This is a genomic window from Streptomyces spinosus (genome assembly GCF_020400655.1).
Classification (GTDB): domain Bacteria; phylum Actinomycetota; class Actinomycetes; order Streptomycetales; family Streptomycetaceae; genus Streptomyces; species Streptomyces argyrophylli.
This window is the reverse complement of record NZ_JAINRC010000007.1, coordinates 284,588-341,363: the sequence shown is the minus strand read 5'-3', so window position 1 is coordinate 341,363 and position 56,776 is coordinate 284,588. Positions and strand designations below refer to the sequence as shown.

The window sequence follows — 56,776 nt, the reverse complement described above, 5'->3', positions numbered from 1 at the left end:
GTCCGGGGTGCAGACGTCGTCCGACGAACGGGACTCTTCGGGTGTGGATGTCGACATGATGCCTCCTCCTCGGTCCGGATGACCGCATCCGTGCCGGTGCCTCTCGAACGGGGCACACTCTCACCATTGCCCTCCCCGGCGCACCCTGCATCCGGAAGCGCCGCGGGAGCGGGTGAGGACCTCCTGCCCACACCACGGCGAACCACTCGCCTAAGCTGGAAAACACTCGCAACAGCCGCATACCGCCCGTATCGCCCCGCCTCACCGGGAGGCCGCCGATGGCCGAATCGCCGTTCCACGGGAACGGACCCCGTGACCACCGCTATCTGCCCATCGCCGAACACGGACTCATCGGCGACCTGCGCACGGTGGCCCTGGTCGGCAGCAACGGCACGATCGACTGGTACTGCTGCCCGGCCTTCGACTCCCCGAGCGTCTTCGCGTCGGTCCTCGACGCCGAGCGCGGCGGCCGCTTCGAGCTGGCCGCCGCCGTCCCGGCCCGCACCAAGCAGTTCTACTTCCCCGACACCAACGTGCTGATCACCCGCTTCTTCACCGAGGACGGCGTCGGCGAGGTGCAGGACTTCATGCCGATCGCCGGGGAGAGGCCTGGGGACGCGGGCCGGCACCGGCTGATCCGGCGCGTGGTGTGCGTCCGCGGCACCGTCCCCTTCCGGACGCTGGTCGCCCCCCGCTTCGACTACGGCGCCGCCGCGCACACCGTGCGCCCCCTGGACGGCATGGTGGTGTTCGAGTCGCTCGCCCAGTCGCTGTCGCTCACCTCGACCGTCGCCCTGGAGTGCGACGGCCGGGACGCGCGCGCCGACTTCAAGCTCGGCGAGGGCGAGTCCGCCGTGTTCGCCCTCGACCAGGTCGACGGCGAGGTGTCCCCGCGCGGCTGCGCCCACGAAGAGGCGGAGCGCCAGTTCAACGCCACGGTCGCCTACTGGCGGCGGTGGCTGCACCAGTCGCGCTACCGGGGCCGCTGGCGGGAGATGGTGCACCGCTCCGCGCTCACCCTGAAGCTCCTCACCTACGCCCCCACCGGCGCCATCGTCGCCGCGCCCACCACCAGCCTGCCCGAGCAGCTCGGCGGCGAGCGCAACTGGGACTACCGGTACGTGTGGGTGCGCGACGCCGCCTTCGCCGTGTACGCGCTGCTGCGGCTCGGCTTCGCCGGCGAGGCCGAGGCGTTCATGCGGTTCCTGACCACGCACATCAGCCCCGGCTGCGGTGACGGCTCCGGCCCGCTGCAGATCATGTACGGCATCGACGGCCGCACCGAGCTGCCCGAACGCGAACTTCCGCACCTGGAGGGCCACCTGGGCTCCGCCCCGGTCCGGGTCGGCAACGCCGCCGCCGACCAGCTCCAGCTCGACATCTACGGCGCCCTGATCGACTCCATCTACCTCTACGACAAGTGGGCCCAGCCCATCTCCAGCGGCCAGTGGGACGACGTGTGCAGCCTGGTGGACTGGGTGTGCGACCACTGGGACCAGCCCGACGAGGGCGTGTGGGAGACCCGCGGCGGGCGCAAGGACTTCACGTACTCGCGGCTGATGTGCTGGGTCGCCATCGAGCGGGCCATCCGCCTGGCCACCCACCGCGGGCTGCCCGCCGACCACCGCCGCTGGCGCCAGGCCCGCGACACCATCTACCGGCGGATCATGGAACGCGGCTGGTCGCAGCGCCGGAACGCCTTCGTGCAGTACGAGGGCGGCGACGTCCTGGACGCGTCCCTGCTGATGATGCCCCTCGCCAAGTTCATCGCCCCCACCGACCCCAAGTGGCTGTCCACCCTGGACGCCCTCACCGAGGACCTCGTCTCCGACTCACTCGTCTACCGCTACGACCCGCAGGCCAGCCCCGACGGCCTGCGCGGCGACGAAGGCACCTTCTCCATCTGCTCGTTCTGGTACGTCGAGGCACTCGTCCGGGCCGGCCGGCTCGACGACGCCCGGCTCGCCTTCGAGAAGATGCTCACCTACGCCAACCACCTCGGCCTGTACGCCGAGGAGATCGGCCGCACCGGCGAGCAACAGGGCAACTTCCCGCAGGCGTTCACCCACCTGTCCCTCATCAGCGCCGCCTTCAACCTGGACCGTGCCCTCGGCTGACACCGCCCGCACGTCCCGGCCCCCGGGCACGGCCGAGGACGGCGACTCGGCACGGGCCGATCCGCCGGTGTGCCCGCGGGGCGCACGGGTACCCGGCGCGGCGGCAAGCGGAATCGGCACAGGGTCGGCATAAGGAGGAGACCCCGGATGACCAGCACCAGTGAGACCGGCGACGTCACCGGCACTCGCGACAAGGACTACAACCTCATCTGGTACGTCGAGGCGTGCCTGAGCAACGCCCTGCGCCTGGAGCAGTACATCCAGGACGCCGAGCGCGACAAGGACAACGAGGTCGTGGAGCTCTTCCGCAAGGCACAGTCCGACAGCCGCAAGGGCGCCGAGCTGGGCAAGCAGCTGCTGCGCTCGCGGCTCGACGGCGGCTGAGCGCCGCTCGGCTCAGGCGAACCGGGAACTCGGGACCGGCCCGGCGGACCGCACGCGCGCCCGTTCGCCGCACAGCCACGTGCCCTTCACGGCCGTGGCGAACGCGGCGAACTGCGTGGCGGCGTCCGCCGGGCCGTCGCCGTCCCCGGGGCCGGGCGACGGGTCCGCCGCGGTGATCCCGGCGGCGATCTCCTCCTCCGGCCGGCCGTCCGCCGGCGCCCGCCCGACCCCGCCGTCCGCTGAACGAATTGCCCGCACCCCGCACCCGGAGCCCGTATCTCACGGAAGCGGCTGCTCGGCCCAGATCACCTTGCCGTTCGGGGTGTACCGGGTGCCCCACCGCCCGGCGAGCTGGGCGACCAGGAACAGGCCCCGGCCGCCCTCGTCGGTGCTCGCCGCGTACCGCAGGTGCGGCGAGGTCGTGCTGCGGTCGGACACCTCGCAGATCAGCGTGCGCTCGCGCAGCAGCCGTACCCCGATCGGGGCGCGCCCGTAGCGGATGGCGTTGGTGACCAGCTCGCTCAGGATCAGCTCCGTCGTGAACGCCAGCTCGTCCAGGCCCCAGTCGGCCAGCCGCCGGGTCACCGAGCCCCGCACCTCCGACACGGCCGCCGGGTCCGACGGCACCTCCCACTGCGCGACCCGGTCGTCGCCCAGCACCCGGGTGCGGGCGACGATCAGCGCGACGTCGTCGCTCGGCTGGGCCGGCAGCCGGTCCAGCACGGTGCGGCAGGTGTCCTCCGGGGAGGCGCCCGGCGTGCGCAGCAGCGCGTCGCGCAGCAGGCCCAGCCCCTCGTCGATGTCCCGCTCCCGGTCCTCCACCAGACCGTCGGTGTACAGCACCAGCCTGCTGTCCTCCGGCAGTTCCACCTCGGCCGTCTCGAACGGCAGCCCGCCCAGGCCCAGCGGCGGTCCCGCGGGGACGTCCAGGAACTCCACGTCGCCGTCCGGCCGCACCAGCGCGGGGGGCGGATGACCGGCCCGGGCCATCGTGCACAGCCGGGACACCGGGTCGTAGATCGCGTACAGACAGGTCGCGCCCGTCACCACGGACGCGCCCGTCACCGATGTCCCGTCGTCCTGGTCGAGCCGGCCGACCAGCTCGTCCAGCAGGCTCAGCAGTTCGTCCGGCGGCAGGTCCAGCGAGGAGAAGTTGTGCACGGCCGTACGCAGCCGGCCCATCGTCGCCGCCGCGTGCAGCCCGTGCCCCACGACGTCCCCTACGACGAGGGCCACCCGGGCACCGGACAGCGGCAGCACGTCGAACCAGTCGCCGCCCACCCCGGACTGGGCCGGCAGATACCGGTAGGCGAGGTCCAGGGCGCCCTGCTCGGGCAGGGTGCGCGGCAGCAGGCTGCGCTGGAGGGTGACCGCCATGCTGTGCTCACGGGTGTACCGGCGGGCGTTGTCGATCGACACCGCCGCCCGTGCCACCAGCTCCTCCGCGAGGGCCAGCTCATCGGCGTCGAACGGCTGCGGCTTCTCCGCACGCCAGAAGTTCGCCACGCCCAGCACCAGACTGCCCGCCCGCAGCGGCACCGTGATCAGCGAGTGGATGCCGAACGCCAGCACCTGGCCGGTGCGCTCCGGGTCCTGCGCCCGCCAGCCGGGTTCCTCGCGCAGCCGCGGCACCACGACCGACTGCCCGGTCGTCAGGGCGCGCGCCTGCGGCGAGGTGGTCACGAACCGGATCCGCTCGCCGAGCGGGTACAGCGGGGTCTCCTTGCGGATGCCCGCGCAGGCCGTGCGGCGCAGCGCCGTCCCCGGGCGCGGCTCCTCCCCGTCCAGCACCGCGTCGAACAGGTCCACCGTCGCGAAGTCCGCGAACCGGGGCACCGCCAGCTCCGCCAGTTCCTCCGCGGTCCGGGTCACGTCCAGGCTGGTGCCGATGCCCACCCCGGCCTCGTACAGCATGTTCAGCCGCTCCCGCGCCACCTCCGCGCGGCCCGACAGGGCGCGCAGCTCGGTGGAGTCGCGCAGCGTGGTGACGCTGCCCGGCGGGCCGCCGCGCAGGTCCGTGGGCCGCTGGTTGACCGCCAGCAGCCGGTCCTTGACCAGGTGGACCTCGTCCGTGGCGACCCGCCCCGAGGCCAGCAGCCCCGCCGTCTCGTCGTCCAGGCCCAGCTCCCGCACGTGCCGCCGCTCGGCGTCCGAAGGCAGGTCCAGCAGGCGGTGGGCCTCGTCGTTGGCGAGCAGCAGCCTGCCGTCACCGCCGACGATCAGCACACCCTCCCGGACCGCGTGCAGCACCGCGTCGTGGTGCTCGTACATCCGCGTCATCTCGTACGGCCCGAGGCCGTGCGTCTGGCGCAGCAGCCGTCTGCTCACCAGGGCCGTGCCCGCGGTCGCCAGCGCGAGCGCGGCGGCCGCGGCGGCGAGCAGCAGCGGAAGCTGCTGGTCGGCGGCCCCGCCCACGTGCGCGGTGGTGATCCCGGCCGCCACCAGGCCCACCACCTGGCCACCGGAGTCCTTCACCGGCACCACGACCTGCTCCAGCGGCCCGATGGTGCCGTTGACGTGCTCGGTGACCGTGCCGCCGGCCACGGCCGGGGCGATCGTGCCGACGAACTTCTCGCCGATGCGGCCGGCCTGGGGATGGGTGTAGCGGATGCCGTCGGTGTTCATCACGACGATGAAGTCCACGCCGGTCGCCTTGCGGGCCGCCTCCGCGCGCGGCTGGAGCACGGCCGTGGGGTCCGGGGAGCGCAGGGCGGCGGCCGTGCCGGGCGCGTTGGCGAACGACTGGGCCACGGCGAGGGAACGGTTGCTCGCCTCGGTGTCGCTGTCGTGCCGCACCTGGAGCACCTGGGCCACCACCGCCGAGACGACGAGAAGCAGCACGATCACGACTTGCAGGGCGAAGACCTGCCCGGCCACGCTGCGCCCGGTCAACGCCGCCCGGAGCACTCCCGGCCGGCTGCCGCCCGCGCCGCGGTCCGCCGGTGGCGGGCTGTGCGGTGCGCGCGGGTACCCGAAAGGTCGGGGCGGCCGGGTCACGGGCCGGCCGGACAGTCGCACCATGTGCCCATGTCTACACTGCCCGGCGCCGTCAGGCGAGACCATCACCCGGGGCGACGGCAGCCGGGAGCCGCGCCGGGCCGGGCGCCGGGTGAGCGCGGCGGCGGGTCACGGGCCGGGGCCGGGTGGCGGGCGGCGGGCGGCCAGCAGCAGGGCCACGTCGTCGGGGCGGTCGGTGGCGTGCCGGGCGGTGGCCGTCAGCCGGTCGGCGACCCCGGACAGGGACCGCCCGCCGCCCCGGCCGGCACCGGCACCGGCCTGGGCGAGCGCCCGCCGCAGCGCCGCGATGCCGTCGTCGATGTCGGCGCCGGGCCGCTCCACCAGGCCGTCGGTGTACAGGGCGAGGATCGCGTCGGGTTCCAGCCACAGCTCGGTCACCGGGTACCGGGCGTGCGGATCCACCCCGAGGACGACACCCCCGGCGATGTCCAGCAGCCGGGTCCGGCCGTCCGGGCAGCGCAGCAGCGGCGGCGGATGGCCCGCCTGGGCGATCCGGGCCCGGCCGGTGGCGGGGTCCAGGCGCAGGTAGCAGCAGCTGGCGAACTGGCCGGGGTCCAGGTCGATCAGCAGGTGGTTGGTGCCCCTCAGCACCTCGTCCGGCGGCCGGTCGCCCAGCGCGAACGCGCGCACCGCGCTGCGGAGCTGGCCCATCGTGGCGGCCGCCTGCACCCCGTGCCCCTGCACATCACCGATGACCAGCGCGAGGCCGTCCCCCGCCTCCACCACGTCGTACCAGTCACCGCCGACGTCCATGCCCTGCGTCCCCGGCAGGTACCGGCCCACGGTCTCCACCCGCGGATGCGTCGACAGGCGCCGGGGCAGCAGGGCCTGCTGCAGGCCGCGCGCGAGGGCCGCCTCGTCGTCGTAGCGCCGCGCCCGTTCCATCGCGTGCGCGATCAGCCCGGCGAGCGCGGTGAGGACCGCGCGTTCCTCCGTGCTGAACCCGCGCTCGGCGTCGAAGCCGAGGATGCAGGAGCCCACCGGTCTGCCGGACGCGATCAGCGGCAGGAAGGCACGCGAACCCACCGGCGCGTCGAGGGCGAGCCCCGGGTAGGCCGCCGCGAGCTGTCCCATGGACTCGAAGAACAGCGGCCGGCCGGTGGTCAGGGTCTCCACTCCGGGTACGTGCGCGTCGAGGCCTATGCCCTCGAACGGCGCGAGGAACCCCGGCGGGAACCCCGTCTCCCAGGCAAGGTACAGATGCCGGTCCTGGAGCAGGTAGATGGCCAGCCGCCGGCCGCCGAACGCGGGCAGCAGCTCCTGCATGACCACCGCCGACACCTGCCGGGCGGTCACCGCGTCCGTCAGCGCGATGGCCAGCGCGATCGGCCGGTACAGCGGCGCCATCGCGTGGGCGCCCGCCACCGTGTCCTGCGCGTCCTGGCCCTCGGGCACCGGCCCGCTCCCGGCGTCCACCCGGCTGGCCGGGACGAGCACGCACGTCAGCAGGTCCGTGCCGGGGTGCACCGACACCGCCAGCCAGTCGCCCTCCCCGGACGCGTCCCGGTCGTCGGCCGGCCGCCGGGCGTGGAAGTGCACCGGCTCGGGACAGAGCAGGGCCCCGCGCAGGTGGTCGTCGTACGGCGGCCCGGTCAGCCAGGGCAGCGCGTCCCACAGTGCCTGCCCCAGCAGCCGCTCGCGCGCCCGGCCCGTGAGCCGGGCCGCCGCCGGGTTGGCGTACACGATCATCCCCAGCCGGTCCACGCACAACACGCCCTCGGGCAGCAGGTCGGCCGCGCCGTCGGCGGAGGCGGCCGTACCGGGTTCGAACACCACCCCGTGGACCGCCGTCCCGGCCCGGTCCGCACGGTCCGCGGCCGGCCACAGGTCCAGCAGCCGCGGCGTGCCGTCGTGGGCCCGCAGGCTCAGCGGCGCGCTCGGCGGTTTCCCGGCGGCGGTGTCGCGCAGCGCGGCCAGCACCCGGTGCGCGTCGGCGGGGGCCACGGCGTTCGCGAGCTCCGTCATCGTCCCCGCGAACTCGCCGGGACGCAGCCCGAGCAGCGCGTGCAACCGGTCGTCCGCACGGACCAGCGAGGTCGACGGGTCGCAGCTGAAGCGTCCCACGGCGGCCCGGGCGGGCCGGCTCGCGGGCGGCCGTACGCACAGCGGCTCGCCGTCCCAGGTGATCGCGCTCTCGTCGCCGTCGGCCAGGCCGAGCAGTTCGGTGCCCAGGCCCTCGGCCAGCCGGCCGAGCAGTTCCCGGTCGAGCAGGTCGTCCACGGTGTCCGCCACCGCCGGGTGCAGGACCGTGAGCACCCCCAGCGGCCCGGTCCCGCCCGGTACCGGCACGTGCACCGACCCGAACGGGAAGGGCAGGCCGGCCGCGAACTGCGGATACCGGCGCATGGTCTCCGTGGCGTTCGGCAGGACCACGTGGACGCCGAGCCGGTAGGCGTCGGCGACCGGGAACGGCCGGCCCACGTGCAGCCGCCACCAGGACCTGAACAGCGGTCCTGGCAGGCCCGTGAGCACCGCCAGGCGCAGCAGGCCCGGGGCGCGCGAACGCAGGTACACGCCCGCCACCCGGCCGCCGGCCGAGGTGAGGGCGCCGGTCGAGACGTCCGCCAGCAGCGCGGTCAGCCGGGCCCGCGTACGGACCGCCCGCTCGTCGCTCCCGGCCATCGGCCCCACCTCGTCCCGTGCGGCTCCGGGTGGATGACACAGCAAGAATGCGCCACGAGACGCGCGGAACGCACCTGGGCGGGGCGGAGGAACGGCGGGGCCGGCGCGGTGGGGGCCGGCTTGGTGACCGGCGCGCGGCGGTGGGGGCCGGCCCGGGGGCGGTCGCGAGCAGGGCGGGCGCGCGCGGATCAGGGTGCGGTGGGCGGCCTTGCGGGGGCGGCGGCGACGGGCGGGCCCGGCCGGAGCGGACGCGGGGGCCGGGGACGGGCGGGGTGGGCGCGGGCGCCGGTCCCGGCGGGGTGGGCGCGGGCCGGTGCCGGTCGGGGCCACCGGGCGGGGATCACGGCAGGGCCGCGGGGCCTGGCTCACGGCGGGGCCGCCGGCCAGGCTCACGGCACGGGAGCGGGGCGGCTCACACCAGTGCCCCGCCCGAGTGGCGGGCTCCCGTGCCCGCTCCTAGTAATGGGTTCCGTGACGCGGCGACCGCAGACGGGGCGCGGGTGCGGTCGCACCCTTCCCCTGGAGCCGAGATGACGACCTGTTCCTCATCCCCTCGTCCCGACGACTCGGTGATACCCACGGCACCGGCTGCCCCCGGCGTCCCCACCTCGTCCCCGGACCTCCTCACGCCGCCGCCGGTACGGCCGCTTCCCCCGGAGGAACCCGCGCGCGGCGACCCTCTGCGCGGCCTGGTCCACGCTGCCGTCGCCGATCGCCCGGTGGAGGACGTGGTCCGGCTCATCACGCTGCTGGAGAGCTCGCCGGAACCGGTCCGGACGACTTCCGACGTGCTGCGCGCGGTCGCGGTCGAACGGTCGGTGGAGGACGTCACCCGTCTGGTGACGCTGCTGACCGAACCTCCCCGGGACAGGGACAGCGCCGACGAGGCGATCCGGGCCGCCGCTCAGCGCCGCCCCCTGGAGGACGTCTCCCGGCTGGTGCAGTTGCTGCACCGCGGCCCGGTGGAGTCCTCCCACTGCGCGGAAGCCGCCGTGCGGGCGGTGGCGGTGCACCGGCCCGTGGAGGAACTCGCCGAGCTGATCGGCCGGCTGGCCGCGGAACGGGAGGCGGGGGAGACCGAGGAACGGCCGGTGGCCGCCGCCGCGGCACCGGCGGTCGTGTGGGAGGTGGGATGGTCGGCCCCGCAGGAGCCGGCGCAGGCGCAGTGGTCCTCAGCGGAGGAACCGGCGCAGGCGCAGCGGTCCGTGGCGGAGGAACCGGCGCCGGCGGCCCGGCCGGCCGACACGGGACCGGTGAGGACCCGGCGCCTCGTGGTCGAAGGGCGCCCCAGGGCACCGCGGTCCGGTGCGCGGGGGCGGGCGGGAAGGCGCCAGGCCGTCGCGGACCGGTCCGTGGACGACCCGTCGCCGACGGCGAGCGTGTGGGCCACCCGGTGCGCCGCGTTGCTGGTGTTCCTGTGCGGCACGGCGCACGCCCCGCGCTACTGGACCGGGCTGTCCCACGGCGCCCTCGGGGCCACCCTGCTCGCCTCGGCGCTGTGCGGCCTGCTGGCGCTCGCCCTCACCGCGCGGGCGGCGCCGGCCCGGCTCGTGGCGGCGACGGCCGCGGTCGGCGTCACGGTGGTGCTCGCCGCCGGACACGTGCTCGGCGGACGGTTCGACCTGCCGGACCCGGCCCGGCTGCGCGCGGCGACCCTGGCACCGTCATGGCTGGCCGGCCCGACGGCCGCGGCAGCGGCACTCGGCGCGCTGGCGGTCCTGCTCACGGCCCTGACGACGGGCAAGGCCCAGCCCGCAGACCCCGGTTGAGTCCGTCCCGGGACGCCGGGCCCGCTGCCGGGAGTGTGTCCGGACCGCCGCCCGCCGCCTCGGCGGGTGCCCAGGGGCGCAGCACCAGGTGGCCGTCCTCCCGGGTGGCCGCCATCGCCGAGGGGAACGTGTCCGTCTCCAGGCACAGGGCCACGTCCTCGGGGTCGACGCCGGCCCATCCGCGCCGCGCACCGTCGGCCAGCCGTGCGGCGGCGGTGGAGCGCCGGGCCCGCGCCAGGTAGGGGGCCGCGTCGGCGTCGTCCGTCCGCACGCGTCGCGCGATGTACCGCGCGCAGGCCAGATCCTCCTCGGCCCGTCCGCCGTCCCCGGTCACCACGAAGGTCACCGCCTGCGCCCGTACCCGTCGCAGTGCCCCGGCGGTCGCCCCCGCCACCGCGAAACTCGCGCACAGCAGCAGTCCGGCGTCCGCCACGGCCAGCGCCCCGGCCGTCCCGGCGGTGGTCTTCTGGACGACCGTACGGCCCCGCAGGTCCAGCGCACGCAGCCGGGCGGGCGAGTTGACCAGGTCGAACCCCGGCGTCGGTGCCCCGTCCTGGCAGGCGAGCCAGTCCGGGTGACGGGCCTTCAGCGCCAGCGCCTCCCGCCGCGTACGGGCGAAGACGATCCGCTCGGCGCCGCGCCGGAACGCCCAGGCGGCCACGGTGAACGCGCGCATCACGTCGACGACCACGGCCACGCCGGGAGCCGTCGGGGCACCGGGTATGCCGGTGAACACGGGTCGCATCGCCCCATGGTGCGACAGCACGCGGGGCGCGGTACACCACGCCCGCCGGTCAGGGCTCGGTCGTCCCCGGCGGCAGCGCCCGGGCGGCGCGCAGGCTGCGCAGGGCGAGGAGGAGGACACCGATGTCGTCCAGGTAGACCGGGTCGGGCAGCAGATCGGTGGGCAGCACCAGATACGCGACCGCGCCCCAGAACACCCACCGGGGCCCCGTCGGCAGGCCCGCCCGCCGCAGCGTCCGACGCGCCCGCACCAGCCGCACCAGCAGACCGACCGCGACGGCGAGCAGCACCACCGCGACCGCGGCGGCGAGTACCAGCAGGGTCGTGGGCGTGTCCATCGCGGCTCCTTGCGGGAGTGGGGCGCCTGTGAAGCGTACGACCGTCCGTGTACCCCGACGAACGCCTACGATGAACGGCCGTCCGCGTCGCCGCCCGCGCCCGTGGCCCCGGCGCTGTCGTCCGCCGGCGCCGTGCCGTTCGGGGAGGAGTCCGCCGCAGGCCCTTGCTGCTGCCTGCCCTTGGCCGTCAGCTTCAGCCGCTCGAACGTCCGCGTCAGCTGCTGCAGGGCGCCCGGCGCCCGCGAGGCGGGCCGCTGCTGGGGGAGGGCGGGCAGGGGGACGTCGCGGTACGCCGCCAGGGCCTCCAGCGCCTGCTCGGCGGCCTGCTTGTACAGGTCCCGGGACTTGGTCATCGCCTCCAGCGCCTCGGCGTACATGGTGACCAGCCGCCGCTCGCGCTCCAGCTCCTCCTCCAGGGTCAACAGGGTCCAGTTCTCGCGCAGATCGGTCAGCGCCTCCTCGGCGTCCGCCGGCAGCGGCCGGGGCAGGGCGACGAAGTGCCGCAGCGCCGCGATGAGTCCGGCCGGTTCCGAACCGTCCAGGAAGACGGTGCGTACGCTGTGCTCCCGGCCGTCGTACCCCTCAGGCGCCGGATCCGGGGGCAGCAGCACCGCCCCGCCGCGCGGCACCTCGACGCCGAGGTCCTTCAGCGCCCAGTTGACGGCGCGCAGTTGCTGCGGTGCGGCCCGGTGCTCGATCACCCGGTGCCGCAGGCCGGGCGGCAGCAGCCGCGCCAGCGGCAGCCGTCCCCGTTCGTCGGGTGTCATGGCCTCGTGCACGACGACCTGGACGCACCACGCCTCCCGGGCCGCGTCCCGCAGCAGCCGCCGCATGTCCTTGTCGTCTTCCGGCAGCGCGTTGACGTGCCGGAAGCGCAGGCCCGCGACGGTGGGGTGGTGGTCCCAGGAGCCGTCGTCGTCCTCGGCCGGGCCGCCCTCGGGCCAGAACAGCGTCGCCGGCGACGGCCACGCGTCGTCCCACGGACGCTCGGCCTCCGCGACCAGCCGCCACTCGTGGCCGGGCAGCCGGCCCTCCCGCGGTACGAGGGTGAGCCGGGCCCGCACGGTCACCGTGCCGTCCGCCCGCCAGCGGGCCTCGAAGACCCGCCGGTCCGGGTCGTCGGCCGTGGGCGGCTCGGCGAAGTCGTCGATGTCACCGCTCTCCTTGCGCCGTCGCAGGGTGCGGCGGACGACGTTCTCGGGGGCGGGACCGGTGTGGCGGCCCCGGGCCGCCCAGAGGGTCTGCGGGGTGGTGGCGCGGTCGCCGGCGGAGTTCGACATGAGCCAATCTGCTGATGGGGGCGGGTGGGCCTCCCAGTATCACCGTTCGGCGGGGCGACACGGCGATGGGGGCCCGGCCCCGCGCGTCGCCCCGGGGCGCGCTCGGAGCGCGGGGTGTGCGCCGTACGCCCGGGATGTGAGCGGTGCGCCCGGAATGTGCGCGGTGCGCGTCGGGTGACCGCGGTTCACCCGTGCCCGGCGGGCGGTCCCGGCCCCCACAATGTCCGGCGAACGGGGCCCGCCCGTCCATCCGCTCAGGGGCGGACCCCGTTCACCCCTGCCGGCACGCACCGGCATCCGGCGCACCTTCATGCTCGCGCGGGAACCGGGGTGTTCGCCGGGCGGTGCGGCACCGGACGCGGCGGGGCCGGCGCGGCGGCGCCGGCCCCGGGGGAGGCGGGCTTACGCTCCGCTCTCCCGCAGCATGTCCTCACGCTCGACGAGCTTCACGCGCTCGCGGCCCTGCGGCTCGCCCAGGGCACGCTCGGCGGCGTCCAGCCGGTACCAGCCCTCCCAGGTGGTGAAGCGGACGTTCCGCTCGGCGAGGAAGGCGTCCACGGCCTCCGGCTCGGGGGAGGCCGGGGTGTGCAGACGGCCGCCGGCGTAGTCGTCCAGCAGGTTGGCCACGGTCTCGTTGGCGTCGCCCTTGGTGTGGCCGATGAGGCCGACCGGGCCGCGCCGGATCCAGCCGGTGACGTAGGTGGACTGCAGGTGGGTGCCGCCCTCCTCGATCACCCGGCCGCCCTCGTCCGGCACGGTTCCGGAGTCGATGTCCCAGGGGAGCTTGGGCAGCTTCTCGGAGAGGTAGCCGACCGCGCGGTAGACCGCCGTGACGTCCCAGTCCTTGAACTCGCCGGTGCCCTTGACGTTGCCGGTGCCGTCCAGGGCGGTGCGCTCGGTGCGCAGGCCGACGACCTTGCCGTCCTCGCCGAGGATCTCGGCCGGCGACTCGAAGAAGTGGAGGAAGAGCTTGTGCGGGCGGTCGCCGACATCGCGGATCGCCCAGTTCTCCAGCGTCTTGGCGACCATGTCGGCCTGCTTGTTGCCGCGCCGGGTCTCGATCGAGCCCTCGTCGTAGTCGATGTCCTCGGGGTCGACGATGACCTCGATGTTCGGGGAGTGGTCCAGCTCGCGCAGCTCCATCGGGCTGAACTTCGCCTGGGCCGGGCCACGACGGCCGAAGACGTGGATCTCCCTGGCCTTGTTCGCCTTCAGGCCGTCGTAGACGTTCGGCGGGATCTCGGTCGGCAGCAGCTCGTCGGCGGTCTTGGCGAGGATGCGGGCGACGTCCAGGGCGACGTTGCCGACTCCCAGCACGGCGACCTTCTCGGCCTCCAGCGGCCAGGTGCGGGGCACGTCCGGGTGGCCGTCGTACCAGGAGACGAAGTCGGCGGCGCCGTAGGAGCCGTCCAGGTCGATGCCGGGTATGCGCAGCTCGCGGTCGGCCATCGCGCCGGTCGAGAAGATCACCGCGTCGTAGAAGGCGCGCAGGTCGTCCAGGCTGATGTCCGTCGGGTAGTCGACGTTGCCGAACAGACGGATCTGCGGCTTGTCCAGCACCTGGTGCAGGGCGGTGATGATGCCCTTGATGCGCGGGTGGTCCGGCGCGACGCCGTACCGGATCAGGCCGAACGGGGCGGGCATCCGCTCGAAGAGGTCGATGGAGACGCCGGGGTCGGCGGCCACCTCGGACTTGAGCAGGGCATCGGCGGCGTAGATCCCGGCGGGGCCGGCTCCGACAATGGCTACCCGCAGGGGGCGCGGCATGATCAGGTTCCCTTCGAGCGTGAATGGGCGCGTGATCAGGAGCCTAAACTAAGGCACACCTAAGTCGGTACGCGGGTCCCGTCTATGACCTCATAAGCTGATCTTATGCCCTCTCCCCGGGGTGCCTTATGGGCAAGGTAGGGCAGGCCGGAGCCGGCGGCGCGTCGCCTTGAGCGGAGCCGGGGGCCTTGGCCGCAGCGGCCGGCCGCATCGCCGCGCCCCACGGACCGACCGGCTCGCCGCGCCCGCCCCGAGGCCCGACGGCTCACCGCATCCGTCGCGCTCCTTCGGCCACCGGCGCCGTCCCGGCCGCGCGCCGGCCCGGCCCGCGCGCTCCGCACCGCGGCGCGTGACCCCGCCCTGCCCCGGCCCCTCCGGCCACCGCGCGGCGCCGGTGGACGCCTCGCCTTCGCCCCGCCCGAACCCGCGCGGGCGGGGCGACGCCGGGGCCGGGCCCCGTCAGGCCGGCCGGATGATCCGGTGGATCGCCGCCTCTCCGGCGCCGTAGATCGACTCCTCGCGGATGGACGACCCCGGTCCGGGTGCGTGCACCATCATCCCGTCGCCGACGTACAGGCCCACGTGCCGGTCGTCCTCGAAGAAGAGGACCAGGTCACCGGGTTCCAGCCCGGCGGCCGTGAGCGGCGTTCCGGCCAGCGCCTGCTCGTGCGCCGCACGCGGCAACGTGACACCGGCCGCCCTCCACGCCGCCTGGGTGAGGCTGGAGCAGTCGTAGGAGTCCGGACCGGTGGCCCCCCACACGCACGGCTTCCCGAGCTGCGCCCGAGCGAAGGCGATGGCCTTCGCGGCACGCAGGGCGCGGGGCGACTGGAGGGGCGCGGTGGTCGGCAGGGGCTGGGGGAGGGGGACCGACAGCGAGCCGGTGTCGGACACGGGAGCGGTGAGGCCGACCGCCGGAGCAGTCGCCACTGGTGCTGCCGGCACGACAGGTTCCGCACTCTGTCGCTGCCAGGGGATGGCCGAGGCCGTGGCGGACTGTGCCGTCACCCTTCGCGGCCGAACGGCTGTGTCCCGCACACCCGGTCGGGCGGTGCGCCCGGACAGCAAGTCGCGCGCCGTGTCGAGCTTGTGCCGGACTCCGGCCTTCGACGCGGTGGGGGACAGGCGGACGAGTCCCGCCGACCCGGGCAGCGCCCGGGGCAGCCGGACCGCCACCGGCTGAGCGACGGGCGGCGCGGTGACCGGCACAACGGCAGGACCCGCCGGTGCGGCCGTGGCCCAGCCGACTGGTTCTGCCGTTCCTGTCGCGCTCCAGCCGACCGGTTCCGCCGTTCCTGTCGCGCCCCAGCTGAGGGGTTCCGCCGGTGCGGCCGTGGCCCAGCTGGCTGGTTCCGCCGGTGCGGCCGAGGCCCAGCCGACTGGTTCTGCCGTTCCCGTCGCGCTCCAGCCGACCGGTTCCGCCGGTGCGGCCGTGGCCGAGCTGACTGGTTCCGCCGTTCCTGTCGCGCCCCAGCCGACCGGTTCCGCCGTTCCTGTCGCGCTCCAACCGGACGTGTCCGCCGTACCGCGGCCCCAGCCGATCCCCGCGCCCGGAAGGTCCACACTGCTCGCGGCAGCGACCCGCGCGGTCGGGCCGGTGTCCAGCACGGGCAAGGGTCCGGTCGCCTGGAGCCCGGCGGTGTGCGAGGGCTCCGACTGCAAGGCCCCGCCCGGCGGGAACCCGCTCGTCGGGTCCGTCGCCGGGCCCGTCGTCAGCTCGGCCACAACCCGGCCGGTACCCAGCTCCCGTCCGGCGGAGCGCTGTTCGGGCAGCACGCCCGTCCCCAGCGCCCGCCGTTCACCGCCCGCAAGAGCGCGCGTCTCCCCGCCGCCCGGGAGGGCCGGCGCGTCGCCGCCACCCCGCGGGAGGCCGAGGGGCTCACCGCCGCCACCCGGCAGGGCCCGGACCTCCCGCTCACCCCCCGGAAGCGGCAGCCCGTCCACCGGCTCCCGTGAACGCGCCGGCGCCGCGGACCTGCCGGGCAGCCGGTCCGCGGGCAGTACGGCGGGGACGGTCGGGCCGACAGCGGCGCGTGCCGCGTCGAACCACTTCCGGGCGACCTCGTCCAGTGCCGGGTCCTGACGCCGGCCCGCCCGCTTCGCCAGCGGTACGCCACGTGAACGCGACCGGGCGGCCATGGCCCGGGTCGCGTTGAAGTTACCGGTGTCGTTCTCCGCCCGGTCGTAGAGGGATGCGATCCGCTGTCGCACCTCGTCGCGGCTCTCCGGCGACATGGAGGACGTGCTCCTTCCTTGCCCCGCAGGGCGGTTGGGCCGCTCGCCGGGGCAGAGCCGGGCGGCGGCCTCGCGTCAACCTAGCCAACGTGTGTACCTCGTGTGAAGGTTGAGGTGTGGAATGTCCGATACATGTTCGTGATGTTCGCGACGACGTTCGACGGGGAAAGGGCCGCGACCATGGTTTCCTGTGAGGTACCGGTGAATTCGCGATTCTGTTGAACACAGCGGCTCCGCCCGCCGTATGAAGCCGGGGAACTCCATGCCCGGCCGTCGGCCACACCCACCGGCGGTCAGACCACCGGCGATCACACAGGGGACGACCTTGGTACGCAACAGGCGCAGACGCCCGACCGGCGCACGACGCGCGACCCTCGCCGCGGTCGCCCTGATGCTCGGGGGAGCCGGGCTCGTCGGGGCGAACGTCTACGCCTCCGCCACCGAGGGCTGGGGCGACGGCTCCGGTACGGACGCCTCCGGGCGCGTCCTGTCCTCGGGCATGGCGACCATCGACTGCCCCGACGTCGGCGGCCGGCTGACGGCCGTTCCGGACGCGGCCCGTCCCGAGGTCGACCGTGAACTCGCCGCGCTGGACCGGCAGATCGCGGCGGCGTACCAGCAGGTGCAGCAGGCGGGGCGGGCCGGTGGCGAGGACACCGGTTCCGCCGGGGAAACCATCATGAAGCCGCTGGAAGAGAAGCGGTCGGAGTCCATCGGACGGATCGCCGACGCCATCGGCCGGTCGGGGGAACGCCCGCAGGGCCTGGACGAGCTGGCCGCCTGCACCCTGCGCCCCGGCGACGACGGTCAGGCCACCGGCGCGCCGGCCGACGGCGGCCGGCAGGGCGGCACCGGTCAGGAGCAGGGCGGTGCCGGCGCGGACCAAGGCGGCGGCGCGCAAGGGCAGAACGGCGGCGGCCAAGGGCAGAACGGTGCCGGTCAGGGCGGCAACGGGCCCGTCGTCTCGGACTACGCGGACATCACCTCCGTACCGCCCGAGGCGCCGGCCCCGCCGCCGCAGGCCGACGCCTCGCGCGGCACGTTCACCTCCGAGTGCGGGGTCAACGCGGGCGGCCTTTTCAACTCCGACAACGTCATCGTCGCCCCCGGCGTCTCCAACGGCGCCCACCACTTCCACGACTACGTCGGCAACCAGGGCAACAACGCCTTCGCGAGCGACGAGGACCTGGCCGAGGCCGGCACGAGCTGTGCGGACCAGGGCGACAAGTCGGCGTACTACTGGCCGGTGCTGCGGCTGCAGAACGGCACCCAGGAGCGGGACGCCGGCGCGCCGGGCGGCGGCACGGAGGGCAACGCGGGCCGGATCGTGACGCCCAAGCAGGTCACGCTGACCTTCGTGGGCAACCCGCGCGGCAAGGTCACCGCCATGCCGCGCCTGCTGCGCATCATCACGGGCGACGCCAAGGCCTTCGTCAACGGCCCCGGCAACGCGAACGCGTCCTGGAGCTGCACCGGTCACGAGGACCGGCAGCTGAAGGACAAGTACCCGCTGTGCCCGCCGGGCAGCGACGTGGTGCGCACCTTCCGCTTCCAGAGCTGCTGGGACGGCCGCAACATCGACAGCGCCAACCACCGCACCCACGTGGCGTTCACGGCCGCCGACGGCTCCTGCCCGGCGGGCTTCGCGCCCATTCCGCAGCTGGTGCAGCGCATCGTCTACGACGTCGACGCGCCGAGCCTCGCGGACGGCGGCCGTACCGTCCCGCTGTTCGCGGTGGACTCCTTCCCCGAGCAGCTGCACAAGCCCGTCACCGACCACGGCGACTTCATCAACGTCTTCGACGAGAAGCTGATGCGCGAGATGGTCGACTGCATCAACTCCGGCCGCAGCTGCGGCCCCTCGGGTGACGACGACTCCGCCACGACGCCGACGCCCACGGCGAGTCCGAGCGCCACGGCCGCGCCGGGCGACGGCTCCGCCGAGGACGGCGACGGGAGTGTCACCTCCCCGCCCGCGCCGTCGGCGTCCCGGGCCGGTGAGGTGCCACGGCACGACGCGACGACGTCACCCGCCCGCACCACCAAGCACGACACGGACGACAAGGCGGCACCTGCCGCGTCCGCCGAACCCCGGTCCACGCCGGCGCGTTCGGCGCCGGCCCCGTCCGCCACCGCCACAGCGCAGGGTGAGGCCGCCACCGCCACCGCCACCGCCGCCGCGTACGCCCCGCCGGTGGCCGCGGGGAGCGGACCCCAGGCGAGCCGGGGCGGTCTGGCGGAGACGGGCGCCCAGCTGTGGCCCGCGGCGATCGGCACGCTGCTCGCGCTGTCGGGTCTGTTCATGCTGCTCCGGGCCAGGCGCATGCGCTACTGACCGTTCGCGTACGGCGGCGGCCCCCTCCGAGGCGGTCGCCGCCGTGCGCCAAACCCCTTGTGGGAGCGCTCCCAAGACGCGAGGATGGGCTCATGCCGTCCCTCGACCCGAAACCGCTGATACGGCCCTACCGTCCCGCCGACCGCGACGCGGTGGCCGACGTCTGTGTCCGCACCGCGCACAACGGGGGCGACTCCAGGGCCCTTTACCCCGACCTGCGCCTGATGCCGTCGCTCTTCGCCGAGCCGTACTGCCACTTCGACCCGGACCTCGCCTTCGTCCTGGACGACGGTACGGGCCGGGCCGTGGGATACATCGTCGGTACGGCCGACACCGAACGCTTCGTGAAGGACTTCCGGCGCAGCTGGATCCCCCGGCTGGCCGGTCGCTATCCGAAGCCCGTCGCGCCGCCCCGCACGCCCACCGAGGAGATGATCAGCCTCCTGCACCACCCGGAGCGGATGATCGTCCCCGAACTCGCCGCCTACCCCGCCCACCTGCACATCGACCTGCTGCCGCCCTGGCAGGGGCAGGGTCACGGCCGCCGCCTGCTGCACACCTTCCTGGACGCCCTGAGCGGACAGGGCGTCCGGGCGGTCCACCTCGGCATGGTCACCGCCAACACCGCCGCCCGCGCCTTCTACGACCGGGTCGGCTTCCACGAGATCCCGGTCGCCGACCCGGGCCCCCTCACCTATCTGGGCCGGGCCACGGCGCGGGAGCGGGCGGCGGACCTCAACTCAGCTTGAGCGTCTGCTTGGCGAGGTCGTAAGCAGGCCGCATCTCCTCGTGCTCCCGGGTGTCCATGCCCCCGAGGTGCAGCACGACCGGTCCGTCGGGCGTGCTGACGGCGAAGGCGCTCTCCTTCTTCGTCTCGTCCAGCAGCTTGCTCGTGTACAGGTACTCGACCTCGACCGCGGAGACGCCACCGCCGGTCCTGAAGGAGTGGTACCTCGCCTTGCTGACGTTGTCCTCGGCGGCGACGAACGCGCGCAGCACACCGCCCGCGTCCGCGTCGCCGGCCTTGCCCTTCCACACCCGCAGGAAGCCGATGTTGCCGGCCGGCTTGGCGTCGATCTCACACGCGGCCGTGACCGGGCCCTGCCGGAGGAAGGCGTCGGCGAGCGCCGCTCCGAGGTCGCCGTCCTCGCCCTTCGACGACGTGGCCGACTCCTTGTCGGCGTCTATCGACTTGGCCTTCCAGTGCCGGGCGACGTCGAAGCTGACGGGCAGTTCGCAGGCCGAGCCGGCCGCGCCGATCGTGCCGCCGCGGGGCGCCGCCGCGCCCTTCGCGCCCGTGTCCCCGGCCGCCGCGCCCCGCGCGCTCGCCGACGCGCTCGCGGATTTCCCCCCGTCACCGTCCGCGGACCCGGCGCACCCGCCGAGCACCGCGGCGAGCGCCGCCGCCACGACGATGCGGCCTCCGACGGTCCCCACCCCGACCTGCACTGTTGCCTCCCCTTCGGTTCAGAGGCGTCACTGTAACCGAGGGCACCGACAACGCCGGCCGCGATGCGGTCCACCGGCTGCCCCTCACCCGGGCTCGCGCACGCAGTGCAGGAAGAGATGCGGTTCGGGTCCCGCCTCGGGGGCGCTCGGGGTGAACAGGATCTGCTCCTGCGCGAGGACCGTCAGGCCCGCGCCGCGGACCAGTTCGATGAACGCCTCCGCGGCGAAGCTCGTGACCCGGACCGGCTGCCCCATGAAGAGACCCTCGGCGTCCTCCAGGTCCAGCGGCACGGTGGCCAGCGCGACGAAGCCGCCGGGCCGTACCGCACGGGCCAGTTTCGCCACGACGGCCGCCTGCTCGGCGCGGGACATCTGCAACAGCGAGAAGTACGCGCACGCGGCGTCGAACGAGTCCTTTGGCAGCGGCGTCTGCCGGATGTCGGCGAGCCGGAACTCGGCCCCGGGCACCTGCCGCGCGGCCAGGTCGACCATGACCGGTGAGATGTCGATGCCCAGTACGCGGTGTCCGGCCTCGGTCAGTGCCTGCGCGGTCGGGCGGCCCGTCCCGCTGCCCACGTCCAGCACCGTGCTGCCCGGCGCCAGCCGTTCCACCAGCCGGCGCAGCGACGCCCGGTGCCCCGCAGAGCCGGCGAACGCCTGCTCGTAGGCGAGCCCCAGCGCGTCGAACACCACGGCGGCCGGTGCCCTGCGGTCCTCGTCGGCCACGACTGATCCTCCTGTCTCGGTCCGGCCGCGCGCCCCCTCCGGGCGAGCCGGTCGCGCGGCCTCGAACTGCGCCGTGAGCCGCGTGTCGGACCGCGCCTCGAGGTCTGCCTCGCGAACGCGCCGCGGAGCGGCCGTTTGCGAGGGACGCCACGCGCACGGCAGGGTGCCGCATGTGCCTACCCTGCTGATCGTCCATCACACCCCCTCACCGAACTGCCAGGCCCTGTTCGAGGCCGTCGTCTCGGGCGCCACGACACCCGGGATCGAGGACGTGCGCGTCGTCCGCCGGGCGGCCCTGTCGGCCACCGCCTCCGACGTGCTCGAAGCCGACGGCTACCTGCTCGGCACACCCGCCAACCTCGGCTACATGTCCGGTGCCCTCAAGCACTTCTTCGACCAGATCTACTACCCGTGCCTGGACGAGACCCGGGGCCGCCCCTTCGGCTTCTACGTCCACGGCGGCAACGACGTCACCGGTGCCGTCCGCGCCGTCGGGACCGTCACCACCGGCCTCGGCTGGCGCCGGGCGGCCGAGCCGGTGACCGTCACCGGCGAACCGGGCAAGGCCGACGTCCAGGCGTGCTGGGAGCTGGGGGCCACGGTGGCGGCGGGCCTGATGCCCGGCGCCTGAGCCGCCCCGCCCGTGCGGCCGCGTGAGCGCCGGCCGGCCGCGCGGCCCGCCCCGCCGGGCGCCGCCGGGGTCGACGCGGGTCAGGTCGTGCCGGCCCGCGCCGAAGGCCCGCAGCGCCACCAGCGGCCCGTCCCGGGAGTGGTCCACCCGCCGCCTGCCTGCCCGCCCGCCCGGTCGGCGTACTGGTGATGACGCCGGTGCCCGGCCACTCGCCTCGTCACCGGACGGGGTGGAGTGGCGGTGGCGGCCGGCCGTGACGCGCGTGACCGGCAGCCCGTACATCCCGGTGCCAGGACGGCCAAGTGGCCCACCACAAGGGTGAGCGGGCGGCCGGGGCGCAGCGCGAGCCCTCCCGGGGTGCGGTGCCGGGCAGCGCGGGCCGCGGACCTCCGGGCGTTCGGGTGACGGGGGCACGGCGCGGTCACCTCCTCCGGCACCTCGTCGTCGGTCCACCCGCGTGCCCGGCACCGGCCGGCGCGCGCAACCCGGCGAAGAGGGCCGTCATGCCGGCCGCCATGGCCGTGCGCGGCACGGCCACCCGCCGCGGGTGGTCGGCCTGCGGTATCGCGTCGTACGCGCTGAGGAGGCCCACGACGGCTGTTCACCCGGCGGCCTGTGGACACCGCACGCCAAACAGGCATCCGGGGCAGAATGGCCGTGCGTGCGAGCGCGGTGCCGGTGCTGACCGGCACGGGGGAGAAACAGCGGAGAGGAGGGCCCGATGCTGTCCGCATGGGCCGGGGCCCTGGTGCCCGTCTTCAGCGACACCGACGTGAGCGGCACCCGGCACCTGGTGCGGCCGTCCGGCACGGGATACGTCCTCGCCGCCAACCACACCTCGTTCTTCGACCCGGTCCTGCTCGTCGGCGTCCTGCACCGGCTCGGCCTGCGCCCCGCCGTACTGGCCACCGCCGGGCTGTGGCGGGTGCCCCTGCTGGGCCCGGCCCTCACCCGGGAGGGCCACGTACCCGTCCACCGGGGCGGCCGGCGCGCCGCGGACGCCCTCCGGGGCGCCGCGGACGCCCTCGCGGCCGGGCGCGGTGTGCTCGTCTACCCCGAGGGGGGCCTGCCCCGCTACCGCGCCTCCCACGACCGGCCGCCCGGACGCCTGAAGTCCGGCGTGGTACGCCTCGCGCTGTCCACGGGCGTCCCGGTGCTGCCGGTCGGGCACGCGGGCGCCCGCGGGGTCTCCTCCGGCAGCCTCGTCAAGCAGCTCGCCGGCTGGGCCACCGCGCCCGTACGCCGCCCCCGCGTCCACGTGCACATCGGCCCCGCCCTACGGCTGGACACGTCGGACCACCCGCTGGACGACCTGGAAACCGCACTCGCCCAGGCGTGGTCGACCGCCGTCAGCGCCCTGGAGGGCGGAACGGCGGAGGAGGGGCCCGAGGGGGAGGACAGGGCCGACGCCGACGGGCAGCACGGGCCCTGAGGAGCGCGGCAGGACGGGCGGGGGGAACGGGGACGATCGGTCCGGGGCCACGGCACGGGGGGGGGGAATCGGTGGGCAGTGGGCCGGGCAGGGGTCCTGTTTCCTCACCGGGGCCGGTGTCATCACCGCGCATCCGGGTGGCGCCCCCGTCCGACCCGGACCGGACGAGTCGCGGTGACCCGGCCCTGCCGGCCGGTCCGGCCGGTCCGGCCGGGCCTACGACGTACGGTCGCCGAACCCGGACCGGGTGGCCGGGCGCCGCCGGGACATTTACCGACGCTCGCCGCAGCGCGTCGGCGTCCCGGTGTCGTGCCGGTGCCAGACGGCGTCCACCACGCGGCCGTCGGGCAGCGTGTGGCGGCGCGGCCCCGGGTCGGGAACGAGGCCCGCGCGGGTCAGGGCGCGCCGGCTCGCGGCGTTCGCGGGCTCGGCTCCGGCCCGTACCGTGGCCAGTCCGAGGTGGGTGTGGGCCAGTTCCAGGCCGGCGCGGAACAGCTCCGCGCCCAGACCCTGGCCACGGCAGGCCGGCGCCAGCCAGCCGCCCATCTCGCCCGTCAGGTGGTGCAGTTCGAGAGCGCCGGCGTAACCGAGGCCGGACCGGCGCACGCAGACCAGCAGGAGCGGGTCGTCCGGGCCGGGTGTGAACGGTTCCGCCAGCTCGCGCGGGATCGGGCGGCCGTCCTCCCCGGCGGGCCGCCAGGCCAGCAGGGCCCGGCGGACGGCGGGGTCGGGCAGCACCTCGTCCGCCTTGGTGCCGAGCCACCGTTGCGCCTCCGCGTCGGCGCTCGCGGCGAGCACCGCGGCCACGTCCAGGCGGGTGCGCGGGGTGAACAGCAACAGCCGCTCGGTGCCCAGGACATGCCGCCCGGGCGTGCACCGCCCCGGCACCTCGAGCCCCGACGCGATCCGGCCACGGCGGAACAGCGACCAGCCCATGAGACCCCGCATCCCGGCACGCACGGCGGACACGGCACCGGCCCACCGAGAGCACGGACGCTCCGCACCGGCGGTGAATCTAGCGGGTCGCGGCCGGGGCGCCGTACCCGGTCCCGGCCGCACGCGGCCCGTCCCGTGGCGGGCCCTGCCGGGGAACCGCCGCCCGAAGACACCGGCGCCGAGCGCGGCCAGGACGCCGTCCTTCACGAACGCGCGCCGGGAGCCCGGAGGCCGGGGTGCCGTCGCCTGGGCGGCCTGCCGCTCGCGTCAGCCGGCCTGCTCCTGGGAACCGGGCTTGGGGCGGGTGCGGGTCCAGGACGGGTCGGCGGCCAGGGTGGGGGTGGGGGTGGGGGTGTGGTGCATGGCTTTCCTTCGGACGAGTGGGGGATGGTCCGGGGGCGGTGCGGCGCGCGGGGTCGGTGGGGCCTCTCCCACGGCGCGGACCTCACCGCCCGTGGCGGTGCGCTTCGGCAGGAGGCGGGGGCGGGACGTGCGGCCCCGGAGGCGAGGTGGTCGGGGCCATGGGGCCCAGGGAGTCGACCAGGGCGCTCGCCTCCGGGTGGTCGGGGGCGCCGGCCGGGGCCGGCGGCCGGCGCGACGCCGTCGCCGACGAGGACGACGGCCGTTCCCGCACCGCGAGCCGTCTGTCCCGGCCGGCCGGTCGGGGGAACCGCCGGTGGGAGGAGGACGGAGCCATCGCCGTGCGCCTTTCGTCCGGCCTCGCGGGTGAGGGTGCGGGCGTCGGCCGGCCGCTCGGGCAACAGACGTGCCACCGCCTGGCGGCAGGCCGTGGCGGCGGCCTGCCTCCCCGGACCGGCAGCGTCGCCTGCTCCGCGGGTCGGCCGGAGCAGCGCGTCCACTCTGGCACCCGCCCACCACGCTCCGCAACCGACAGGTTGAAATTTGCAGGCGGCGAAGTGCATGCTGCATCGGCCGGAACGTGATCGAATGGGCGGCGCGCACCGAGCGCGTGCGAAGGTGTCCTGGGACCTGACGAGGGGGTGGGCGTGACCGCGGAGACAGACTGGGGCGGCGCCCCGTCCGTGCTGCGCATGATCCTCGGCAGACGACTGGAGGAACTGCGCACCCGGGCCGGCCTCAGCTACGCCGACGCGGGCGCCGCCATCGGGGTCAGCCACTCCACGATCCGCCGCATGGAGGCCGCCAAGGTGTCCCGGCTGCGGCTCGCGGACGCCGAGAAACTCCTCCAGGTCTACGGCGTCACCGACCAGCAGGAGATCGACACCTTCCTGCAGTCCGTGCGCGAGGCCAACAAGCCCGGCTGGTGGCACACCTACCGCGACGTCATGCCCGACTGGTTCGCCGCCTACCTCAGCCTGGAACAGGCGGCCCTGCACATCCGGGCGTACGAGAACCAGTTCGTGCACGGCCTGCTGCAGACCGAGGACTACGCCCGCGCCCTGCTCACCACGGCCGGCCCGCACCTCGCCGCCGAGGTCGCCGAGCGCCGCGTCGCCCTGCGCATGCGCCGCCAGGAACTGCTGACCAGAGCCACACCGCCACGGCTGTGGGTGGTGATGGACGAGACCGCGCTGCGCTGGCCGGTCGGCGGCCCCGGGGTGATGCGCGCGCAGATCGACCACCTCATCGAGGTCAGCCGGCTGCCCCAGGTCACCGTGCAGCTCATGCCGTTCGCCAACGGCCCGCACCCCGCGCTGTCGGCCGGCGCGTTCCACCTCTTCCGGTTCCGGGCCCGCGAACTGCCCGACATCGCCTATCTCAGCGGCCTCCTCGGGGCCGTCTACCTCGACAAGGCCGACGAGGTCGTGGTCTACCGGGAGGCCCTGGACCGGCTCAGCGCCCAGGCGGCGTCCGCCCGGAAGACCGAGACCCTGCTCGCCGCACTGCGCAAGGAGTGGTGACCCGCCCCGAGACCGCCCGCCCGCCCCGCCCTCGTACCTGCTGACGCGAAGCCCCGAGCCCCACCTGACCGAATGGGAGACACGGCGTTGCCCGACAACGGATGGCCGGCCGACCGGATCGACACCGAGAACGCCCACTCCGCCCGCATCTACGACTACATACTCGGCGGCAAGGACTACTACCCCGCCGACAAGGAGGCGGGCGACGCCATGTCCCGGGAGTGGCCCGCGCTCCCAGTGCACATGCGGGCCAACCGCGACTTCATGAACCGTGCCGTGCGCTGGCTCGCCCAGGAGGCGGGCATGCGCCAGTTCCTGGACATCGGCACCGGCATCCCGACCTCGCCGAACCTGCACGAGATCGCCCAGGCCGTGGCCCCCGAGTCCCGGGTCGTCTACGTCGACAACGACCCGATCGTGCTCACCCTCTCCCAGGGCCTGCTGGCCAGCGCCCCCGAGGGCCGGACCGCCTACATCGAGGCCGACTTCCGTGACCCGGCGGCCATCCTGGACGCACCCGAGCTGCGCGAGACCCTGGACCTGAGCCGGCCCGTCGCCCTCACCGTCATCGCGATCGTCCACTTCATGCTCGACGCCGACGACGCGGTGGGCGTCGTACGACGGCTGCTGGAGCCGCTACCGTCCGGCAGCCACCTCGCGATGTCGATCGGCACCGCCGAGTTCGCGCCCGAGGAGGTGGGCCGGGTCGCCCGCGAGTACGCGGCCCGCAACATGCCGATGCGGCTGCGCACCCTGGAGGAGGCCCGCACGTTCTTCACGGGCCTGGACCTGGTCGAGCCCGGCATCGTCCAGGTGCACAAGTGGCACCCCGACGGAAACGGCGAACAGGGCATCCGGGACGAGGACATCGCGATGTACGGCGCGGTCGCCCGCAAGCCGTGACAGACCCGGGGCCGGGGTCCGACCCACCTCCCGGACCTCGGCCCCGCCTTCCGTCGTACGACGGCCCGGGCGGGCGCCGGCCGCTACCGTGAGCCCCATGTACACCACCCGCGTCACCCGGCACGTGGCGGCACCCCCGCACACCGTCTACCGGGCCCTGACCGACCCCGAGGCGGTCGCGGCCTGGCGGGTCCCGGCCGGCATGACCGCCCACGTGCACGCCTTCGACGCCCGTGAGGGCGGAACCTTCCGGATCTCCCTCACCTACGACGGCCCGGCCGGCGCCGGGAAGTCCGGCGGGCGCACGGACACCTACCGGGGGCACTTCGCCCGACTGGTGCAAGGCGCCCTGGTCGTCGAGGTCTTCGCCTTTGAGACCGGCGACGACGCCCTGCGCTCCACGATGACCATGACGACGACGCTCACCGCGGCCGACGGCGGCACGGACGTGGAGATCCGGCACGAGGGCGTCCCGGACGCGATCCCGCCCGAGGACAACGAACGGGGCACCCGCATGGCCCTGGACAACCTCGCCAGGCTCGTCGAAGGTCCGGAGCCCCCGCACGGGAAATGACCGGAAAGAGCGGTGTGGAAAACGGAACCGGGGCGCGGGAAAAGCGGTCTTAAGGGCTGTCGACGACCGGGATCGGACCGGTCGCGAAGAAACCGGGGGAATGGGACACATGTCCATGCGCAGCCGTAAGACCCTGCTCACCGCCGCGGCCCTGACGGCCGGCCTCACCCTGGCCGCCGTCACGCCCGCCCTGGCGGGGGCCTCCGCGAACGGCACCACCCGTGCCGCCGCCGTGTCGTCCGCACAGGGCGACCCGCGGAACGTCACCCAGCACGTGGCCGACTTCTACGGCGCCTACATCGACGCCGTCTGGGCCACCGACGACCCCACCGCCGCGGCCGGCGCCAAGGCGCTGCGCGGCTTCTACCTCACCGCCGCCGCGCAGAAGAAGGTCGCCGCCTTCGAGAAGAGGGAACACGCCGACGGCATCCTCTTCGCGCAGAACGTGCCGGTGAAGTGGAAGGTGGCCTACACCGGCTCCGGCGCCGGTCACGCCACCAGCAGGGTCACGCTCACCTGGGGGGACGGGCCGCACCCGCAGGTCAGCCGGATCGACGTACGGTCCGACCTGAAGACCCTGAAGATCACCGACCTGAAGCCGGCCGGCTGACCCGGGGCACCGGGCACGGGTCCCGCCCCGCCCCATTCGGAGCGGGGCCCGCGCCCACCGGCCGGCCGGACGCACCCGCGGTGCCGGCCTGTGCGTCCGGGGTCAGGCGTTGGGGTCGAAGGGGATGCCCGACGGCATGGAGTGCGCCAGCGCGTACTGGAAGTCACCGTCGTCGATCTTGATGGTGGCCGCGCCGAAGTCCGCGCTCAGCAGCTTCTCGCGGTAGCCCGCCGGATAGCCGTTCCACCCGACCAGCCGCGGGTAGAACCAGCCGCCCGTCACGTTCTCCGGCGGCTCGTCGTTGGTGTTGGCGAACCGGAAGCAGTGGGTCGAGACGCCGTCCTTGTGGTACACGATCTTCGGGTGGGTGCCGTCGAAGCGCACCGAGGAACGGGCCGCCACCTGGTAACCGGAGTGCTGGGACACCGAGACGTACTGGACGGTGTCGTCCTTGATCCACACCACGACGTGCTCCCAGTCGTGGGTGTGCCCGATGGCGGCGGGCCCGAGGGTCGCCTGGTCCTTCTCGAAGTAGCTGGCGTACATCACCGCGCACCAGCCGTTGTTGCACTTCTCGCGCGAGTAGGTGTTGGCGTTGGCGAGCTGGGCGTAGTCGTGGCAGTGGCCGTTGACGTCACCGCCCAGCTTCAGGCCGGGGTTGATGGTGCCGTCGCTGCCGATGGCGGCGGTGGCGTAGCAGCCGTCCCCGTCGTAGTCGTAGGCGGGGGAGAAGGTCTGTTCCAGGCCGTCGGCGTTCTGCGGCAGCAGTTGCAGGACGCTGGCGCCCGCGGTGCCGGGCGAGCTGAGGACGAGGGCGAGCGCGCCGAGGGCGGCGGCGAGCGCGGAGGTCAACTGACGCACGTGGGCTCCCTGTTGTCGAGGCGCCGCAGATTCTCGCAACGTCTCGGCAGGAGGGGCCACCCTCCGAACTGAACTTTGCCACAAGGCCGGTTGAACGTGGCGGCGGACGGCGCCCGCGGGGGTGCCGTCGTACCGCTATCGGCCGGAAGTCAGCTGTTCGCCCTGGTTACTTCGGTAAGGCCCGGGTCGGCCCGATGGCCGGACCGCGTGCCGGCGGGGCCGAGCCGGGGGCTCACCCGTGACGGGCCATCTCACCGCGGCCGTGGTGACGGCGGCGCTCGACACGGGTGCGGTGTACGACGATGAGCGCGGCGTCGTCGCCAAGCCGGCCGCCGGCGTGGGCGAGCAGGTCGCGCCGCAGGTGGTGCATCAGCGCCTCGGGGCTGTCCTCGGTCCACCGCGCGACCCGGTCGGCGAGCGGATAGAACCAGCCGTGCTCGTCCCGGGCCTCCATGACCCCGTCCGTGTAGAGCAGCAGCGTGTCGCCCGGTTCGAAGGAGAACACGTCCAGGGTGTGCTCGGCAGCCGCGTGCACCCCGAGCGGCGGAGCCGGGTGCAGGCTCGGCACGGTCACCACGTGGCCGGGGCTCAGCAGCAGCGGCGGCGGGTGACCGCAGCTGGTCATGGTGACCGGGCCGTGCTCCGGGATGTCCAGGAGCAGCGCGGTGGCGAACCGCTCGCCCTCCTCCTCCGGACTCTCCAGATCGGCCGCGTAGCGGCTGACGCTCTGGTCCAGCCGGGTCGCCAGCTCGGCCAGCGGGATGCGCCGGTGGGCGCTCTCCCGGAACGAGCCGAGCAGCAGCGCGGCCTCGCCGATGGCGGGCAGCCCCTTGCCGCGGACGTCACCGATCAGGAGGCGGACCGAGCCGTCGGACACGGTCGCCGCGTAGAGATCGCCGCCGATCTGGGCCTCGTCCTCGGCGGCCAGGTACAGCGAGGCGATCCGCAGCGGGCCGATCTGCTCGGGCAACGGCCACATCAGGACGTGCTGCGCGGCCTCGGCGACCGTGCGGACCTGGGCCAGCTGGGCCTGCCGGCGCTCGCGCAGGGCGCTGTAGACGACGGTGAGCACCACGAGGACCGCCAGGGTGATGAGCTGCACCATGTGATTGGTGGTGACGAGCCCGCCGCGGTGGACGCCGATGAGGAACTGGGCGGCCACCGCCAGCGCCCCGACGCCCGCCGTCGCCCGGGGGCCGGCGAAGGACGGCGTGAGCGCGGGCGCGATCACCAGGGCCGGGCCGAGATGGATGTCCCAGGGCAGCCGCACGTCCACCACCGTGATCACCACGATCAGCACGACGGGGAGCGCCAGCAGCGCGTGGGCCGAGTGCCACGGCTGCCGGAGGCGGACGCGCGGGGCCTCGGGTGCCATGCCTACCAGCGTGCTCCCGCCCTGGTCGCCCGGCCACTCACCGATGGCCGCTGCCCAGCGAGGCCGCCTACCGCCTCACGGCGGCTGCCGTCGCCGCCCGGCCGGCCGGCGGCCGTCGAGCCGGCGGGCCGGGCCCCGGGCGAGCTCACGCCGGGACCCCCGGAGCGGGCGATCCCCCGCGTACGGTCCCACCCGGCGTGCCGCCGCCCCGGCCGCGCCCGTCCCGGCCGGCGCCGCCTGGATGATCCCTTGCGGGTGACCCCGCCTCGGTCCGTGCCGCTTCGGCCGGCCTCCGTCTCGGCCGCCTCCGCCGTGGGGGCGGGATCGGCCGAGGCGGGATCACCCGCGGGGCATCGCCGGCCGTACGTGCCCCGGCCGACCCTTCCCCGCCCCCAGCTGCTCCCTCCCCCCGGCCCCGGCCCACCCCTCCCCGGCCCCCGGCACCCCGGCCGCCCGTGCCCCGGCCCACCCCTCCCCGCCCTCAGCCTGACCCCTCCCCGGCCCCTGCCGACCCCGGCCCCCGGTATCGGACGAGTGAAGCCCTACGGCGGCGTCGTGTCGCTCGCGATGCGCCGGGTACCCGTACCGGCCCCGGGGCCGATCCGGCCGTCCCGGGAAGCTGGGTGCCGAATGGAGAGGTCATGACGCACAACGGGGAGGACACCGCATCCCTGCGGCGACCGGATGTCACCGAACTCCGCCTCGCCTCGGACGGGCCCGACCTGGAGTTCTCGTCCGCGCCGGAACCGGCGCAACTGCCGCACGACCGCAGCCAGGCGATCCTGGAGGCGACGAAGGAGATCGGCTCGCTCCTCAAACGCGCGGGCCACCCCTTCGCGCTCGCCGGGAGCGTGGCCGTCTACGCCCACGGAGGCAGCCGTTACCTCCAGCACGACGCGGACTTCGCCATCCTGCCCGACGACGCCGAGGCGGTGGCCGCCGCACTGAGCGAGGCCGGCCTGCCCGTGCGGACCCCACCGGAGGACTGGCTGCTGAAGACCACCTGCCACGGGCAGAACGTCGACATCATCTTCGCGCTGGCCCACCGGCCCGTCACCCGGGACATGCTCGACCGGGCCCACGTCCTGCCGGTCGACTCGGTGCTCATGCCGGTCCTGTCACCGACCGACCTCATCCGCAGCCTGATCAGCGCCTTCTCCGAGCACTACTGCGACTTCGGGTCGGTGCTGCCGGTGGCCCGCGCGGTCCGCGAGAAGGTCGACTGGGACGAGGTCCGCGCGACCTGCGGCGGCGAGCCCATGCCGGCCGCCTTCCTCTTCCTGCTCGAACGGCTGAACGTGATCGATGCCCAGGAGGGGCAGTCATGACCGAAGCGAGCCCGCCGCCCCCGTCGGCGGCAGGGAGTCTGGACTACCGCGTCGCCCACTTCGCCGAGCACCTGGCCTCCGGCGACCTCGCGGAACTCGGCGTACGGCTCGACCTGCGCGGCGACACCGTCCTGCTCACCGGCACCGTGCCGTCCACCCAGTGCCGGGACCACATCCTGCGCATGGCCCGCGAGGAACTGGCGGGGCACCCGGTCCACAGCGACCTGCTCATCGCCGGGACCTCCTCGCCCGACCACGGAGAGGACCTGACATGATCCGCGTCGCGGCCGTGGGCGACATCCACATGGGCCCCGAGAGCCAGGGCACCCTGCGGCCCTCCTTCGAAACGCTGCCCGAGTGCGCCGACGTCCTGCTGCTCGCCGGCGACCTCACCCGCCACGGCACGCCGGAGGAGGCCGCGATCGTCGCCCGGGAGATCAAGGACCTCGGGGTGCCCGTCGTCGCCGTGCTCGGCAACCACGACCACCACGACGAACGGCCCGAGGAGGTCACCGCGATCCTCCGGGACGCCGGCGCGCACGTCCTCGAGGGGCAGGCGGCCGTCGTCACCGCCGACGGCGCCCGCATCGGGGTCGCCGGGACCAAGGGCTTCGGCGGCGGCTTCGTCGGCCGCTGCGCGGGGGAGTTCGGCGAACCGCTGATGAAGGAGTTCGTCCGCTACACCCGGCGGAGCGCCGACGCCCTGCACAGCGCCCTGAAGGACCTGCACGAGTGGGACTGCGACGTGCGGATCGCGCTGACCCACTTCTCGCCGGTGGCGGACACCCTGGCCGGGGAGCCGCTGGAGATCTACCCCTTCCTCGGCAGCTACCTGCTCGCGGAGGCCATCGACACCGGCGGCGCCGACCTGGCGGTGCACGGCCACGCCCACGCCGGCACCGAGCACGGCATGACCAGCGGGGGTGTGCGCGTACGCAACGTCGCCCAGCCGGTGATCGGCCAGGCGTTCCACGTGTACCACCTGCCCGGCCGGCACGACTGACGCGACCGGGGGAGCCGGGACCGGGCAGGCCGCCCGGCGCCCGGCGGGGCCGTCACGGCCGGCGAGGCGCACGCAGCCCCGCCGGAGCGTTACGCCGCCGTGCTCAGCGCCTCGCGGCCCGTGACGTCGCCGTCCCTCGCGGGCAGGGCCAGCGGCACCGGCTGGCGGCGGCGGCGCAGCAGCAGGCCCACGCCGATCGGCCCGGCGATGAGCAGACCGCCGGCCACCAGCGCGCCGCGTGCGCCGGCCCACTCCATGAGCAGGCCCAGCAGCGGCGGACCCCCGAGGCTCCACACCGTGCCGACGCTGCTCCACACGCCGAGCACCCGGCCCCGCAGATGCGGCGGCGGATCGGTCTGGAGGACGGCCGTGCCGGCGGTGTCGGAGACGGACTCCACGATCGCCATCGGCAGCACCAGGACCAGCAGCACGGCCAGTGACGGCGAGAGCCCCGCCACCACCTGGAGCAGCGCGCCCCCCGCCGCCAGCAGACCCACGGTCCGCACGGACGGCCGGCGCAGCCGGGCGCCGAGGACCGCGCCGAGGATGCCGCCGACCGCGAGCACCGTGGACACCGTGCCGAACGCCCCGGCGCCGCCGGCCAGCGGTCCGGTGACGAGGACGGCGAGCGTCAGGCCGTAGTTGCGGCCGAAGACGGAGCTGAGGCCGGTGATGCCCGCGAGCGCGACCAGGCGGGGGCGGCGCGCGAAGAAGGACAGGCCCTCCCGTACGGTCATGCCCGCGCGGGCCGGTACCGCCCGCGCCCCGGCCGCCGGCTCCCCCGCGGCCCCGGGCACCGGCCGCAGGAACGGGACCACGGCGGCCACGAACAGGAACGACAGCCCGTTCGCGGCGTACGCGGCGGACGTGCCGAGGAAACCGACGGTGACCCCGGCCAGGGCCGTGCCGGCCAGCCGGCCCGCGCTGTGCACGAGCGCGCCCACCCCGATCGCGGACGGCACGTCCGCCACGGGCACCAGATCGTTGCCGAGCAGGGCACAGGCCGGTCCGTCGACGGTGGCGATCAGGCCGGTCACGCCGGACAGCACCAGCAGCGCCGTCATGTCGATCCGGTCGAGCGACACGAGCAGCGCCGTGGTGAAGGCGACCGCGCCGAGCAGGGCCTGGCTGACCGTGACCGTCAGCCTGCGGGGCCAGCGGTCCACGGCCGCGCCGCCGAGCAGGCTCACGAACAGTGCGGGCGCCGCCTGGACTGACATGGACAGTCCGGTGGCCGCGGCCGAGCCCGTGATGTGCAGCACGAGCAGGTTCTGCACGGTGAGCTGCATCCACGTGCCGGCGTTGGAGACGAAGTTCGCGGCCGACCACCAGCGCATGCCCCGGTGCCGGAGGGAACGCCACGGCGAACGCGAGGCCGGGGTGGTGATGGACGCCGACGGGGGCTGGGCAGGCTCAGAAGACACGACGGGACACTCGACAACCGGGAAAGCGGAACGACCGGCGAGCCCGTCGGATCGGCAGCGCTGCACGGCCGGGGCTGCCAGGTCAGGGCGCCGACCATGGTGGCAGACGGGACGGCACGGGCGGCGCCACGCCGTCCGCGGGCGTCCGGTGACCTCCGTCAAACGGCAGCGGCCTGCGGTGAGTTGGAGTGCGCGTGGGGTTCCTCACAGGGCCCGTTCCGCCCTGTCCGTCCTGATACGTGAAGGCACAGGGGGAACCCGGCGACAGCCCGGTCGCCGGGTGGGGTCCCCCGTCGGGTGCTCTAGCGGTTGACGGTCCTCATCCCGGCCTCGTCGTACCGCTCACCCGCCGCCGCGGGCAGCTCCGCGTCGATGCGGGCCAGGTCGTCCTCGGTCAGCTCGATGTCCACCGCGGCGGCGTTCTGCTCCAGGTACGTGCGGCGCTTGGTGCCCGGGATCGGCACCAGGTCCTCGCCCTGGGCGAGGACCCACGCGATGGCCAGCTGGGCCGGGGTCACGTCCTTCTCGGCGGCGATCTCCCTCACCTTCTCCGCCAGCCGCAGGTTCGCCTCCAGATTGGCGTCCGTGAAGCGCGGGTTCGTGCGCCGGAAGTCGTTCTCGTCCAGCTCGTCGGGGGAGGTGAAGCGGCCCGCGAGGAAACCCCGGCCGAGCGGCGAGTACGGCACAAAGCCGATGCCCAGCTCCCGGCAGGTGGGCAGCACCTCGGCCTCCACGTCCCGCGACCACAGCGAGTACTCGCTCTGCACCGCGGTGACCGGGTGCACGGCGTGCGCGCGCCGGATGGTCTCCGCGCTCGCCTCGCTCAGTCCGATGTACCGCACCTTGCCCTCGGCGACCAGCTCACCCAGCGCGCCGACCGTCTCCTCGATGGGCACGTTCGGGTCGACCCGGTGCTGGTAGTACAGGTCGATGTGGTCGGTGCCGAGCCGCTGGAGCGAACCGTGCACCGAACTGCGCACGTGCTCGGCCGAGCCGTCCTGGCGGCCGACCGTGCTCATGTCGCCGGGGACGGCGTCGTCCATCCGGTAGTTGAACTTCGTCGCGATGACGTACTCGTCGCGGTGGCCCCTGATCGCCTCACCGACGAGCGACTCGTTGGTGAGCGGCCCGTAGACCTGCGCGGTGTCGAGGAAGTCGATGCCGAGTTCCAGGGCGCGCCGTATGGTCGCGATGCCCTCCTCCTGGTCGGCGGAGCCGTAGAAGGCGGACATCCCCATGCATCCGAGTCCGATGGCCGATACCTCAAGGTCCCGCAGCCTGCGCTTGTGCATGTGGGGTCACAGCCTTTCGTGCGTTCGTCGGTCGTACTCCGGGCGCGAGGGTCTTCTTCCATCTAGCGACGGAATCCGGCACCCGGCATCCCGTGGGGGAGCCGGGTCCGGGCCGCGCGCACCGGCGCCCTGCGACGCTACGAGCTGGAGCGCTCTCGAAGTCAAGCCGTGCCGGACGGGACGGTGTTCCGCGGCGTCACGGATTCAGCCGTACCGGCAGTTCGTACAGGTCGTTCTGCGTGACCACGGGCTTGTTGCGCAGCCCGGACGCGGGGACCGCCAGGTCGAGGCCGGGGAAACGGGCGTACAGCGCGGGCAGGGCGACGCCCGCCTCGAGGCGGGACAGGGCGGCGCCGGGGCACACGTGCGGGCCGTGGCCGAAGGAGATGTGCCGGTTCCGCGTGTCGCGGGTGATGTCGAACTCCCCGGCGGTCGGGCCGTGCGCACCCTCGTCCCGGCCGATCGCGCCGTACGACACGATCAGCGCGTCGCCGGCCGGGATCACCTTGTCGCCGACCGGCACGTCCTCCGTCGCGAAGCGGATCAGGACGTGGGAGGTGGGGGTGGAGTAGCGGAGGGTCTCCTCGACGACCGCGGACCAGTCGGCCCGGCCCGACAGCACCAGGTCGCGCTGTTCGGGATGGGTGGACAGGTTCACGACGGCGTTGACGATCAGCGAGATCGTGGTCTCGTGGCCCGCCGCGACCATCAGCTGGAGGGTGGAGACGATCTCCTCGTCGGTGAGGTGGTCGCCGTCCTCGGAGGCGAGGATCAGCGCGCTGGTCAGGTCGTCGCCCGGTGCGGCCCGCTTGGCCGACACCGTCCGCGCCATGATCTGCGCCAGCTCGGTGAGGGTGGCGACGACCTCCTCCGGCGGGGTCTGCGTGGAGAAGAACTTCTCGAACAGCGCCTTCAGCCGGGGCAGCAGCCCCTCGTCGATGCCCATGAGGTCGGCGATGACGTACATGGGCAGCGGGTAGGCGAAGGCCGCCTTCAGGTCGACGGTCCCGCCGTCCGCGGGCAGCGCGTCCAGCAGATCCTGGGTGAGCTTCTCGATCCGCTCCCGCATTCGCTCCACCCGGCGCGGGGTGAGCGCCTGCGCGACCAGGGTGCGCATCCGGCGGTGATCGGCGCCGTCCACCGTGAGCATGGAGCGGCCCGGGTTGGCGAGGCCGATCAGCGGCCAGTCCGCGGGTATCTCACCGCGCCGCCACGCGCCCCAGACGTTGATGTCCTTCACCAGCCGCGGGTCGGTGAGCAGCGCCTTGGCCTCGGCGTGATGGGTGACGGCCCACACCGGGACACCGCCCGGGAGCTCCACGGCGGCGAGCGGGCCGGCCGCGCGCAGCGCCGCGCTCTCGGCGTCCAGGTCGGTGACGAAGGGATCGAGGGCGATGCGGGGTGCTTCGGTACCGGTCGTCATCGTGACGTGCCTCCCAGGGCGGGGGTCGGGTACGGCGGGTACGGCGCCCGCCCGGGGACGGCCCCCGGGCGGGCGGCTGAACAGCGGGCCGGCCGGGCGGCGCGGGTCAGCGGGCGGGTACGGGGCTGAACCGGACGGGCAGCCCGGACAGTCCCCGCAGCCAGGGTGAGGGCCGGCGCGTGAGGGACTCGGCGGGCACCGCCAGATCGATGTCGGGCAGCCGGTCCAGGACCACCTCGATACCGGTCCGCGCGATCACCTCGGCGATCTCCTGCGCGGGGAACGGACAGCGGTGCTCGCCGTGACCGAAGGAGAAGTGCGCGTTGTTGCCGCCGGTCAGCGCGGAGGCGTCGGTGCGCACCTGCGGGTCGGAGTTGGCCCCTTGCAGACCGAGCAGCAGCAGATCACCGGCCTTGACGCGGCGGCCGCCGAGGTGTGTGTCGCGGGCGGCCCAGCGGCCCGCCACGTTCTGCGTCGGCGTGTCCTCCCACAGCACCTCGTTCATCGCCTCGGCCACGCTGTTGCGCCCGCCGAACAGGGAGGCGGCGAACCGGTCGTCGGTGAGCATCAGCCGCAGCGAGTTGCCGATCCAGTCGGCGGTCGGCTGGTGCCCGGCCGCCATCATCACCATCAGGTCCTGCGCGATCTCCTCGTCGCTGAACCCGCTCTCGTCGGCCAGCATCCGGGAGACGACGTCGGCCGCGGGCTCCTTCCTCCGGTCGGCCAGCAACTGCGCCATCGACGCGGCCAGATGGGCCTGTCCGGCCAGCGCCCGCTCCCGCCCGTCGATCATGTCGTTCAGGGCGGTGACCAGCCCCGGACCGTCCTCGTCGGGGAAGCCGTACAGCCGGGCCAGGACCCGTACCGGCAGCAGCATCGCGTACTGCCCGACCAGATCGGCCTCGCCGGCCGCGCACAGCGCGTCGATCAGCTCGTCCGCGAACCGCTCGGCGTGCGTGCGCAGTTCGAACGGGTCCACCTCTTCCAGCGCGTTGCTGATCATCGCCGCGCGCTGCCGGTGCCGTTCGCCGACCGTGTAGAGGATCGACGGCTGCTTGTGCCCGATCATCGGCAGCAGCGGCCAGTCCGCGGGGATGTTCTCCCACTGGTTCCACAGGTCCGAGTCCCGGCTGAACAGCACCGGGTCCCCGGTCACCTGGTGCAGTTCCCGGTAGCCGAGCACCAGCCAGGCCGGGATGCCGCCGTCGAGCAGCACCGGCACGACGGCGCCGTGGTCGCGCCGCATCTCCCGGTACAGACGGGCGGGTTCGGTCTGGAACCGGGGCCCGCTCAGCGGGACGGCGTCGGGCGTGGTCACACGAACTCCTGTCGGGGCAGGACCGTCCGCGCGGACGGGTCGGCGTACCGGTTCTTCACGTGCTGCACCAGCGTGATCAGCACCTGCTTGCCCGACTCCCGGGAGCGGGCGTCGCAGTCGACCAGCGGCACCCGCGGATCCAGGTCGAGGGCCTCGCGGACGTCCGCGCCGGCGCGGACCGGGCCGCCGAAGTCGTTGCAGGCCACGATGAACGGCGTGCCGTGGTGCTCCAGCCGGTCGATGGCGTACCAGGAGTCGTCGATGCGCCGGGTGTCCACCAGGACGACGGCCCCGAGCGTGCCGGAGAACAGCCGGTCCCACAGGAACCAGAACCGCTCCTGTCCGGGCGCGCCGAACAGGTACAGCACATTGCGGGCGTCCAGGCTGATCCGGCCGAAGTCGAAGGCGACGGTGGTGCCGGACTTGCCGCGCACCTGGCGGATGTCGTCCACGGTCGCGCCGGCCTGCGTCATCGTCTCCTCGGTGTTGAGGGGACGGATCTCGCTGACCGAGCGGACCAGTGTGGTCTTGCCGACGCCGAAGCCGCCCACGACCACGATCTTGAAGCCTTGGTCGGCGGAGGCACCCAGCGGGGTGCGCGCGGGGGTGCGCGCGTCAGAGGTTGCGGAGTCCAACGAGCACCTGCTCCAGGATGTCGGGATCGGTAATGGCCGGTCTGCGCGGGTGCCGGGCGCTGACCCGGCCCGCCGCGAGCAGATCGCACAGCAGCACCTTGGTGATGCCCACGGGCAGCCGCAGTTCGGCGGCGATCTCCGCCACCGAGGCGGGGAACCGGGTCAGCTCCAGGATCGCCACGTGCTCCGACTGCATGCCCGGCGCCGGCTCCGACTCGGCCACCACGAGGGTGACGAGGTCGAAGGGGTTATCGGGGCTGGTGCGGGTGCGTCCCTGGGTGATGGTGTACAGCCGGTCGGGGGCGTCGTCCCTCCCCGGGCGGTTCATGCCCGGGCGGCCCCCGTCCGGGCGGTCGGTGTCCGGTCGGCTCATGACGTGCGGGGCGGAGCGGTGAGGTGCTCGCCGAGCTGCTCCACCAACTCGCTCATGTTGTGCCCGATGACGCCGGCGTCCGCGTCCTCCGTGGCGATCACGGCCAGATGGGCGCCGGCGCCCGCCTCCACGATGAACAGCACGCCGCCGTAGAACTCCGTCATCGCCGAGCGCACACCGCCGCTGCCGTCGCCGAACTCCACGGACGCGCCGTGCGACAGCGACTGGATGCCGGCGGCGATCGCGGCGAGCTGGTCCGCCTGGTCGACGCTCAGCTCCGGCGTGCGGCACAGCTTCAGCCCGTCCCGGGACAGCACGAGCGCGTGCCGGGCGCCCGGGGTCCTCTCCAGCAGGCCCTCCAGGAGCCAGGTGAGCTTGTCGTCGGCGGTGGTCGGGCCGGTCATGAAGTGGTGTCGCCTTCCGGGTACGCGTGCGGGTGGGAGGGGGCGGGGGAGCCGTGTTCGCCGGCGCCGTACGGGGAGTCGCCGGCCGGCACACCGTCGTCCGGCGGCGGGGTGACGGCTCGCTCGTCCGGTGCCGTGGTGTGCGCGGGGTCGGTGGTGCGGTCACGGGACTGGCCGGGTGCGGAATCCCCCGGGGCGGCTCCGGGGCGGCCGGTGCCCGGTGCGGGCGGGCGCACCGCCTGACGGAAGCTGCTGAAACGGGCGGCGCGAACCCTGCCCGTGTCGGAGGCGGGTGCCGCCGCGGAGCGGGGTGCGTCGGGGGCCGGTGACGCGTGGTGCCGCGGGTTGCCCGGCGCGGTACCGGGCTCGACGCCGGCGGCCGGTGCGGCGGGCTGCCCGGCGGTGTCCGTCGCGGTGCCCCGCTCGGCGTCGCCCGGCGCGCTCGGCTGCCGCGTGCCGCCCGGCGCGGTGCCGTGTCCGGCGGGTGCCGCCGCGGAGCGGGGTGCGTCGGTGGCCGAAGCGGTGCCGTGGTCCGCAGGCCCGAGGGCCGTACGGTGTCCGGGCGTGTCCGGAGTCGTCCGGGCGCGTTCCGCCCGGGCGAGGGTGCTGCCCCGGCGACGCCTGGGCAGACCGGCCGGGCCCTCCTCCGGCGGCGCGGCGGGCTCGTGGACGGCGCCGGTGTCCACGGCTTGCCGTACCGGCGCGGAAGGGCCGATCTCCGGCCGCGGGGCCGCGGCCGACGGCTCGGCGGCAGCGGGGGCGGGGCTGGTCAGGATCTCCTGCGGGATGAGCAGCAGCACCCCCGTGCCGCCGCGCGCCGACGGCCGGAACGACACCGTGAGCCCGGTCTTGCGGGCGAGGCGGCCGACCACGGCGAGCCCGAGCCGGGTGCCGGTCAGACCGCCCAGCTCGAAGACGTCACCGGAGACCGCCCGCTCGGCGCGGCGCAGCTGCACCTCGCCCATCACCAGCCCGCTGTCCTCCACGGACACGATGACCCCGGCCGGCACCTCCTCCACATAGACGTGGACCTCGGCGGTCGGCGGCGAGAAGTTGGCGGCGTTGTCGAGGAGTTCGGCGAGCGCGTGCATCACGCCCTCGGCGGCGTGCCCGGCGACGGCGGCCTCGCTGACCGAGTGCACCCGCACCCGCCGGTACCCGGCGATCCGTCCCATCGCGCCCCGCAGGATCGACTCCATCCCGATCGGCCGCGCCCAGCGGCGGCCCGAACGCGCCCCGGTGAGCACGGCGACGGAGTCCGCGAGCCGGCCGGCCTGGGCGGTGCGGTGGTCGAGGTGGAGCAGGTCGGCCAGCACGTCCTCGTCGGTGTGCCGGTCCTCCATCGCCCGCAGGTCGGCGAGGGTCGCGGTGGCGAGGGCCTGCATCCGGGCGGCCGCGTTGGAGGTCGCGGCGACCGCGGCGGCCCGGTCCCGCCGGGCCCGTTCCAACTCGCCCGTCAGGCGGGCGTTCTCCTTCGCCAGCCGGTTCAGCTCCCGTGCGCCCTCCTCCTCGAGACGCGCGCGCTCGGCCGCGAAGGACTCCGTGAACTCGGTGCGCTGCTGGGCGAGTTCGTCGATGAGTCGCTGCTGCTCCTGGCGCGCCTCCTCGGCCGTACGGGCCTGCTGCCGGAGGAGTCGTCCGACGTCCTGGGTGACGCTCTCCAGCCGGCGCCGGGTGCCGCGCGCGGTCCGCAGCGCGTGCGCGGCCGTGGCGACCGCCGCGCTGAACAGGACCGCCGCCGCGCCCGCGCCCGCGGCGAGCGGGGCGCGCACCGAGTCCGGCGCCGCCGCCACGGCCGCGCAGACCACGAGCGCCGACAGCACACCGGTCACGGCGAGGGCGGAGACGAACGTACGGGGGGAAGGTCGGTCACCGGGATGCGTGGGCGCGGTCATCGGTCCGGTCTGGTCCTTGCGGCAGAGGCGGCAGGCTGGGGCGGGGCCGGCGGGAACATCGGGTGGTGAGATGTGACACCGGTGGTGAACTGGCCGTCACTATACGAGAGTTCGTGATCGAAACAGAAAGGTTCCGTGTTCGTTCTCGTCCGCGGTACGGCAAACGCCTGTCTCCGAGGACGGTTCCGCGGGGGTGCGGGTTGCCTCCCGGCCCCCGGTTTGCGCGCCGTACGCCTGTGGGTCTTCCCACACCGGCGCGCCCTCGCGACGGATCTTGACGCCCGCTCCCCGGCTCGCTGGACTGCACGGGGGGACGGGTCGGACCGGAGCGATCGGCGCATCCGTACGATGACGCCTGAAGTGGACGCATGACGGACGAAACGCCTCGCACGGTCGGACCGCCGGGAGCGAGGTGAAGGGGGCGGTGCGCGTGACGGGGGAACCGACGGCGACGGGCTGCCGTGCCTCATGACCGCTGAAGGGCGCATCCCGCGCGTCCGCCCGCTGCTCGCGCGGCTCGCCCGGTTCACCGGGCGGACGCTGTGGGGCGAGTGGCACGCCATCGTCGTCGGCCCGGTACGGCGGCTCGCGCGGCGCGGGCTGTCCGGGCTGCTGCTGGCCTTCGTCGCCGCGTTCGGCGTCGTCCTCTTCCACGACGTCGCCCAGCACCCCACCGGAGCGCTGTGGGTGGAGCGGCTCGGCGGAGTCCGGGCCGAGCTGCCGCTGTGGCTGTCCCTGCTGCGCACCCCCGTGTCGCTGTACGTCCCCGCTCTGGACCTGCCGGTCTGGGCGGGCATCACCCAGCTGTTCCTCGCCTTCGCCCTCGCCGAACTGAGCCTGGGCCGGGCCCGGACCCTGCTGATCGCCTACGCCACCACCCTGGCGGGCACCCTCACCGCCCGCCTGATGATCGCGCTCGGGCCGGGCTGGTGGGGGTTCGGGCTGCCGCCCGAGGCCGGGCAGGTCCTGGACACCGGGCCCTCCGCGGCCGTGGTCGGCCTGTTCACCTACCTCTCCGTGGTCCGCCGCGCGCCCGTGGTGTTCACGCTGACCGGCGGCTCGATGGTGTGGGAGTCCATCGCCGTCCCCAACCTGGCCGGCCGCGAGCACCTGATCGCGGTGGCCGCCGCGATCGTGCTCGGCCTGCTGCAGGGCCGGGGAGAGCGGTTCCGCTCCGCCGTACGGTCCCGGTGGCCCGTGCGCCGACGGCCCCCGCGCACACCTCCGCCGGTCCCCGGCCCCACTCGGGCGGCCGACCGCCCCGGAGACTCCCGGCCCAGGGTGTCGGCGCGTTCCCCCGACCGCTGACCCGGCCGGTGACGCCCGGCCCGCTCGGTGAAGGCCGGAGCGTTCCGGGACCCGGGCGCGGGCCGGCACCGGCCGGAACGCGAGGCGTCCGGCATCCCGGGCGCCGTGCGCCGCGGCGCGCCCGTGTGGCGCGGCCCACCCCGTCAGTGTGATGGTTTTCGCACATCGGCCTGTGCGGGCACCCCCTAGGGTGGCCGCGAGTACGGCAGGTGTGGCTGACACCAGGGTGTTCGTCGCCGGCAGGCAGCTGAAGGGAATCCATGATGTTCCGCAAGGTGCTGGTCGCCAACCGTGGAGAGATCGCGATCCGCGCGTTCCGGGCGGGCTACGAACTCGGCGCGCGCACCGTCGCCGTGTTCCCGCACGAGGACCGCAACTCGCTGCACCGGCTGAAGGCCGACGAGGCGTACGAGATCGGGGAGCCGGGGCACCCGGTGCGGGCCTACCTCTCCGTCGAGGAGATCGTGGGTGCCGCCCGCCGGGCGGGCGCCGACGCCGTCTATCCGGGCTACGGCTTCCTGTCCGAGAACCCCGAACTGGCCCGCGCCTGCGAGGAGGCCGGCATCACCTTCGTCGGCCCCAGCGCGGCCACCCTGGAGCTGACCGGCAACAAGGCCCGCGCCGTCGCCGCCGCCCGCGCCGCGGGCGTGCCCGTCCTCGGCTCCTCCCAGCCCTCCACCGACGTGGACGAACTGGTGCGCGCCGCCGAGGAGATCGGCTTCCCCGTCTTCGTCAAGGCGGTCGCCGGCGGCGGCGGGCGCGGCATGCGCCGCGTGGAGGACCCGGCCCAGCTGCGCGAATCCATCGAGGCCGCCTCCCGCGAGGCCGCCTCCGCGTTCGGCGACCCGACCGTCTTCCTGGAGAAGGCCGTCGTGGAGCCCCGCCACATCGAGGTGCAGATCCTCGCCGACGGCGAGGGCAACGTCATCCACCTGTTCGAGCGGGACTGCTCGCTCCAGCGCCGCCACCAGAAGGTCATCGAGCTGGCCCCCGCGCCCAACCTGGACCCGGAGCTGCGGGACCGGATCTGCGCCGACGCCGTCCGCTTCGCCCGCGAGATCGGCTACCGCAACGCCGGCACCGTGGAGTTCCTCCTCGACCGCGACGGCAACCACGTGTTCATCGAGATGAACCCGCGCATCCAGGTCGAGCACACCGTCACCGAAGAGGTCACGGACGTCGACCTGGTCCAGGCCCAGATGCGGATCGCCTCCGGCGAGACCCTCGCCGGCCTCGGCCTGTCCCAGGACACGGTCACCCTGCGCGGCGCCGCCCTCCAGTGCCGCATCACCACCGAGGACCCCGCCAACGGCTTCCGCCCGGACACCGGCCGGATCAGCGCCTACCGCTCCCCGGGCGGCTCCGGCATCCGTCTCGACGGCGGCACCACCCACGCCGGTACGGAGATCAGCGCGCACTTCGACTCGATGCTGGTCAAGCTCACCTGCCGGGGCCGTGACTTCCAGGCCGCCATCGGCCGGGCCCGGCGCGCGGTCGCCGAGTTCCGCATCCGCGGCGTGGCCACCAACATCCCGTTCCTCCAGGCGGTCCTGGACGACCCCGACTTCCAGGCCGGCCGGATCACCACCTCCTTCATCGAGCAGCGCCCGCACCTGCTGACCGCCCGCTCCTCCGCCGACCGCGGCACCAAGCTGCTCACCTACCTCGCCGACGTGACGGTGAACCAGCCGCACGGCCGGCGGCCCGATGTGCTCGACCCGCTGACCAAGCTGCCGCCGCTGCCGGCCGGCGAGCCGCCCGCCGGCTCCCGCCAGCTCCTCGTGGAACTCGGCCCCGAGGGATTCGCCCGGCACCTGCGCGAGTCGCCGACCATCGGCGTCACCGACACCACCTTCCGCGACGCCCACCAGTCCCTGCTCGCCACCCGGGTGCGCACCAAGGACCTCCTCGCCGTCGCCCCGGTCGTCGCCCGCACCCTGCCGCAGCTGCTCTCCCTGGAGTGCTGGGGCGGTGCCACCTACGACGTGGCGCTGCGCTTCCTCGCCGAGGACCCCTGGGAGCGGCTGGCCGCCCTGCGCGAGGCCGTCCCCAACATCTGCCTCCAGATGCTGCTGCGCGGCCGCAACACCGTCGGCTACACCCCGTACCCGACCGAGGTCACCGACGCCTTCGTGCAGGAGGCCGCCGCCACCGGCATCGACATCTTCCGCATCTTCGACGCCCTCAACGACGTCGGCCAGATGCGGCCCGCCATCGACGCCGTCCGCGAGACGGGCACCGCGATCGCCGAGGTGGCCCTGTGCTACACGGCGGACCTCAGCGACCCGTCGGAGCGCCTCTACACCCTCGACTACTACCTGCGCCTCGCCGAGCAGATCGTCGAGGCCGGCGCCCACGTCCTCGCCGTCAAGGACATGGCGGGCCTGCTGCGCGCCCCGGCCGCCGCCCGGCTCGTCTCGGCGCTGCGCCGCGAGTTCGACCTGCCCGTGCACCTGCACACGCACGACACCGCCGGCGGCCAGCTCGCCACGTACCTCGCCGCGATCCAGGCGGGCGCCGACGCGGTCGACGGAGCGGTGGCCTCCATGGCCGGTACGACCTCCCAGCCGTCGCTGTCCGCGATCGTCGCCGCCACCGACCACTCCGAGCGGCCCACCGGCCTGGACCTCCAGGCGGTCGGCGACCTGGAGCCGTACTGGGAGGGCGTCCGGAAGATCTACGCCCCGTTCGAGGCGGGCCTCGCCTCCCCGACCGGGCGCGTCTACCACCACGAGATCCCCGGCGGCCAGCTGTCCAACCTGCGCACCCAGGCCGTCGCCCTCGGCCTCGGCGACCGCTTCGAGGACATCGAGGCGATGTACGCAGCCGCCGACCGCATCCTCGGCCGTCTGGTGAAGGTGACGCCCTCCTCCAAGGTGGTCGGCGACCTGGCCCTGCACCTGGTGGGCGCCGGGGTCGGCCCGGACGCGTTCGAGTCCACCCCCGACAAGTTCGACATCCCGGACTCGGTGATCGGCTTCCTGCGCGGCGAACTGGGCACGCCGCCCGGCGGCTGGCCGGAGCCGTTCCGCACCAAGGCGCTGCAGGGGCGGGCGGCGCCCAGGCCCGCGCCCGAGCTGTCCGGCGAGGACCGCGAGGGGCTGGCGAAGGACCGCCGGGCCACCCTCAACCGGCTGCTGTTCCCCGGCCCGGCCCGCGAGTTCGAGACGCACCGCCAGTCCTTCGGCGACACCAGCGTCCTCGACAGCAAGGCGTTCTTCTACGGCCTGCGCCCGGCCAAGGAGTACGCCGTCGACCTGGAGCCCGGCGTCCGGCTGCTGATCGAGCTGCAGGCGATCGGCGAGGCCGACGAACGCGGTATGCGGACCGTGATGTCCACGCTCAACGGCCAGCTGCGGCCCATCCAGGTCCGTGACCGCGCGGCGGCCTCCGACGTCCCGGTGACGGAGAAGGCCGACCGCTCCGACCCCGGCCATGTCGCGGCCCCCTTCGCCGGTGTGGTGACCCTGGCCGTCGCCGAGGGCGACGAGGTGGCGGCGGGTGCCACGATCGCCACCATCGAGGCCATGAAGATGGAAGCCACGATCACGGCCCCCAAGGCGGGCCGCGTCGCCCGCCTCGCCATCAACCGCATCCAGCAGGTGGAGGGCGGCGACCTCCTGGCGGAACTGAGGTGAGCGGCGGCCGGGGCCGTACGCGCCGTGGCCTACCCCGCGCCCGCGCTACCCCCGGCCGATGAGGTGGCGCAGGCGGGCGACGAGGAGGTTCGGGTCGCGCCGGGTGGCGGACGCGGCGCTCGGCACGTACACGGTTCGCCCGCGGACCGCCACGGAGGTCGGGTTGGACAGGCCTTCCCGCGTGGTGAGCACGGTCGTGACGGTGCCGTCCGCGCGGACCAGGACGACCCTGTTGCCGGTGTTCAGTGCGGCCAGCACGCTCCGTCCGGGGCCGGGAAACGTGAAGTCGTCGATGCCGGCGAGTCCGTCGGCCCGGGGCTCGACGGGGCCGGCGGCACCGTCCGCGCGGACGGGGATGCGCAGCAGCGTGCCCCGGTCGGTGTTGGACACCCACACCGCGTCCCGGCGGAGCCTGACGCCGTTGGCGCCGAGGCCGCGCGCCGGTGCCGCCGGGAGCGGAGCGAGCGCCGCGCCCTTCGCCCACGCCGTGGCCGTGCCGCCCGACCGGGGGACGCGCCAGACGGTGCCCCGCACCGAGTCGGCGACGTAGAGCACGCCGCGCCGCTCGTCGAGGGCCAGCCCGTTGGGCAGCCCGTCGGCCGGCAGCGCGGCGATCCGCTCCGGCGCGTCACCGGGGGAAAGGCGCCAGACGCCGGTCGCGCTGGTGCCGGTGGCGTAGTTGACGTACAGCGTCCCGTCGTGGGCGCGGGCGATGCCGGTGACGGCGGCGCTGTGCAGCAGGGGGGTGTCGGCGTGCGCGACGGCGGGCAGGGTGGCTCGGGTGCTGACGCGGCCGTCGTCGGTGACGTGGGCGATCTGCCGGGCTGAGGCGAAGGTCAGGTAGGCGGAGCCGTCCAGGCCGAGCGCGATGTTCTCGGGCGTCTGCCCGGCGGCCGGGTCGAGGTGGGCGAGGACGCGCGCCTCGGTGACGAGCGGCTCCTGGCCGGCGGCGGGCGCGGCGGCGAGGAGACCGAGCGCGACCGCGACCGCGGCGGCACCGGTCGGACGGGGGAGTCGGGGCATGTGACCTCTTCTCGGTCGGCGCGCGGGGCGCCGGCGTGCGGGGTCACACCAACATGACGGGGAACAGGTCACCGGTGGCGGGAGCCGGGCCGCGGGATCGCCCGCGCGGACCACCGCCGGGCTTCCGTACGGCGCGCGCCCGGGTCGCGGACCGCCCGGCGGGGCGGTCCGCGCGGACCCTGTCAGTCCCAGAGCGGATACGTCATGACCTGCTTGAAGCCCTCCGGACGTCCCTCCTGGTAGGTGAGGCTGATCCGGCTGTAGCGCTGCACGTCGGGGTGCTTCTTCCAGGGCTCGGTGTCGTCGAGCCGGACGGTCACCGGGTACGCGTGGAAGGAACCGGCCGCGCAGTACGGCTTGCAGTCGTTGACCATGTTCGTGCCTACCGCGGTCGCCCCCTGCGGGCTCCACTCGGTCCAGTGGAGCCCGGTGAGACGGCTGTTTCCGTCGCCGCAGGCCAGGATGAAGTCGCCGGGGCGGACGGTGCGGTTCCACAGGCAGTCGACCAGGACCGGCTGCGACGCACCGGTGTGGGACGGCGAGGTGCCGGCGCGGGGCTGCGTCGTGGCGGTGACCGGCGGACTGGCCGTCGCCGTGGTCATGGCCGCTGTCAGCAGGGCTCCCGCCGCGAGGAGGACCGCCGTACCCGTCACTGATCCGCGCATGGCCGCTCCCACCCGTCGTGCTGTGTCCGACCGCGTGCACCCGACGCTACGACCGTCCCGCCGTTCGCACCAGTCGCGCAGGTCGGGCCGTGTGTCAGCCGTGCGAGACGGTCAGCCCGTAGAAGGCCACGCGGGCCCCGTTGGTGGTGCTGTCCGAGGAGGACTGGTTGTAGGAGCCCGCCTTGAAGTACTGCTTGTACGGCTTGAAGGAGGACGGGATGGCGTAGTGCGTGGTCGTGCCGTTCACGGTCAGGTCGATGGTGTTCCCGCCGGAGACGGCGATGGTGTAGCTCCAGGTCTTGCCGATCGACACGTGCCCGACGGGGTGCTGGGTCTGGCCGCCGTCCGGCGAGTCCTCGGTGCCGAGGACGATGTCCCCGTTGGCGTGGTAGTACAGCTCCACCAGCGGCTTGGTGGAGGAGCCGCCGGAGCCGAGGTGGATCTGGCCGACGCAGACGTTCTTGGTCACGGACACCACGCGCAGCGTCGCGCTCAGCCGGTGGCTGCCGCCGAGCGCCCAGTCGGCGGCGGAGCCGTCGCGGTTCATCTCGCGCAGTTCGGAGCGGGCGTAGTTGGAGTTCGGTGTGGTGACGCCCTTCTCGGGCGCCCAGAACGTCATGGCGCCGTCGCGGGTGTCGGTGTAGAAGTACGCGTCCTGGTAGCCGTTCGCGCCCTGGAGCCGGGACGACGGGATGGTGGTGGGCTTGCCGGGGGAGCCGACGGGTTCCTGGAGCTGCCACACGGACAGGTCGAAGTTGCCGCCGGGCGCGACACGCGGGTCGGCCGCGTCCGCGCCGCCGGTGCCGAGCGCGGTGAGGGCGAGAGCGAGGACGGCGGTGGCCGTCGCCGCGGGTATCCGGGTGCGGGTCATGTGGGGGGTCCCTTCTTCGGACCGGATGCGGGCCGGGTGCCAAGCCAGGAAGCGTTCATGCTTGTGAACGTTGAACCCATGCTTGTTCGCCGGTGACCCGAGAAGTTAAAGGTCTGAACCAGACACGTCAAGAGAGCGCGGCCGGCTCGCACGCCGGCGCCGGCCCCTCACCAGGAGCCCTTCCGCACCGCTCGGCACCCGTGGGCCCTGACCGTGCTGGTGCCGACGTCGTCGACGCGGTCGCAGTGCCAGTCGTGCCGTCCGGCCCGGTCCTCGACCCAGACGCCGTCGCCCTCGGTGGTCTCGGCGACCTTGGCGCATCCCTCGCCCGCGAGCGTGCCGGTCCGCCGGTCCTCCGAGGTGCTCGCGCAGTCGTAGTAGTAGGGCGTCGGCGCGGGAGCCGCGAGTGCGGCCGGGACCGGCAGGGCCCCGCCGCCCGCTGTCAGCAGGCCGAGGCACAGGGCCGTCACGGTCCGGCGGCGCGTGGTGCGAGCGCGCATGAGGTGTCCCTTCCGGTGCCCGGCGGGTGAGCGGGCGGGGTGCTGATCCGGTCCCGGCCCCACGCGGGAGCGTTCCACCCGGCCGACCGTCCTGAAGCACCGCTCACCCGAACGGGGACAACCGGTGGTCCCGCCGCGCGCGGCGAACCGTCAGAAGACCCCCTCGGGCGCCCCGTGACCACCCGTCACGGGGACGGGCTCGCGATGCGGAGCGGCGCCGCGGGGGCCGGCGCGGTGGCGCCGGCCCCGCCGGTGGCGTCCGCCCACCAGTCGGCGCCGTCCTCGGCGTAGCGCAGCAGCACACCCTCGCGGATCGCCCAGGGGCAGACGACGGCCCGGGGCAGGCCCATCAGCTTCAGCGCCGTGTGCCCGACGACCGCTCCGGCCAGGCTCTGGGCGGCGCGCGGCGCGGAAATGCCGGGCAGCCGGGCGCGTTCGGCGGCGGGCAGCCCGGCGAGGGCGTGCACCGCCGCGCGCAGGTCCCGGCAGACCAGCTCCCGGTCCACGAAGGGACCGAACCGGCCCGGCGCGGCCCCGCACAACCGCGCCAGCTGCTGGAACGTGCGGGACGTGACGGCGGCGGTGCGCGGACGCTCCCAGCGGATCCGCGCGGCCACGTCCCGCAGTTCGTGGCGGATACGGCGGCGCAGTTCCTTCAGCTCGCCCGGGCCGGGCGGATCCTGGAGGCCCAGGTGCTCCCGCGTCAGCCGGCTGGCGCCGAGCGGCAGGGACGCGGCGAAGTCGGGCAGCCGGCCCCGGCCGAAGGCCACCTCCAGCGAGCCGCCGCCGATGTCGAGCAGTGCCAGGGGACCCGCCTTCCAGCCCAGCCAGCGCCGCGCCGCGAGGAAGGTCAGCTCGGCCTCCGTCTCACCGGGCAGGGTGCACATGCGGATACCGGTGCCGGACGCCACCCGTTGCAGTACCTCGTGGCGGTTGGGGGCACCGCGCACCACCGCGGTCGCGAAGGCCAGCGGGCCCGTCGCGTGCCACCGCCGGGCCGTGGCGCCCGCCGCGGCCACCGCCTTGACCAGTCGCTCCACCGACTCGTCGGCGATGGTGCCGTCCGGGCCGACCTGTTCGGAGAGGCGCAGCTTCCACTTGACGGTGTGCACCGGCAGCGGAACACCGCCCTCCACATCCGCGATCACCAGTCGGACCGTGTTCGACCCCGCGTCCACCACGCTCACCCGCATGGCCGGTGAGTACCCATTTCACCGGGGACCACCCTTCACACAGGGGGCGTGCCGGCGCACGGCGCACCCGGCCGCGTGCCTCAGCAGCGGTTCGCGCGGCAGTGGGAGGCGGGCCGGGAGCGTGAGGCGCACGGGCCGGCTTCCGGCCGAGGTCCGCCTCGAACCAGGTTCCCCCGACGGCCGGTTACCGCGGCGGTGGCCGTGACCCGCGCGCCCCGCCAGGCACTCGGGAAGGCCCGCCTGTCCTGATTTCAACCCCGTGCGTCCCGGCGGCCCCACCGCTGCCCTTGGATGGTCACGGCCACGGTCGGCGCGCGCGGCGGCAGATGAGGGAGCGGACGCGATGAGGGTACTGGTGATCGGCGGCGGCATCGCGGGGACCGCGACCGCCCTGGGCCTGCACAAGGCCGGTGTCGACGTCACCGTCTACGAGGCGCACCCGGACACGGCCGAGGACATCGGTGCCTTCCTCACCCTGGCGAGCAACGGCATGCGCGCCCTGGCCGAGCTGGACGCCACGCACGCCGTCACGGCCGTCGGTTTTCCGCTGACTTCGCTGCGGCTGCTGGACAGCCGGGGCACCGAGCTCGCGCACGCACCGCTCGGCGAGGCGGACGACCCCGCCCTGCGCTACCGCTGCCTGCGCCGCGGTGAGTTGAACGCGGCCCTCCAGGGCGAGGCGGTCCGCCGTGGTGTCCGGCTGCGCCACGGAGCCCGGCTGGTGTCCGTGACGGACGGCCCGTATGTCGTCACCGCCCACTTCGCCGACGGCTCCACGGCCACCGGAGACCTGCTCGTCGGCGCCGACGGCCTGAACTCCACCGTGCGCCACCTGCTCGTGCCCGGGGTCCGGCCCGGGTACGCCGGCCGGCGGGTCTACTACGGCTACACCGCGAGCGCCCCGGAACCCGGCCCGGACGGCGCCATCACCATGGTGCGGGGCGGCACGACCGCCTTCGGGTACGCGGTGTCACCGGCGGGGGAGGCGTACTGGTTCGCCCGCACCGGCGGCGCTCCGCTGCCCGCCGGGGCGCTCGCCGCGCCGCCCGCCGTGTTGCGCGCGCAGTTGCTGCCGCTGCTGAGGAAGGACGACACCCCCGCCGCCGCGCTGGTGGAGGCCTGCGCCGACGCCCTCATGGTCACCAACGCCACGGAGCTGCCGCTAGGCACCACCTGGCACACCGGGCGGGTCCTGCTCGTGGGTGACGCGGCCCACGCGGCCTCCCCGGCGACCGGCCAGGGTGCCTCGATGGCCCTGGAGGACGCCGTGGTCCTGGCCAAGGCCCTGCGCGATCTGCCCGATGTGCGGGTCGCGTGTGCCGGGTACGAGCGGCTGCGCCGTCCGCGGGCGGAGCGCAACATCTCCGTCAGCGGCGGCCTGACCCGTGGCACGCGTGTGCCGTCCGGCCGCGCGCCCGGCGTGTCCCCGCCGACCGGGCCGGAGGAGTGGCTGGTCCGCCAACTCGCCTGGGACACCCCGCTGTCCGAGGCCCCGCCCGAGCCGGGCTGACCCACGCCCGGCCACCCGCCCGAAGCGACCGAGCCGACCGCCGTGGGAGCCCGGGGCGACATCGGCAAGTTGAAGGAACTGGTGTCCGAAGACTTGTGGGCCGGTTGGTTCATCTCTTAAATCAAAGCATGAACTAAGCCGTGGGTCATACCCCTTGCATCCCCACACGTCTGGAGCCGCCGCATGAGACTGAGATCTCTGGGCGCAGTGCTGGCCGCCACGGCCGCGTTGCTCGCCCTGCCCGCCACACACCCCTCGGCCACCGCCGCCGAGACCCCCCTGTCCCAGGGGAAGACCGCCACCGCGTCCTCCGAGGAGAACGGCGGCACCGCCGCCGCCAAGGCCGTCGACGGCGACACCGGGACCCGCTGGTCCTCGGCCGCCGGCGACGACCAGTGGGTCCGGGTCGACCTCGGGGGCACCGCCACCGTCACCCGCGTCGTCCTGAACTGGGAAGCCGCCTACGGCAAGGACTACAAGATCCAGGTGTCCGGGGACGGGAGCACCTGGACCGATCTGAAGTCGGTCACCGGCTCCGACGGCGGCACCGACACGCTCGACGTGTCCGGCCGGGGCCGCTACGTGCGGATGCTCGGCGTGCACCGGGCCACCGCCTACGGCTACTCCCTGTGGGAGTTCCAGGTGTTCGGCACCGCGGACGGCGCCCAGGCGGGCTGCGGCACCGCGAACGCGGCCCAGGGCAAGGCCGCCACGGCCTCCTCCACCGAGAACGCCGGCACCCCCGCCTCCGCCGCCGTCGACGGCGACACCGGCACCCGCTGGTCCAGCCAGGCCGCCGACCCGCAGTGGCTCCGGATCGACCTCGGCTCCGTCCAGGACCTGTGCAAGGTGGACCTGAACTGGGAGGCCGCCTACGGAAAGGACTTCCAGATCCAGGCGTCCTCGGACGGCCAGAGCTGGAACACCCTCAAGAGCGTCACCGGGGCCACCGGCGGCACGGCGTCCTACGACGTCAGCGGCTCCGGCCGGTACGTCCGGATCTACGGCACCGCCCGCGGCACCGGCTACGGCTACTCCCTGTGGGAGGTGGCCGTGCACACCGGCACCACCGGCGTCCCGCCCGTCCAGGGCGGCGGCGACCTCGGCCCGAACGTCATCGTCGTCGACCCCTCGACCCCCGGCCTGCAGCAGAAGTTCGACGACGTCTTCGCCAAGCAGGAGTCGGCCCAGTTCGGCACCGGCCGCTACCAGTTCCTGCTCAAGCCCGGCACCTACAACAACATCAACGCCCAACTCGGCTTCTACACCTCGATCTCCGGCCTCGGCCTGAACCCCGACGACACCCAGATCAACGGGGACATCACGGTCGACGCGGGCTGGTTCAACGGCAACGCCACCCAGAACTTCTGGCGTTCGGCGGAGAACCTCGCCCTCAAGCCGGTCAGCGGCACCGACCGCTGGGCCGTCGCCCAGGCCGCGCCCTTCCGCCGCATCCACGTCCAGGGCGGCCTCAACCTCGCCCCCAACGGCTACGGCTGGGCCTCCGGCGGCTACATCGCGGACTCCAAGATCGACGGCACGGTCGGCCCGTACTCCCAGCAGCAGTGGTACACCCGCGACAGCTCGGTCGGCGGCTGGACCAACGGCGTGTGGAACATGACCTTCACCGGTGTCCAGGGCGCCCCCGCCACCAACTTCGACAGCGGCCCGTACACCACGCTGGACACCACCCCGGTCTCCCGCGAGAAGCCGTTCCTCTACCTCGACGGCTCCGCCTACAAGGTGTTCGTCCCGGCCAAGCGCACCAACGCCCGGGGCGTCTCCTGGCCCGCGAACGCCGGTACGTCACTCCCGCTCGACCAGTTCTACGTCGTCAAGCCCGGCGCGACGGCCGCCACCATCAACCAGGCCCTCGCCCAGGGCCTCAACCTCCTGTTCACCCCGGGCGTCTACCACCTCGACCAGACCATCGACGTCACCCGGCCGAACACCGTCGTCCTCGGACTCGGCCTCGCCACCCTCGTGCCCGACAACGGCGTCGACGCGATGCACGTCGCCGACGTCGACGGGGTGCGGCTCGCCGGATTCCTCATCGACGCGGGCCCGGTCAACTCCGACACGCTCCTGCGCATCGGCACCCCCGACGCCTCCGCCGACCACTCCGCCAACCCCACCACCATGCAGGACGTCTTCATCCGCGTCGGCGGAGCCGGGCCCGGTCTCGCCACCAACTCCGTGGTGGTCAACAGCGACGACGTCATCATCGACCACACCTGGCTCTGGCGCGCCGACCACGGCAGCGGCGTCGGCTGGGACACCAACCGCGCCGACTACGGCCTGCGTGTGAACGGTGACGACGTCCTGGCCACCGGCCTGTTCGTGGAGCACTTCAACAAGTACGACGTCTACTGGAACGGAGAACGCGGGCGGACGATCTTCTTCCAGAACGAGAAGGCCTACGACGCCCCGAACGCCGCCGCCATCACCCACGACGGCATCACCGGCTACGCGGCCTACAAGGTCGCCGACTCCGTCACCACCCACGAGGCGTGGGGCCTGGGCAGCTACTGCAACTACACGGCCGATCCCTCGATCGTCCAGGCCCACGGCTTCCAGGTGCCCGTGAAGAGCGGGATCAAGATGCACGACCTGCTGGTCATCTCGCTCGGCGGCAAGGGCCAGTACGCGCACGTCGTCAACAGCACGGGCGCACCCACCTCGGGGACCGACACGGTCCCGTCCAAGGTGACGTCCTTCCCGTAAGGACACCGGCCGGCCGCCGTCAGCCGCCGGCCAGGGTCTCGTGCGGGGCCCTGCGGTAGGTGCCCCGGTAGAGGGAGGCGAAGCGGCCCGGGTGGTGGAAACCCCACCGGGCCGCGATCTCCGTCACCGTGACGCCGCTGCCGGGATCGGCGGCCACCAGTTCGTGATGGGCGTGCGCGAGCCGCACCCGGCGCAGCTGGGCCAGCGGAGTGGTGTCCAGATGGCGGCGGAAGGCGTACTGCAGCCCCCGTACCGTCACATGGGCCGCGGCGGCGATGTCCGCGACCGTGACGGGCCGGTCCGCGTGGTCGTCGATGTAGGCGAGCGCGCGGCGCAGCACCGCCGGGTGCGCGTCGGTGCCGTGGGCGGCGGGCTCGTCCATGGCCGTGTTGGGGAACGCGGCCAGGACGCTCGCCGCCAGGTGCTGGGCGGCCGTGGCGGCGATCAGCGGCTGGTCCGCGATCTCGGCGTCGGACAGCACGTCGTCGCGCAGATGGGCGATCGTACGGGTGAGGTGGCGTGCCGCGGCGGCCGAGCGCGGCCGGTGCCCGGTCAGCCGTACCGGTTCCGAGCCGTCCCCGGCCACCTGGGCGAGCAGCGCGGGATCCAGCATGGTGATGTTGTACCGGGCGTTGCAGATGCGGCCCTGGTACGGCAGGTCCGGCGGCGCGAACAGCACCGCGTCCCCCGGGCCGAAGGCGTCCTCGACACCCCGGAAGCCGTGGTCCCGCACGGTTCCCTCGTGCACGACGCACAGGCAGATCCGGCCCAGCGGTGACACCGAGTAGGACATCTCGAAGTCCAGCGCGAGTTCGTCGACGCTCACCGCGGGGATGCCGGCGCGGTGGATCTGGGCACGGGTCGAGCCGGGCGTCCCGCTGGCGATACGCATCCTGGCGTAGGCCCGGCTGAGGAAGTCCTCCGTCTCGCCCAGGTCGTGGCTGTCGAAGCTGAGGCTGTCCATGCCCAGCTGCTGCCCCCGAAATCCGCTTCCACGGCCCACCGACCAGCGATTTTTCGTTTTCTGTACGGCCTCTTGCCCTGTTGTTCGCCTGACGGCTGGCGCGTGGCGCCCGGGCTGCGGAGTGTGAGGCACATGATCGGACCCGACGAGCGAACGGACCAGCTGAAGGCCCTTCAGGAGGAGGTGGAGCAACTGCGTCATGCCCTCGGCTCGCATGCCCTGGTAGACCAGGCGATCGGCGTGGTCATCACCGTGGGCGGACTGCGTCCGGAGCAGGGCTGGGACGTCCTGCGGCACATCTCGCAGCACACCAACATCAAGCTGCGGGAGGTCGCGCGCTGCCTGGTGGAGTGGCCGACGCGGCGCCGGCTGCCCGAGGTGATCCGCCGGGCCCTGTCCGCCGCCGTGGACGACGTGCGCGGCCGGGCGAAGGCCGCCGGACGGCAGGACGGACGCGAGGTCAGCAGCGGCCTGCCCGGCTGACCGTCCGGACGGCAGCCCGACGGGCGGTGTTGGGGGCCGGCGGACCCCGGGCCGTCAGTCCGCCGTCAGGTGCAGGTCCGCCCACGCGCGGCCGCGCAGGTCCGCGTCCCCCAGGATGTCCACCGCCGTACAGGCCAGCGCCTCCACCACCGCCGTCAGCACCCGGCGGGCCCGCTCCGAGGCCGCGGCCTCGGCGAACTCGGGCGTGTGGTCGGAGCCGTCGGCGCCCATGATCGCGACGAACGGGTGGATGGCCGGCACCCGGCCGCTGACGTTGCCGATGTCGGAGGAGCCCAGGTAGACGCCGGGCGTGGGCGCGGTGAGCGCGATCCCGGCGCGGTCCAGGTGCCCGGCGAACCGCTCGGACAGCACCGAGCTGTCCCGGAAGTGCTCGTAGCGCACGCTCGCGCGTTCCACCGTGACGGCCGTGCCGGTGGCCAGCGCCACCCCCTCGGCGGCGGTGCGCAGCTGTTGCGCCAGCTCGTCCAGGGCCGCCGTCGTGACCGCGCGCAGCCCGAAGCGGCCCTCGGCGTACTCCGGGACGATGTTGGTGGCCGTACCGCCCTCGGTGACGATCCCCTGGACATGGGAGCCCTCCGGCAGCCTGCGCCCGAGCGCGGACAGCACGTTGAACAGCTCGATCAGCGCGGCGAGCGCGTCGATGCCCTCCGTCGGGTTGCCCGTCGGGTGCGCGGCCCGGCCCCGGAAGCCGACCCGGTACTGCTCCTGCGCGGTCAGCGGCGCCCGCACCCAGTCGTACACCCCCGGGTGGAACATCAGGGCGGCGTCCACTCCGTCGAACACCCCGGCCTC

At 74.3% G+C, this 56,776-nt stretch carries 49 protein-coding genes (2 of these 49 cut by a window edge); 20 read left to right on the top strand and 29 right to left on the bottom strand.

Features of this window, described 5'->3' with window-relative positions:
• A protein-coding gene (locus LG395_RS16075; RefSeq protein WP_171150396.1) for a hypothetical protein crosses the window boundary here: on the bottom strand, window positions 1-57 show its 5' end (the start). The gene continues 150 nt to the left of window position 1, outside the view; the window shows 57 of its 207 coding nt (coding positions 1-57); it begins with the start codon at window positions 55-57; its stop codon lies off the left edge, out of view.
• Between the two features lie 221 nt (window positions 58-278).
• Between LG395_RS16075 and LG395_RS16070 the strand changes: the two genes are divergently transcribed.
• Window positions 279-2,117, top strand: coding sequence for a glycoside hydrolase family 15 protein (locus LG395_RS16070; protein WP_171150395.1), 1,839 nt, complete (start codon window positions 279-281; stop codon window positions 2,115-2,117).
• A gap of 147 nt (window positions 2,118-2,264) precedes the next feature.
• The gene (locus LG395_RS16065) at window positions 2,265-2,501 is read left to right on the top strand and encodes a hypothetical protein (RefSeq protein WP_014676749.1); all 237 of its coding nucleotides are present in this window, start codon (window positions 2,265-2,267) and stop codon (window positions 2,499-2,501) included.
• A gap of 12 nt (window positions 2,502-2,513) precedes the next feature.
• On the opposite strand, the gene LG395_RS16060 is transcribed toward LG395_RS16065, so the two are convergent.
• The 3 genes from LG395_RS16060 to LG395_RS16050 all read right to left on the bottom strand — a co-directional run bounded on the left by LG395_RS16060 (window position 2,514) and on the right by LG395_RS16050 (window position 8,141).
• The gene (locus tag LG395_RS16060; RefSeq protein WP_225810205.1) at window positions 2,514-2,759 is read right to left on the bottom strand and encodes a hypothetical protein; all 246 of its coding nucleotides are present in this window, start codon (window positions 2,757-2,759) and stop codon (window positions 2,514-2,516) included.
• 21 nt (window positions 2,760-2,780) lie between these two features.
• Window positions 2,781-5,522 carry a SpoIIE family protein phosphatase gene (locus tag LG395_RS16055; RefSeq protein ID WP_225810204.1) on the bottom strand — a complete coding sequence of 914 codons (2,742 nt, stop codon included), beginning with the start codon at window positions 5,520-5,522 and terminating at the stop codon, window positions 2,781-2,783.
• A gap of 105 nt (window positions 5,523-5,627) precedes the next feature.
• Window positions 5,628-8,141 (bottom strand): SpoIIE family protein phosphatase, encoded by a 2,514-nt coding sequence (locus LG395_RS16050; protein WP_225810203.1) that lies wholly within the window; start codon window positions 8,139-8,141, stop codon window positions 5,628-5,630.
• Between the two features lie 530 nt (window positions 8,142-8,671).
• Between LG395_RS16050 and LG395_RS16045 the strand changes: the two genes are divergently transcribed.
• The gene (locus LG395_RS16045; RefSeq protein WP_225810202.1) at window positions 8,672-9,910 is read left to right on the top strand and encodes a hypothetical protein; all 1,239 of its coding nucleotides are present in this window, start codon (window positions 8,672-8,674) and stop codon (window positions 9,908-9,910) included.
• On the opposite strand, the gene LG395_RS16040 is transcribed toward LG395_RS16045, so the two are convergent.
• The 5 genes from LG395_RS16040 to LG395_RS41450 form a co-directional block, all read right to left on the bottom strand.
• Entirely contained in the window at window positions 9,864-10,655 is a 792-nt protein-coding gene (locus LG395_RS16040; protein ID WP_225810201.1) for a 2-phosphosulfolactate phosphatase, read from the bottom strand. The genes LG395_RS16045 and LG395_RS16040 overlap by 47 nt on opposite strands.
• Window positions 10,656-10,704: 49 nt before the next feature.
• Window positions 10,705-10,992 (bottom strand): YkvA family protein, encoded by a 288-nt coding sequence (locus LG395_RS16035; protein ID WP_225810200.1) that lies wholly within the window; start codon window positions 10,990-10,992, stop codon window positions 10,705-10,707.
• A 65-nt stretch (window positions 10,993-11,057) separates the two neighbouring features.
• Window positions 11,058-12,272, bottom strand: coding sequence for a hypothetical protein (locus LG395_RS16030; protein ID WP_225810199.1), 1,215 nt, complete (start codon window positions 12,270-12,272; stop codon window positions 11,058-11,060).
• Window positions 12,273-12,674: 402 nt separating this feature from the next.
• Entirely contained in the window at window positions 12,675-14,039 is a 1,365-nt protein-coding gene (locus tag LG395_RS16025) for an FAD-dependent oxidoreductase (protein WP_171150391.1), read from the bottom strand.
• Between the two features lie 459 nt (window positions 14,040-14,498).
• Window positions 14,499-14,984 carry a C40 family peptidase gene (locus LG395_RS41450; RefSeq protein ID WP_225810198.1) on the bottom strand — a complete coding sequence of 162 codons (486 nt, stop codon included), beginning with the start codon at window positions 14,982-14,984 and terminating at the stop codon, window positions 14,499-14,501.
• Window positions 14,985-15,680: 696 nt separating this feature from the next.
• Here LG395_RS41450 and LG395_RS41445 point away from each other — a divergent pair.
• The 3 genes from LG395_RS41445 to LG395_RS16005 all read left to right on the top strand — a co-directional run bounded on the left by LG395_RS41445 (window position 15,681) and on the right by LG395_RS16005 (window position 19,358).
• Entirely contained in the window at window positions 15,681-15,995 is a 315-nt protein-coding gene (locus tag LG395_RS41445) for a hypothetical protein (protein WP_225810197.1), read from the top strand.
• 670 nt (window positions 15,996-16,665) lie between these two features.
• Window positions 16,666-18,609 (top strand): DUF1996 domain-containing protein, encoded by a 1,944-nt coding sequence (locus tag LG395_RS16010; protein ID WP_225810240.1) that lies wholly within the window; start codon window positions 16,666-16,668, stop codon window positions 18,607-18,609.
• 92 nt (window positions 18,610-18,701) lie between these two features.
• Complete coding sequence (locus LG395_RS16005) at window positions 18,702-19,358, top strand: GNAT family N-acetyltransferase (protein WP_225810196.1); 657 nt, start codon at window positions 18,702-18,704, stop codon at window positions 19,356-19,358.
• Here the strand turns inward: LG395_RS16005 and LG395_RS16000 are convergent.
• A complete protein-coding gene (locus tag LG395_RS16000) occupies window positions 19,345-20,058 on the bottom strand; it encodes a lipoprotein (RefSeq protein WP_225810195.1) in 714 nt (237 codons plus the stop codon). The genes LG395_RS16005 and LG395_RS16000 overlap by 14 nt on opposite strands.
• Window positions 20,059-20,142: 84 nt before the next feature.
• On the bottom strand, window positions 20,143-20,784 hold the full coding sequence (locus LG395_RS15995) for a class I SAM-dependent methyltransferase (protein WP_225810194.1): 642 nt from the start codon (window positions 20,782-20,784) through the stop codon (window positions 20,143-20,145).
• Between the two features lie 172 nt (window positions 20,785-20,956).
• Here LG395_RS15995 and LG395_RS15990 point away from each other — a divergent pair, with 172 nt between their 5' ends.
• Complete coding sequence (locus LG395_RS15990) at window positions 20,957-21,415, top strand: flavodoxin family protein (RefSeq protein ID WP_225810193.1); 459 nt, start codon at window positions 20,957-20,959, stop codon at window positions 21,413-21,415.
• Between the two features lie 721 nt (window positions 21,416-22,136).
• Window positions 22,137-22,847, top strand: coding sequence for a lysophospholipid acyltransferase family protein (locus LG395_RS15985; protein WP_225810192.1), 711 nt, complete (start codon window positions 22,137-22,139; stop codon window positions 22,845-22,847).
• A 270-nt stretch (window positions 22,848-23,117) separates the two neighbouring features.
• Here the strand turns inward: LG395_RS15985 and LG395_RS15980 are convergent, their stop codons facing one another.
• Window positions 23,118-23,816: a GNAT family N-acetyltransferase gene (locus LG395_RS15980; protein ID WP_225810191.1), complete on the bottom strand. Its 699-nt coding sequence runs from the start codon at window positions 23,814-23,816 to the stop codon at window positions 23,118-23,120.
• Window positions 23,817-24,790: 974 nt separating this feature from the next.
• Here LG395_RS15980 and LG395_RS15975 point away from each other — a divergent pair.
• The 4 genes from LG395_RS15975 to LG395_RS15960 all read left to right on the top strand — a co-directional run bounded on the left by LG395_RS15975 (window position 24,791) and on the right by LG395_RS15960 (window position 27,753).
• Window positions 24,791-25,666, top strand: a complete 876-nt coding sequence (locus tag LG395_RS15975; protein ID WP_225810190.1) for a Sco1979 family transcriptional regulator — start codon at window positions 24,791-24,793, stop codon at window positions 25,664-25,666.
• 87 nt (window positions 25,667-25,753) lie between these two features.
• Window positions 25,754-26,569, top strand: coding sequence for an SAM-dependent methyltransferase (locus tag LG395_RS15970; protein ID WP_171150383.1), 816 nt, complete (start codon window positions 25,754-25,756; stop codon window positions 26,567-26,569).
• 97 nt (window positions 26,570-26,666) lie between these two features.
• Window positions 26,667-27,143: an SRPBCC domain-containing protein gene (locus LG395_RS15965; protein ID WP_225810189.1), complete on the top strand. Its 477-nt coding sequence runs from the start codon at window positions 26,667-26,669 to the stop codon at window positions 27,141-27,143.
• A gap of 109 nt (window positions 27,144-27,252) precedes the next feature.
• A complete protein-coding gene (locus LG395_RS15960; RefSeq protein WP_171150381.1) occupies window positions 27,253-27,753 on the top strand; it encodes a hypothetical protein in 501 nt (166 codons plus the stop codon).
• Between the two features lie 102 nt (window positions 27,754-27,855).
• Here LG395_RS15960 and LG395_RS15955 read toward each other — a convergent pair whose 3' ends face one another.
• A complete protein-coding gene (locus LG395_RS15955; protein ID WP_171150380.1) occupies window positions 27,856-28,614 on the bottom strand; it encodes an NPP1 family protein in 759 nt (252 codons plus the stop codon).
• 232 nt (window positions 28,615-28,846) lie between these two features.
• A complete protein-coding gene (locus tag LG395_RS15950; protein ID WP_171150379.1) occupies window positions 28,847-29,989 on the bottom strand; it encodes a PP2C family protein-serine/threonine phosphatase in 1,143 nt (380 codons plus the stop codon).
• A gap of 641 nt (window positions 29,990-30,630) precedes the next feature.
• Here LG395_RS15950 and LG395_RS15945 point away from each other — a divergent pair.
• The 3 genes from LG395_RS15945 to LG395_RS15935 are packed head-to-tail and all read left to right on the top strand — an operon-like array spanning window position 30,631 to window position 32,320.
• Window positions 30,631-31,317, top strand: coding sequence for a nucleotidyltransferase family protein (locus tag LG395_RS15945; protein WP_225810188.1), 687 nt, complete (start codon window positions 30,631-30,633; stop codon window positions 31,315-31,317).
• Window positions 31,314-31,592, top strand: a complete 279-nt coding sequence (locus LG395_RS15940; RefSeq protein WP_225810187.1) for a BON domain-containing protein — start codon at window positions 31,314-31,316, stop codon at window positions 31,590-31,592. Before LG395_RS15945 ends, LG395_RS15940 begins: the two co-directional genes overlap by 4 nt.
• Window positions 31,589-32,320, top strand: coding sequence for a metallophosphoesterase family protein (locus LG395_RS15935; protein ID WP_171150376.1), 732 nt, complete (start codon window positions 31,589-31,591; stop codon window positions 32,318-32,320). The genes LG395_RS15940 and LG395_RS15935 overlap by 4 nt, the downstream gene beginning before the upstream one ends.
• Before the next feature lie 89 nt (window positions 32,321-32,409).
• Here LG395_RS15935 and LG395_RS15930 read toward each other — a convergent pair whose 3' ends face one another.
• The 8 genes from LG395_RS15930 to LG395_RS15895 form a co-directional block, all read right to left on the bottom strand.
• On the bottom strand, window positions 32,410-33,657 hold the full coding sequence (locus LG395_RS15930; protein WP_372463298.1) for an MFS transporter: 1,248 nt from the start codon (window positions 33,655-33,657) through the stop codon (window positions 32,410-32,412).
• Window positions 33,658-34,046: 389 nt separating this feature from the next.
• A complete protein-coding gene (locus tag LG395_RS15925) occupies window positions 34,047-35,036 on the bottom strand; it encodes an aldo/keto reductase (RefSeq protein WP_225810185.1) in 990 nt (329 codons plus the stop codon).
• A 196-nt stretch (window positions 35,037-35,232) separates the two neighbouring features.
• On the bottom strand, window positions 35,233-36,459 hold the full coding sequence (locus tag LG395_RS15920; RefSeq protein WP_171150373.1) for a cytochrome P450 family protein: 1,227 nt from the start codon (window positions 36,457-36,459) through the stop codon (window positions 35,233-35,235).
• Between the two features lie 106 nt (window positions 36,460-36,565).
• Window positions 36,566-37,777 carry a cytochrome P450 gene (locus LG395_RS15915; protein WP_171150372.1) on the bottom strand — a complete coding sequence of 404 codons (1,212 nt, stop codon included), beginning with the start codon at window positions 37,775-37,777 and terminating at the stop codon, window positions 36,566-36,568.
• Complete coding sequence (locus LG395_RS15910) at window positions 37,774-38,412, bottom strand: GTP-binding protein (RefSeq protein ID WP_225810184.1); 639 nt, start codon at window positions 38,410-38,412, stop codon at window positions 37,774-37,776. The genes LG395_RS15915 and LG395_RS15910 overlap by 4 nt, the downstream gene beginning before the upstream one ends.
• Window positions 38,393-38,740, bottom strand: a complete 348-nt coding sequence (locus LG395_RS15905; RefSeq protein WP_225810183.1) for a DUF742 domain-containing protein — start codon at window positions 38,738-38,740, stop codon at window positions 38,393-38,395. Before LG395_RS15905 ends, LG395_RS15910 begins: the two co-directional genes overlap by 20 nt.
• A gap of 41 nt (window positions 38,741-38,781) precedes the next feature.
• Window positions 38,782-39,189 carry a roadblock/LC7 domain-containing protein gene (locus LG395_RS15900; protein WP_014676781.1) on the bottom strand — a complete coding sequence of 136 codons (408 nt, stop codon included), beginning with the start codon at window positions 39,187-39,189 and terminating at the stop codon, window positions 38,782-38,784.
• Window positions 39,186-41,084, bottom strand: coding sequence for a sensor histidine kinase (locus LG395_RS15895; RefSeq protein ID WP_225810182.1), 1,899 nt, complete (start codon window positions 41,082-41,084; stop codon window positions 39,186-39,188). Before LG395_RS15895 ends, LG395_RS15900 begins: the two co-directional genes overlap by 4 nt.
• 468 nt (window positions 41,085-41,552) lie before the next feature.
• On the opposite strand from LG395_RS15895, the gene LG395_RS15890 reads away from it, so the two are divergent.
• Together LG395_RS15890 and LG395_RS15885 are read left to right on the top strand one after the other, a co-directional pair.
• Complete coding sequence (locus tag LG395_RS15890; RefSeq protein WP_225810181.1) at window positions 41,553-42,392, top strand: hypothetical protein; 840 nt, start codon at window positions 41,553-41,555, stop codon at window positions 42,390-42,392.
• Between the two features lie 263 nt (window positions 42,393-42,655).
• A complete protein-coding gene (locus tag LG395_RS15885; protein WP_225810239.1) occupies window positions 42,656-46,030 on the top strand; it encodes a pyruvate carboxylase in 3,375 nt (1,124 codons plus the stop codon).
• A 45-nt stretch (window positions 46,031-46,075) separates the two neighbouring features.
• Here the strand turns inward: LG395_RS15885 and LG395_RS15880 are convergent, their stop codons facing one another.
• The 5 genes from LG395_RS15880 to LG395_RS15860 all read right to left on the bottom strand — a co-directional run bounded on the left by LG395_RS15880 (window position 46,076) and on the right by LG395_RS15860 (window position 50,282).
• Window positions 46,076-47,053 (bottom strand): SMP-30/gluconolactonase/LRE family protein, encoded by a 978-nt coding sequence (locus LG395_RS15880; RefSeq protein ID WP_225810180.1) that lies wholly within the window; start codon window positions 47,051-47,053, stop codon window positions 46,076-46,078.
• A 182-nt stretch (window positions 47,054-47,235) separates the two neighbouring features.
• Window positions 47,236-47,718 carry a hypothetical protein gene (locus tag LG395_RS15875; RefSeq protein ID WP_225810179.1) on the bottom strand — a complete coding sequence of 161 codons (483 nt, stop codon included), beginning with the start codon at window positions 47,716-47,718 and terminating at the stop codon, window positions 47,236-47,238.
• A gap of 94 nt (window positions 47,719-47,812) precedes the next feature.
• On the bottom strand, window positions 47,813-48,589 hold the full coding sequence (locus LG395_RS15870) for a polysaccharide lyase family 7 protein (protein ID WP_171150367.1): 777 nt from the start codon (window positions 48,587-48,589) through the stop codon (window positions 47,813-47,815).
• A 167-nt stretch (window positions 48,590-48,756) separates the two neighbouring features.
• Complete coding sequence (locus tag LG395_RS15865; protein WP_225810178.1) at window positions 48,757-49,089, bottom strand: hypothetical protein; 333 nt, start codon at window positions 49,087-49,089, stop codon at window positions 48,757-48,759.
• A gap of 185 nt (window positions 49,090-49,274) precedes the next feature.
• Window positions 49,275-50,282 (bottom strand): Ppx/GppA family phosphatase, encoded by a 1,008-nt coding sequence (locus LG395_RS15860; protein WP_171150365.1) that lies wholly within the window; start codon window positions 50,280-50,282, stop codon window positions 49,275-49,277.
• 343 nt (window positions 50,283-50,625) lie between these two features.
• Here LG395_RS15860 and LG395_RS15855 point away from each other — a divergent pair, with 343 nt between their 5' ends.
• Both LG395_RS15855 and LG395_RS15850 read left to right on the top strand, forming a co-directional pair.
• Window positions 50,626-51,792 carry an FAD-dependent oxidoreductase gene (locus tag LG395_RS15855; protein WP_225810177.1) on the top strand — a complete coding sequence of 389 codons (1,167 nt, stop codon included), beginning with the start codon at window positions 50,626-50,628 and terminating at the stop codon, window positions 51,790-51,792.
• A gap of 183 nt (window positions 51,793-51,975) precedes the next feature.
• Window positions 51,976-54,516 (top strand): discoidin domain-containing protein, encoded by a 2,541-nt coding sequence (locus LG395_RS15850; protein ID WP_171150363.1) that lies wholly within the window; start codon window positions 51,976-51,978, stop codon window positions 54,514-54,516.
• Window positions 54,517-54,535: 19 nt separating this feature from the next.
• Here the strand turns inward: LG395_RS15850 and LG395_RS15845 are convergent, their stop codons facing one another.
• A complete protein-coding gene (locus tag LG395_RS15845; protein WP_225810176.1) occupies window positions 54,536-55,480 on the bottom strand; it encodes an AraC family transcriptional regulator in 945 nt (314 codons plus the stop codon).
• 132 nt (window positions 55,481-55,612) lie between these two features.
• Between LG395_RS15845 and LG395_RS15840 the strand changes: the two genes are divergently transcribed.
• A complete protein-coding gene (locus LG395_RS15840; RefSeq protein ID WP_225810175.1) occupies window positions 55,613-55,963 on the top strand; it encodes an ANTAR domain-containing protein in 351 nt (116 codons plus the stop codon).
• A gap of 54 nt (window positions 55,964-56,017) precedes the next feature.
• Here the strand turns inward: LG395_RS15840 and LG395_RS15835 are convergent, their stop codons facing one another.
• Window positions 56,018-56,776: the 3' portion of an amidohydrolase gene (locus LG395_RS15835; RefSeq protein ID WP_171150360.1), read on the bottom strand. Its footprint extends 408 nt past the window's final position; only the last 759 of its 1,167 coding nucleotides appear in the window; its start codon lies off the right edge, out of view — the gene reads right to left on this strand; its stop codon occupies window positions 56,018-56,020.

Bases quoted from the DNA above. Each gene is read 5' to 3' on its own strand.
- LG395_RS15950 (WP_171150379.1), bottom strand. From the start codon at position 29,989: ATGGCACCCGAGGCCCCGCGCGTCCGCCTCCGGCAGCCGTGGCACTCG.
- LG395_RS15945 (WP_225810188.1), top strand. From the start codon at position 30,631: ATGACGCACAACGGGGAGGACACCGCATCCCTGCGGCGACCGGATGTC.
- LG395_RS15885 (WP_225810239.1), top strand. From the start codon at position 42,656: ATGTTCCGCAAGGTGCTGGTCGCCAACCGTGGAGAGATCGCGATCCGC.
- LG395_RS15900 (WP_014676781.1), bottom strand. From the start codon at position 39,189: ATGACCGGCCCGACCACCGCCGACGACAAGCTCACCTGGCTCCTGGAG.
- LG395_RS15860 (WP_171150365.1), bottom strand. From the start codon at position 50,282: ATGCGGGTGAGCGTGGTGGACGCGGGGTCGAACACGGTCCGACTGGTG.
- LG395_RS15940 (WP_225810187.1), top strand. From the start codon at position 31,314: ATGACCGAAGCGAGCCCGCCGCCCCCGTCGGCGGCAGGGAGTCTGGAC.
- LG395_RS16045 (WP_225810202.1), top strand. From the start codon at position 8,672: ATGACGACCTGTTCCTCATCCCCTCGTCCCGACGACTCGGTGATACCC.
- LG395_RS15905 (WP_225810183.1), bottom strand. From the start codon at position 38,740: ATGAACCGCCCGGGGAGGGACGACGCCCCCGACCGGCTGTACACCATC.
- LG395_RS15890 (WP_225810181.1), top strand. From the start codon at position 41,553: ATGACCGCTGAAGGGCGCATCCCGCGCGTCCGCCCGCTGCTCGCGCGG.
- LG395_RS16035 (WP_225810200.1), bottom strand. From the start codon at position 10,992: ATGGACACGCCCACGACCCTGCTGGTACTCGCCGCCGCGGTCGCGGTG.
- LG395_RS16030 (WP_225810199.1), bottom strand. From the start codon at position 12,272: ATGTCGAACTCCGCCGGCGACCGCGCCACCACCCCGCAGACCCTCTGG.
- LG395_RS15850 (WP_171150363.1), top strand. From the start codon at position 51,976: ATGAGACTGAGATCTCTGGGCGCAGTGCTGGCCGCCACGGCCGCGTTG.
- LG395_RS15875 (WP_225810179.1), bottom strand. From the start codon at position 47,718: ATGCGCGGATCAGTGACGGGTACGGCGGTCCTCCTCGCGGCGGGAGCC.
- LG395_RS15895 (WP_225810182.1), bottom strand. From the start codon at position 41,084: ATGACCGCGCCCACGCATCCCGGTGACCGACCTTCCCCCCGTACGTTC.
- LG395_RS15935 (WP_171150376.1), top strand. From the start codon at position 31,589: ATGATCCGCGTCGCGGCCGTGGGCGACATCCACATGGGCCCCGAGAGC.
- LG395_RS15870 (WP_171150367.1), bottom strand. From the start codon at position 48,589: ATGACCCGCACCCGGATACCCGCGGCGACGGCCACCGCCGTCCTCGCT.
- LG395_RS15930 (WP_372463298.1), bottom strand. From the start codon at position 33,657: ATGCGCTGGTGGTCGGCCGCGAACTTCGTCTCCAACGCCGGCACGTGG.
- LG395_RS16050 (WP_225810203.1), bottom strand. From the start codon at position 8,141: ATGGCCGGGAGCGACGAGCGGGCGGTCCGTACGCGGGCCCGGCTGACC.
- LG395_RS16025 (WP_171150391.1), bottom strand. From the start codon at position 14,039: ATGCCGCGCCCCCTGCGGGTAGCCATTGTCGGAGCCGGCCCCGCCGGG.
- LG395_RS15865 (WP_225810178.1), bottom strand. From the start codon at position 49,089: ATGCGCGCTCGCACCACGCGCCGCCGGACCGTGACGGCCCTGTGCCTC.
- LG395_RS16040 (WP_225810201.1), bottom strand. From the start codon at position 10,655: ATGCGACCCGTGTTCACCGGCATACCCGGTGCCCCGACGGCTCCCGGC.
- LG395_RS15855 (WP_225810177.1), top strand. From the start codon at position 50,626: ATGAGGGTACTGGTGATCGGCGGCGGCATCGCGGGGACCGCGACCGCC.
- LG395_RS15840 (WP_225810175.1), top strand. From the start codon at position 55,613: ATGATCGGACCCGACGAGCGAACGGACCAGCTGAAGGCCCTTCAGGAG.
- LG395_RS15985 (WP_225810192.1), top strand. From the start codon at position 22,137: ATGCTGTCCGCATGGGCCGGGGCCCTGGTGCCCGTCTTCAGCGACACC.
- LG395_RS16010 (WP_225810240.1), top strand. From the start codon at position 16,666: ATGCTCGGGGGAGCCGGGCTCGTCGGGGCGAACGTCTACGCCTCCGCC.
- LG395_RS15960 (WP_171150381.1), top strand. From the start codon at position 27,253: ATGTCCATGCGCAGCCGTAAGACCCTGCTCACCGCCGCGGCCCTGACG.
- LG395_RS15880 (WP_225810180.1), bottom strand. From the start codon at position 47,053: ATGCCCCGACTCCCCCGTCCGACCGGTGCCGCCGCGGTCGCGGTCGCG.
- LG395_RS15920 (WP_171150373.1), bottom strand. From the start codon at position 36,459: ATGACGACCGGTACCGAAGCACCCCGCATCGCCCTCGATCCCTTCGTC.
- LG395_RS16070 (WP_171150395.1), top strand. From the start codon at position 279: ATGGCCGAATCGCCGTTCCACGGGAACGGACCCCGTGACCACCGCTAT.
- LG395_RS15965 (WP_225810189.1), top strand. From the start codon at position 26,667: ATGTACACCACCCGCGTCACCCGGCACGTGGCGGCACCCCCGCACACC.
- LG395_RS15845 (WP_225810176.1), bottom strand. From the start codon at position 55,480: ATGGACAGCCTCAGCTTCGACAGCCACGACCTGGGCGAGACGGAGGAC.
- LG395_RS16065 (WP_014676749.1), top strand. From the start codon at position 2,265: ATGACCAGCACCAGTGAGACCGGCGACGTCACCGGCACTCGCGACAAG.
- LG395_RS16055 (WP_225810204.1), bottom strand. From the start codon at position 5,522: ATGGTGCGACTGTCCGGCCGGCCCGTGACCCGGCCGCCCCGACCTTTC.
- LG395_RS16005 (WP_225810196.1), top strand. From the start codon at position 18,702: ATGCCGTCCCTCGACCCGAAACCGCTGATACGGCCCTACCGTCCCGCC.
- LG395_RS15925 (WP_225810185.1), bottom strand. From the start codon at position 35,036: ATGCACAAGCGCAGGCTGCGGGACCTTGAGGTATCGGCCATCGGACTC.